The organism is Bifidobacterium choerinum (assembly GCF_000741135.1).
GTDB classification, from domain to species: Bacteria; Actinomycetota; Actinomycetes; order Actinomycetales; family Bifidobacteriaceae; genus Bifidobacterium; species Bifidobacterium choerinum.
Genome location: NZ_JGYU01000002.1, coordinates 57,672 through 115,342 on the forward strand (window position 1 = coordinate 57,672; position 57,671 = coordinate 115,342).

A 57,671-nucleotide genomic window follows, 5' to 3' on the forward strand; every position below is an offset into this window, starting at 1 on the left:
CCGTCGGGCTCAGCGAGAACATCATCACTGCCGCCAAGCTCTCCTTCACGACCATTCGGCCATACCGGCGTGTCGAATCGGCGATGGAGTTCCGCCTGCCGAACAACACCGCCCATGAAGGCGACACGTCCGCAATCCGCCTGCCGGAGGGCTTCGCCTTCTATACGGAGCACGACTTCGACGTCAGGAGCCCGATGCCATTGGCGAACACCGGCACCGCGACACATGTCATCATCGGCACCTCCGGTAACGGGCCATTAATCAGCGCCGCGCGTTTGTTTACCGCACCGTAACCGCAAACGGGCGAGCGCAACGGTCCGCTGCGGCACAATCGAACCATCGGCGGAAAAGAAGAGGTGATGCATATGGGCACATCCACATTGGAACCATTGATCGACGATCCGATCGATGCTGTCTCGCTGAATGCCTTCAGCGCGCTCACGAAAGGATCGCCTGCCCCGTACTGGCTGTTCCGGGGCGTCTGCGGCGCATGGGGCATAGAACAGCCGCGTGCGCGGCTCGACCTCATCACCGTCTCGGAGAATGCGACGTTCCTGCTGCTCATCGACGGCGAACCGGAAGGAGTCGTACGCGTCTCGCAGCCAGGGTATGTGGGAGGCCCCGAAGCGGTCGCCTCGGAAATCGCATGGCTCAACGCGCTGCATGACATCGACGGCATCCATCTGATCGATCCGGTGCCCACCGTGCGCGGCACCTTCGTCACGAAGATTCGCGATCTCAATGGCGTAGGCTGGACGGTCGTCTCCACGAAATTCGTCGAAGGCACCGTGCTCGAGGATCTTGACGACCCCAGCTCCCACTACGAGACCATCGGCTCATGGGCGGCGGAATTCCATCGGCAATCACGCGCATGGCAACGACCATACGGATTCAAGCGCTTCAACTGGGACCTGTCGGACATGGTCGGGATCTCGCCGCGCTGGGGGCGATGGGAGACCGCGCCGCTGACGGACGCGCAACGTGAGCTGTGCACGGCCGCGCTCGACAAGGCACTCGCCGTCATGTCCGATGCGCCACGCACATCACGGACATGGGGACTCATCCACGCCGACCTGCGCCCGAGCAACATCATCCGCGGCGCCGACGGGACGCTCACCGTCATCGACTTCGACGATGCCGGATACGGCTGGTATCTCTACGACTACGCATCGTCGCTGAGCTTCATCGAGCACAAGGAGTACGCGCCGCAGCTCGCACAGGCGTGGATCCGCGGCTACGAACACGTCGCGGGCGACTTCAGCGACGTCGAGCGCGAAATCATGTCCGCACTGTCGATGATCCGGCGTCTGCAGATGCTCGGATGGACGACGAACCACCGCGAAGATGCACTTCCCGACGGCCTCGCGCGCGAGCAGGCGCCGGGAAGCGTCATGTGCGCACGCCGCTATCTTGACGACTCGTTCTGGCTCATGCGTTGACGCCGCGACCGACGCACCGTCAACGACCGCATCAACACAGGAAGCCGCATCGACATACCAACACGACCAGCACACCATCGGAGAAAAGAGGAACGATCATGTCCAGCACAGTGTCGGGAAACGGTCTGGGATCGGTCACATACGTGGCCACCGAGAAGGACTACTTCAAGAAACGGCAGCTCAAACGCACAACCGGAGCGTTCGGCCTATGGGCGATCGGCGTCTCAGCCGTCGTCTCCGGCGACTTCTCGGGATGGAACGGCGGCATCGCACAAGCCGGATGGGGCGGATTCCTCATTGCGGCGGTCGTCGTCTACGCGATGTACGTCCTCATGCTCAACGCAATCAGCGAAATGGCCTCCGCGATGCCGCACACCGGCGGCGCATATTCGTTCGCACGCGCCGCGATGGGACCATGGGGCGGCTTTTTCACCGGTCTGGCCGAAACGGTCGAATACGTGATGACGGCGGCCACGATCGTCTACTTCTCCTCCGCCTATGCCGATTCGATCCTGATGGATCTCACCGGCTTCTCACTGACTGACGCCGGCTACCAATGGGTATGGTGGCTCGGCATCTACGCGATCTTCGTGGCCCTGAACTGGGCCGGCGCCGAGACGTCGTTCCGTTTCGCGCAGGTCGTCTCGATCGCCGCGCTTGCGATCGTCGCTTTCTTCGGCGTCTATGCCCTGTTCAGCGGCAAGGTCGATTTCTCGTCGCTGCTCGACATCAAGGCCACCGCCGGCAACAGCAGTTTCCTGCCGTTCGGCGTCGGGGCGATATTCTTCGCGATGCCGTTCGCGATGTGGCTCTTCCTCGGCATCGAGCAGCTGCCGCTGGCCGCCGAGGAGGTTCGTGAGCCGGAACGTAACATCCCGAAGGCGTCGCGCCTGTGCATCATGACGCTCGGCATCTCGGCGCTCATCGTCGTCTTCCTCAATCCGGCGGTCCTGGGTTCCGCTGCGCTCGGCGGCTCCGACGAACCGCTGCTTGACGGATTCCGTGCGATTCTGCCGGGCAATCTGGCCGCGGTGCTTTCGGCCTTCGCGCTTGTGGGTCTGCCCGCCTCCGTGCAGGGCATCACCTTCGCCTATGGCCGTAATCTCTATTCGCTGAGCCGCGCCGGCTACTATCCGGCGTTCCTCTCGCTCACCGGCAAGAGGAAGACGCCGTACTGGGGTCTTGTGGTCGGCGCAATCATCGGCTTCGCCGCGTTGTTCATCATCGCATACGGCGGCGAAGGCGCCGGCTCGGTCGTGCTCAACATCGCAGTGTGGGGCGCCGTGCTCGCCTATCTGCTGCAAATGGTCTCCTACGTCTTGCTGCGCAAGCGCATGCCGAACATCAAGAGGCCGTTCGTCTCCAGATTCGGTGTTCCCGGAGCGGTGGTCGCCGGCCTGCTGTCGTTCGCGATCTTCGTTGCCGTACTGCTCAATCCCGACTATCGACTCGCCGTCTATGTGATGGTCGGCATCTATCTGGCCGCCACCGTGTTCTTCGCGGTGTATGGGCGCAAGCATCTCGTGCTCTCCCCCGAGGAGGAGTTCGCTGCCTCCGGCGGCACCGCCGCGTACCGGACGCATGAATGACAGGCCGCGGGCACGTATACCTTTCCACCACCTCTTGCGCACTGGGCGGCCGCGAACGGGCACGATGCCCGTTCGCGGCCGCCCAGTACGCAAGACGCTGCGGCGCATCTCCGGCGGATGCCACACGCCCTGCGTGCACAACCATTCACTGCCCGTCCCGCCATAATGGTTCATTTCCGGAGTGTATCCATGGCCGCTACATTGCCGCGATAGGCTCGCCATCATCGACGAACAGCACAGTACGGCACACCCAAGGAGACCCCCATGGCAACTCGCTCGACGATCATGGACACGAACAGCTTCCGCCCGGAGATGGCGGCGGCACTCGACCCGCGGACGCGCAGGCTCACCGAGGAACGCAGCGTGCTCGGCCCGGCCTACCGCCTGTTCTACCGCAATCCGGTGCATCTCGTACGCGGACAGGGCGCACGGCTGTGGGATGCGGACGGCGTGGAATACCTGGATGTCTACAACAATGTGGCGTCGGTGGGCCATGCGAATCCCCGCGTCGTGGACGCGATGACCCGTCAGGCGAGCGCGCTCAACACGCACACCCGCTATCTGCATGAGAACATCCTCAACTACGCCGAGGATATTCTGAGCACGATGCCGCCGGAAATCGACCGCATCATGTTCCAGTGCACCGGATCGGAAGCCAATGATCTCGCCGTGCGCGTCGCGCAGACCTATACAGGCGGCGAGGGCGTCATCGTGACCGCCGAAGCCTATCACGGCAACTCGGCACTCACATCGAAGCTATCCCCGGCACTCGGCACCGCGCAGGAACTGGGATTGACGATGCGTACGATCCCCACGCCGGATACCTATCGGCTCGTCATCGACGGCAAGCCGGCCGACGAGTGCACGGCACAGGAATTCGGCGCATGGATGGCCGGCGAGGTGCGCAAGGCCGTGGCGGACATGGAGCGGCACGGCATCCGCTTCGCCGCGCTGCTCGCCGATTCGATCTTCTCGTCCGACGGCGTCTACCCCGATCCGGTCGGCTATCTCCAACCGGTCATCGACACCGTGCACGAGCTCGGCGGCGTGTGGATCGCCGACGAGGTGCAGCCCGGCTTCACGCGCACCGGCGACGCGTTCTGGGGCTTCGAACGCCAAGGCATCGTCCCGGACGTCGTCACGAGCGGCAAGCCGATGGCGAACGGCCTGCCGACGTCGCTGATGGCGACACGCCACGAAGTGCTCGAACCCTTCGCCGCGTCAATCCCGTACTTCAACACTTTCGGCGGCAATCCCGTCTGCATGGCCGCCGCGCAGGAGACGCTCAACGTCATGCGCGACGAGGATACGATGGGCAACGCGAAACGTGTCGGCGCCATTTTCAAACAGGCCGTGACCGACCTGATGGCCGACCATCCGTGCATCGGCGACGTGCGCGGCGCCGGACTGTACATCGGATGCGAGATCGTGGCGCCCGGTACGAAGGACCCCGATCAGCCGACGGCACTCGACATCCTCGAGACGTTGCGCGACCACCATGTGCTGACCTCGGTGTGCGGACGGTTCGGCAACATCCTCAAACTGCGGCCGCCGCTCGTGTTCACCGAGGACGACGTGGACATGTTCATCAGCGCGTTCGCCACCACTCTTGAGGAACTCGGATGCTGACCCATCCCACCGCCGATGACGTCGTGCACAGAATACGATCCATCATCCGCACGCAGGAGCTCCGTCCGGGCGAAAAGCTCGGATCCGAGCGCGCGCTCGCGGCATTGTTCGGCATTTCGCGCGCACTGCTCAGGCTTGCGCTCGCGCAGCTTGAACAGACCCATGAGATCGTCCGCCGAATCGGACGCAACGGCGGCATCGTCATCGCCGACGGCAGGCTCGAACGCTCGCTGAACACGGTGGAATCGCTCACGCAGATCGCGAGGAGGCAAGGCTGGCGACTCACGTCCACCGTGCTCAATGCGACGCTCACCACCGGGTCGCCTGCGGACCGCCGCCTGCTGCGTCTGCCCGACGGCCGCCCGATGGTCTATGCGATCACCCGTCTGCGCATGCTCAACGGCACGCCGCTTTCCCTTGAGGAGACCCATCTACCGGCATACCGTTTCGAGCGCTTCCTCGACCTCGACCTGACCACATCCTTCTATGGGCATTTCGAGGACGACTACGGCATACACCCGAAGTTCGTCGACGAGACGCTCGACGTGACCGCCGCGGACATCGATCAGGCGTCCCTTCTCGGCGCCACGGCGGGCGCACCACTGCTCCGCATCCACCGCATCACCGCCGACACGCATGGCTTGCCGTGCGAACGGGCAATCGACATGTACCGCTCCGACCGCATACGCTTCACGATGCATCATTCCGGCTTCGTGCGCCTGTCCGCCACACGCACGCCGTGACCACGCCAAGGCGCAAGGGCGGCGCTAGGATAGTGGATGCCGCAAGACGCCCGGATGTGCGGACGGCGCGCCGGACGCACAGATCCACGAATGCGCGGCAGCGCGAGAACCGAGGAGAGAACCATGCCGATCACCGACGTCGTATTCGATTACTGCGGGGTGCTGCTGGACTGGCGCCCCGAGCTGACGATGGAGGGACTGGTGTCGACGCCGATCATCCGCCGCGTGCTCGACCGTGCCGACCCCCACGGCTTCTGGTACTACGACCTGATGAGCGACATCGGCTGGAGCCCCGAGCAGGTGCTCACCGACTTCCGCCGCCACCATCCGCACGACGACGACCTCAACGAGGCGATGCGCCTGTACTTCGCGAACTACCGCCGCGCCTTCGCCGGCATGATGCCCGGCATGCCGGCGCTGCTGCACGACCTGCACGCGCGGGGCTACCGGCTGTGGGGCCTGACGAACTTCAGCACGCCGTTCGTCACGCTCGCGCACGCCGAGTTCCCGGCGATGCGTCTGCTCGGCGGCACGATCGTCTCCTCCGAGGAGCGCTGCGCGAAGCCCGACCCGCAGATCTACGCAATCGCGATCGAACGCTTCGGCCTCAAGCCCGAGCAGGCGATGTTCTTCGACGACAAGTTCGAGAACGCGCGCGCGGCGACCGAGGCCGGCATGCACGGCGTGCGCTTCCTCGACGCCGGCCAGGCGCTGCAGGCCGTGCGCGACGCGCGCTGAGATGGTCGTAAGAGCGGGAAATCAAAGAGATTTGCCCGCCCACGCCCGCCCGACTACGCTGGATATTTGTGGCCACGATGTTGTGGCCGCCTATGTACGAAAGGAAGCGTAGCTGTATGGTCTACCGCATGATTTTCAACCAGACCGCCTATTTCGGACGTGGCGCCATCAACGAGATCCCGAAGGAGGTGAAGTCCCGCGGCTTCCACAAGGCGTTCATCGTCACCGACCCGGTGCTCGTCAAGAACGGCACCGCGAAGAAGGTCACCGATGTGCTTGACGCCGCCGGCATCCCCTATGTGATCTACGACGACGTCCAGCCGAACCCGCCGGTCGAGAACATCCAGCACGGCGTCGAGGAGTTCAATAAGTCCGGTGCCGACTTCCTGATCGGCCTCGGCGGCGGCAGCCCGCAGGACACCTGCAAGGGCATCGGCATCGTCGCCGCGAACCCGGAGTTCTCCGACGTGCTCTCGTTGGAGGGCGTCGCCGACACGAAGCATCCGAGCGTGCCGATCTTCGGCGTGCCGACGACGGCCGGCACCGCGTCCGAGACGACGATCAACTACGTCATCACCGACACGGCGAACAAGCGCAAGTTCGTCGCCGTCGACCCGCATGACATCCCGGTCGCGGCCTTCGTCGACCCGGATCTGACCGACGGCATGCCGCGCGGCCTGAAGGTCGCCACTGGCCTCGACGCGCTGACGCATGCGATCGAAAGCGTCATCACGCCGGGCGCGTGGAGCCTGTCGGACGCGCTGTCGATGCAGACGATCCGCATGATCGCGCACAATCTGGCGAAGAGCGTCGAAGGGGACAAGGAGGCCGGCGAGCAGATGGCCTACGCCTCGTACATCACCGGCATGTCCTATTCGAACGTCGGTCTCGGCCTCGTGCATGGCATGGCGCATCCGCTCGGCGGCCGCCTCGGCGTCGCGCACGGCGTCGCGAACGGTATCCTGCTCGCTCCGGTCATGGCATACAACAAGGACTATTCGGGCGAGAAGTACCGCGACATCGCCGACGCCTTCGGCGTCGAGGACGCCTACACCGGCGACCTCGAGCATGTGCGCGACGAAGCTGTCGAGGCCATCGCGCAGCTGACGCGCGACCTGGGCAACCCGACGACGATCAGCGAGGTCGGCGCCACCGAGGACGACCTCGACGCGCTCGCCGCGGACGCCGCCGCCGATGTCTGCACGCCGGGCAATCCGCGCCCGGCGACGAAGGAGGACATCCTCGAGCTCTACCGCAGCCTGATGTGACCGCCGGCGCCGCGGACGTCATCCAGTGGCGTCCGTGGCGCCATATGCGCGAGGGGTGCGCGAACCATGTGGCTCGTGCGCCCCTCGCGTTCGTTCAGCCGACCGATCAGTCCTCGACGATGTACTCGTCGTCCTCGAGCTCGTCGTCGTCGGCGTCGTTGTACTTGAGGTAGATCGTCACGTAGCGCTTCGGCTCCTCGCCGTGCGAACGCGAACGCAGGCCCTCGTCGCGCACGACGTCGTGGATGATCTTGCGCTCGAAGGAGTTCATCGGCTTGAGGTCGACCGGCTCGCCGGTCTCTCGCACGTCATCGATGGCGTCGAGCGCCATGTCGCGCAGGATCTGGCGCTTGCGCTTGAGGAAGCCGTCGACGTCGACGATCAGGTGCGAGCGTTCGCCGGTCTCCTGCTGCACGGCGAGGCGGCACAGCTGCTGCAGCGCGTCCACGACCTCGCCGTTGCGGCCGATCAGATGTTTGATGTCGGTGTCGTCGTCGGCCACGATCTGCACCATCGGGCGGCCGTTGCGCACGCCCATCTCGATGTCGCCCTCGTAGTCGGCGATGTCGAGCAGACCCTCGAGATAGTCGGCTGCGATGTCGGCCTCGCGGTCCAGCTGCTCCACGCTTCGTTCTTCGTCCTGCACCATACGCACTCCTTGCATGCATTGGAATGTTCTCAATACTGTAAAAATCGTTCGGTCCGGGGAACGTTCCGCCGGACATACACGCCTGTAGGTCACCAGTGTAGGGCAGTCCCCCGCCACCCGACATGGCCGGGCGCGCACGGCGTAGCGTGACGGGCCCCGATATGACGGTTCCCACGGCCGATCGACGACCGTGGGAACCGTGGAAAGCGGCGGAAACGCTACTTCTTCTTGCGCTTCTTGCGCTGGGGCTGCTGGCGCTGGTGGCCCTGCACGCTCCTGCGCTCCTCCTCTTCCTTCGCCTTGATGAGCTCCTCCTCCTCAAGCGAGGGACGGCCTTCGCGTTCGCGTTTCCTGTTCTCGTTGTCGTGGTCGCGCTTCTCCTTGTCGAGCGCGGCCGGCGAACCGGGCGTCGGGAACTCGCGCAGCTGCCAGAACGAACGCAGCAGGTTGCAGATGTTGTTCGCGAGCCAGTAGACGAGCACGGCGAACGGCATCGCGACGCCGGAGAAGACGTACATGATCGGGAAGATCCACAGCATCATCTTCTGCATGCGTTCGGTCTGCTTGTTCATCGACGCCGGCGCCGTGTTGCGGCGCATCGTGTTCCACTGCATGTACCACAGGCACGCGCACATCGCGAACACGAAGATCGCGATGACGACCTTGCCGCTCGTCCCGGCCGTCGTGAAGGTGTCGGAGACCTTCGTGCCGAAGAAGGTCGTCTCCGAGAACTCCTGTGCGGTCGCCACGTCGAAGGCGCCGAGCGGGTCGCGTTTGCCGCGCGCGATGTACGGGATCGCCGAGAGCACGTAGAACATGCACATGAAGACCGGGCCCTGGATGAGCATCGGCAGGCACGACCCCGCCGGATTGGCGTGGTTGTCCTTGTAGAGCTTCATCATCTCGCGCTGCATCGCTTCCTTGCTCGCAGGATCGTTCTTGCCCTTGTACTTGTTCTGGATCTTCATCATCTTCGGCTGGATCGCCTGCATGCCGCGCATCGACTTCATCTGCTTGTAGAACAGCGGGAAGACGCAGGCCTGCACGACGATCACGAGGAAGATGATCGACAGCACCCAGGAAAGGCCCACGGCCGGCATGCCGATGAGCGTGAGCAGTTTGTGGAACCAGTACATGACCTGCGTCATGAGCCACTCGACCGGGGTCAGCAGCTTGTACAGCCACCCCCAGAAACCGCTGTCCAATAAGAAATTATCCGTCATATCTGGCCGTTCACTCCTTCTCGTCGTCGGGCAGAGGGGTCAGCCGCGGCTCTTCGTGCGCGCGCGACCAAGGGAATCTGTAGAACAGGGAGAACCGCTGCGGCACGTCGTCGATGCCTCCCGAACTCCACGGGCGGCAACGCAGCAGGCGCAGCGCGGCGAGCATGCCGCCGCGCACGGCGCCGTAGCGGCGGATCGCCTGGATCGCGTAGTTCGAGCAACTGGGGTAATAACGGCACGAGGGCGGGGTGTTCGCCGAAATCCGCCGCTGATACCAGCGGATGCAGCGAATCATCGCCCGCCCTGCATGACTCGTCATCAACGTGCCGTCTTGCGTCGCACCGCGCGGAACAGCTGCGCCATCTGCGCGTCGAGCGACGCGAAGGACGCGTGCGCCGCGCTCGGCTTGGCGCGCAGCACGACGCTGCAGCGCTCGGGGAGCTCGTCCTCGTAGCGTTGCGCAAGCACGCGGAAACGGCGTTTCACCGTGTTGCGTACGACCGCGTTCCCCACCGCCTTGGAAACGGCCAGCCCCACATGTCTGGATGCACCGCCGGCGCCGCCGTCATCGGTGTCGTCGGGCATCAGATAGTGCACGACGACGTCGTCGCCGGAGACCTTCCGACGGCGCCGCAGCACGGCGACGAAATCGCGGTGGCTTCTGAGCCGTTCCACTTTCGTCCGACTGAAACGAAAACTCAGGCGGAAAGGGTCTTGCGGCCCTTGGCGCGACGGCGGTTGATCAGCGCGCGGCCGGAACGCGTGCGCATGCGGGCACGGAAGCCGTGCTTCATGTGGCGACGACGGTTGTTCGGCTGGAATGTCCTCTTCATAGTTTCATGCTCCCGTTAGGTAGGTCGGTGGGCCATGCGTGCATGCATGACTTCGCTTGAGACAATCTCTACCAATTTACCGATACCCCTATACCTCAGCGCGCGGCGGCGACATGCGGGCATGCGGGGAGCGTCTGCGACACGCCCGGGGAACGTCGTGGAACATCGTCGCCGGCCGTCCACAGGGCAGTGCCGATATACTGGGGAAAGCCGGGGGAAGTTATGCACAACGCGCAGCGGCGCCAACGCAAAAACCCAGCATTTCCGCTATGCGAGCTTGTGGATAACTTCCATCAGTCAGAGTAAGAATGACCTGTTACGCATGTGTATACAACTGATGGAGACGAAATCATGAGCGAAGCAAGCAACGACCCGGCGGCCAAGGCCGCCGTCATATGGTCGAACGCGCTCGAACTGCTTCGGAAGAACTCGTCGCTGACCGCCCGTGAGAAGGGCTGGTTCGAGGGCGTGGTCCCCGAGGCGCTCTTCGGCACCAACATCATCCTCGCCGTCGAGAACAGCGAGACGCAGCATGTGCTGCAGACGGAGCTCAACGACGAGCTGCTGCAGGCGCTGCGCATCGCGAACGGCGGCGTCGACCTCTTCCCCGCCTTCAAGATCGCGGTGCGCGCGAACGAGCCCGAGCAGCCGGTGCTGCCGGTCACCGCGCTGAGCGAGGAGGCGCCGCGCGGCGACACGCGCAAGCGCCAGCCACTGCCCGAACCGGAGCCGGCGCCCGAGCCGGTCGTCGTGCAGCAGCCGCCGAAGACGACGCACTACGACGCCGCCGTCGTGCAGACCTTCGAGGATTCGATGGGCGACGACCTCGACCCGGCGTCGGCGGCGACGATGTCGACGTCGCTCACCGGCGCGGCCGACGTGTTCAAGGGACGCTTCGGCCGCTCCCCGCAGCCGATGATCGACCCGGAGACGCATCTCAACCCGTCGGACACCTTCGACACCTTCGTGCCGGGCGACTCGAACCGCTTCGCACGCACCGTCGCGCTCGCCGTTGCCGAAGGCGGCGGCAGCGACTTCAACCCGCTGTGCGTCTACGGCGGATCGGGCCTGGGCAAAACGCATCTGCTCAACGCGATCGGCAACTACTCATTGATCAAGCAGCCCGGCACCCGCGTGCGCTATGTGACGAGCGAGGAGTTCACGAACGAGTTCATCGACTCGCTGCGCATGGACGCCGGCACGAAGTCCGGCTCGAGCCGCGTGACGGCGTTCAACCGCAAGTACCGCGAGGTCGACGTCCTGCTCATCGACGACATCCAGTTCCTCGGCGGCAAGACCGAGACGCTCGAGCAGTTCTTCCACACCTTCAACAGCCTGTACCAGGCGAACAAGCGCATCGTCATCGCCTCCGACGTGCCTCCGAAGAACCTCAAGGACTTCGAGTCGCGCCTGATCTCGCGCTTCGAGCAGGGCATCACCGTCGACGTCAAGCCGCCGGACCTCGAGACGCGCATCGCGATCCTGCGGATGATCGCGTCGAACTCCGGGATGCGCGTGCCCTACGACGTCCTCGACCTGATCGCCGAACGCTTCACCGAGAACATCCGCGAGCTCGAGGGCGCGCTCAACCGCGTCACTGCGCTCGCCTCGCTCAACGGCCAGCCGGTCACCGTCGCACTCGCCGAGCAGACACTGCAGGACTTCTTCTCGACCGACATCGAGGTCAAGCCGACCGACATCATCGGCCGCGTCGCGAAGTACTTCCATCTGACCTTCGACGACATCGTCGGCCCGCAGCGCAACCGCAACATCACGCTCGCCCGCCAGATCGCGATGTATCTGACGCGCGACCTGACGAGCATGAGCCTCGTCAACATCGGCCAGGTCTTCGGCGGCCGCGACCACACGACGGTCATGCACAACATCAAGATCGTCTCGGACGGCATGAAGCAGAAGCAGGAGATCTACAACTACGTCACCGAACTGACGGTGCTGCTGCGCCAGCGCAACACCAAATGACCGACGGAGACCGGACGGTCCGGGCGCGCGGCGTTCCCGACTGTGGATGCTGCGCGCTCGCGACACACCTCGCCATGCCGATTGCGACATAAAGTTTTCCACATGGTTATCCACAGTTGTTGGCAAAACCGGTGGATATCGCGGGGAAAACGCCGAAATCGGCTGTGGATAACCCGTGGAGAGAAGCAGTCAAAATGTGAATAGCCGCTCGGTCCCCATCGCCATGTGGAAAAACCGGCCTTTTATCCACAGCCGATGCAGAAGTTATCCACATGCCTTGAATGTGGATAAACCGCCGCCCTGTAAGGCTCGCGAAGGTTTTCCACATATCCACCGCGCTGATGATGGTGATGAATCCTTTTGTACTTAAATCTCATCATGACCATCAACCACCCAAGGCTGCGCCCTGCGCTTCGCCTCGACGAACGAAGCAAAGAGCAGTTAGAATGAATGCCAGACTCACCAATCGTCAACAGTCAAGGAAAGCGCATGAAAGTAGAAGTCAATTCCACCTCGTTCGCCGATGCCGTGTCCTGGACGACCAGCATCCTGTCCGCCAAGCAGCTCAACCCGCTGCTCTCCGGCATCAAGCTCGAGGCTCGGGACGGTGCGCTCCAACTGTCCACATTCACCTATGAACTCTCGTCGCGCGACCACATCGAGGCCGGCGTCGACGAGGCGGGCGCCGCCGTCGTGCCGGGCAAGCTGCTCGCCGACATCAGCAAGTCGCTGCCCTTCGAGAAGGCCTATCTGCAGACCGACGGCTCGACGCTGCGCATCTCCTCGGGCAAGTCGACCTTCACGCTGCAGCTGATGCCGGAAAGCGAATACCCGGATCTGCCGCAGCTGCCCCCACTGCTCGGCCAGGTGGATGCGCCGACGCTGACGCAGTCGATCGTCCAGGCCGCCGTCGCGATCGCGCGCACCGACGACCGCCCGGTGCTCACGGCCGTGCAGATGAAGTTCAACGGCGACACGGTGACCTTGTCGTCGACCGACCGCTTCCGTCTGGCGCGCTCGACCTTCCACTGGTCGCCGGCCGACGACGGCCTCGAGGCCGTCGCTCTCGTCAAGGGCACGCATCTGCGCGACATCTCCCGTTCGCTCGACGAGCGGCAGAACGTCAACCTGTACTTCGACGTCGAGAACCCGACGCTGCTCGGTGTGGAAAACGCCGGCCGCGTATCCACAGTCCAGCTCATCGACGGCGACTTCCCCGCCGTCGACCGTCTGTACGCCGATTCCTATCCGATCCACGCCGTGCTCGACAAGCAGAACCTGCTCGACGCGATCAAGCGCGTCGCGCTCGTCGCCGAACGCAATGCGCCGATCCGCATGGTCTTCGCCGGCCAGGAGGTCACGCTGACGGCGGGCGCCGCCGACGAGGCCTCGGCGAGCGAGGTGCTCGACGTCGACCTCGACGGCGAGGACGTCACCGTCGCGTTCAACCCGAATTATCTGCGCGAGGGCCTGAGCGAGATCACCGAACCGTATGTGCGCATGAAGATGACGACGGCCGTCAAGCCGGTCGAGTTCGACGGTCAGCAGGAAGCCGACTCCGAGGAGTCGCTCGCCTACCGCTACCTGCTCGTCCCGATGCGCTTCAACAGCTGAGTCTCGACCGTGGCGTCCTTGCCGCATGGGGACGCCACAGCCGCCTTCCTTGTATCCCTCCCCGCCGAACCGTTGGAAACCGATGTTCATCTCCCGTCTCGCCCTCGACCATTTCCGTTCGTGGGACCACTGCCTGCTCGACTTCACGCCCGGCGTGACGATCCTGCAGGGTGCGAACGGGCTCGGCAAGACGAACATCGTCGAGGCAATCGAGTTCCTGTCGACCGGCGCGAGCCATCGCACCTCGTCGTCGGCGCCGCTCGTCGAACGCGGCTTCGACATGGCGGCGATCCGCGCGAATGTGACCGACGAGGACGCGGCCCGCACGACGACCTATGAGGTGACGATCCGTGTGAAGGGCGCGAACCGCGCTCGCGTCAACGGCGGACCGTCGCTCTATCTGCGCGACATCGTCGGCGACATCCCGCTCGTCGCGTTCACACCCGACGACCAGAGGCTCGTCTCGGCCGACCCCGCCGCGCGCCGGCAGTTCCTCAACCAGACGGCGTCGCTGCTCGTGCGCGGCTACGCCGATACGCTGCAGCGCTTCACACACGTCGCCAAGCAGCGCGCGACGCTGCTCAAGCAGCTCGGCGCGGCCGACGACTTCGACGCATCGCGCGACGCGGCGCTCAGCGGCCTCGAGATCTGGACCGGCCAGTACATCGATCTCGGCCTGCAGCTGACGCGCGACCGCATGGCCGTCGTCGACCGGTTGCGCGCACCGTTCCACGAGCTCGTGCACGAACTCGCCGGAGCCGGCAACGACGCCGAACTCGACTACGAGCCCTCCTTCGACGAGATCCTGCAGGGCGAGGACGCCCCGCGACTCATCAGCGAGCATTTCCAGCGGCTCTACGCCGGCGAAGTCGCACGCGGACGCAATCTCATCGGCCCGCAGCGCGACGACATGCTCATCGGGCTCAACGGCTTCCCGGCGCGCGAATTCGCATCGAACGGCGAGATGTGGACGCTCGGCCTCGCACTCAAGATGGCCGTCTGCCGGCTGCTCGAGGAACGCTTCGGCACGCAGCCGATCGTCATCCTCGACGACGTCTTCGCGCAGCTCGACGAGACGCGCCGCGCGCAGATTCTGCGCTTCGCGGCGGCGCAGCGGCAGGTGTTCATCACCGTCGCCGCCGCGAGCGACATCCCCGATGACGAACGTCTCGCCGACGCGCACGTCGTCGACGTCGCCGCGCTGCGCGCACGAAACGACGACGGGGAGGATCTGTGATGCAGACGCCGATCTGCGTGACGCTCAAGCTCGACGAGCGCAAGCTCGGAGCCCAGGAATTCGAGCGTGTGGCCGCGAAGGCCGGCCTCATCGGGGAACTGCGCGTGCGTCGCGAGGAGGCGCTCGACAATTTCGGCAAGCCGGGACGCGAACCGCATGAGCTCGGCGACGTGCTCACGAAGATCGTCGAACAGTCAGGATGGGGGCCGCGGCTGAGGATGGCGTCGCTCGAATCGGACTGGGCGTCGGTCGTCGGCGAGGTCAACGCGCGCCATTCGCGCGTCGCGAGCTACGTCGACGGCGTGCTGACGATCGCCGCCGATTCGCCATCGTGGACGCAGCAGCTCACGGCGATCGCGCCGACGCTCACCGAGACGCTGCGCGAACGCCTCGGCGGGCTGCGCATCGACGAGGTGCGCGTCACCGGGCCGCAGACGCACGGCCGCGGCGTGCGCATGATGAAATACGTGCAGCAGAATACGAGACGGCCGCATCCGCGCGGCTGACCGGCGCAGGCGATGACGACGTCATCGTTCGCTGCAGGAGAACAAAAACGGATAACGGGCCACAGGAGGCCGCCGTCCCTACGCGCGAGTAGAATCTTTACTATAGCGGTCAAACGCCCACAAGGGCGTTTTATTCGTGTTATAGGGCATATCGCATCGCGAAAACACCCTCGCGACGAACACAGAAAGGAAACTCTGTGGCAGATTTCACGGCTGATGCGGTGGACGCATCCTCGAACGACGACGATCAGGTCGTCGACGGACAGCTGGACGACACCCTCTCCCCCGAACACTACGACGCGAGCGACCTGCGCGTCCTCGAAGGCCTCGAGGCGGTCCGCATCCGCCCGGGCATGTACATCGGCTCGACGGGCCCGCGCGGCCTGCACCACCTCGTCTACGAAATCGTCGACAACTCGGTCGACGAGGCGCTCGCCGGCTATGCGACGCACATCGAAGTGACGATCCTGCCGGACAACGGCATCCGCGTCGTCGACGACGGCCGCGGCATCCCGGTCGACGAGGTCCCCGGTGAAGGCGTCTCCGGCGTCGAGACGGTCATGACGAAGCTGCACGCCGGCGGCAAGTTCGGCGGCGGCGGCTACGCGGTCTCCGGCGGTCTGCACGGCGTCGGCATCTCGGTCGTCAACGCGCTCTCGACGCGCGTCGACATCGAGGTGCGCCGCCAGGGCTACTACTGGACGCAGACCTACATCAACCAGCATCCGACGGCGCCGCTCAAGCGCGGCCGCGCGATGGAGGACGGCGAATCCACCGGCACGTCGGTCACGTTCTGGCCCGATCCGAAGATCTTCGAGACGACGATCTACGACTTCGAGACATTGCGCGCGCGCTTCCAGCAGATGGCCTTCCTCAACAAGGGACTGAGGCTGTCGCTGACCGATATGCGCGAGACCGAATCGACCGGCGACGAGGTCACCGGCGAAAGCGACGCAAGCGACGAGCTGCACCAGAGCGTCACCTACCAGTATGCGAACGGCATCAAGGACTACGTCGCGTACATGGTGAAGATGCGCAAGGCGCAGCCGATCGAGCCGGACGTCATCGACATCGAGGCCGAGGACCTCGCGATCGGCGTCTCCGCCGAGATCGCGATGCAGTGGACGACCGCCTATTCGGAGTCGGTGCACACCTTCGCGAACACGATCGCGACGACCGAGGGCGGCACGCACGAGGAGGGCTTCCGCGCCGCGCTGACAAGCATGGTCAACCGCTACGCGCGCGAGAAGAACATCCTCAAGGACAAGGACGACAACCTCTCCGGCGACGACGTGCGCGAGGGCCTGACGGCCGTCGTCTCGGTCAAGCTGACGAACCCGCAGTTCGAAGGCCAGACGAAGACGAAGCTCGGCAACTCCGAGGCGAAGACCTTCGTGCAGCGCATCATGAACGACCGTCTCGGCGACTGGTTCGACGCCCATCCGAACGAGGCGAAGAACATCATCCAGAAGGCGATCGAGGCGTCCCGCGCGCGCATGGCCGCGAAGAAGGCGCGCGAGAACACGCGCCGCAAGTCGATCTTCGAATCGGCCGGCATGCCGGACAAGCTCAAGGACTGCCAGTCGAACGACCCGAGCGAGTGCGAGCTGTTCATCGTCGAGGGCGACTCGGCAGGCGGCTCGGCAATCCAGGGACGCAACCCGAACACGCAGGCGATCCTGCCGCTGCGCGGCAAGATCCTCAACACCGAGCGCGCGAGCCTCGACCGCATGATGAAGTCGGACACGATCGAATCGCTGATCACGGCGATCGGCGGCGGCTACGGCGACGACTTCGACCTCGACAAGGTCAGGTACCACAAGGTCATCATCATGGCCGACGCCGACGTCGACGGCGCGCACATCGCGACGCTCAACCTGACGCTGTTCTTCCGCTACATGCGTCCGATGATCAACGCCGGCTACGTCTACGTGGCGATGCCGCCGCTGTACCGGATCAAGTGGACGAAGGGACCGCACGACTTCGTGTACACCGACGCCGAACGCGACCGTGTGCTGTCCGAAGGCAAGGCCGCCGGCCGCCAGCTGCCGAAGGGCGAGGGCATCCAGCGCTACAAGGGCCTCGGTGAGATGAGCTACCAGGAGCTGTGGGAGACGACGATGGACCCGTCCAACCGCGTGCTCAAGCAGGTGCACATCGAGGACGCGCTGCAGGCCGACGAGACCTTCTCGATGCTGATGGGCGACGAGGTCGAACCCCGCCGCCAGTTCATCCAGCGCAACGCGCACAACGCCCGCTGGATCGACGCCTGACCGGATCGGCCGGACAGGCGATCCAAGGCACCACCCGCAACAAGACGTGACCGCCCAGACGCGGCGAAGGCAAAGGAAGCAAAGTGGCAGACGAACCCACCAACAACGGCTCGGACGACGAGCTCAGCAATCTCTCCGGCTCGATGGAGCCGCTCAGTCCGCAGGAAGCGGACAACACCGATTACGGCCTGATGGTCGGCACGCGCGTGCAGCCGGTCGACCTGCAGGAGGAGATGCGCCAGTCGTACCTCTCCTACGCGCTCTCCGTCATCGTGGAGCGCGCGCTGCCCGACGTGCGCGACGGCATGAAGCCGGTGCATCGCCGCGTCGTCTACGCGATGTACGACGGCGGCTACCGCCCCGACCGCGGCTACAACAAGTGCTCGCGCGTCGTCGGCGACGTCATGGGCAAGTACCATCCGCACGGCGATTCGGCGATCTACGACACGCTCGTGCGCATGGCGCAGTCGTGGTCGATGCGCTATCTGCTCGTCGACGGTCAGGGCAACTTCGGCTCCCCCGGCGACGACCCGGCCGCCGCGATGCGTTACACCGAATGCCGCATGGCGCCGCTCGCGATGGAGATGGTGCGCGACATCGACAAGGACACCGTCGACTTCGTGCCGAACTACGACGGCAAGACGCAGGAGCCGACCGTGCTGCCGGCACGCTTCCCGAACCTGCTCGTCAACGGCTCCTCCGGCATCGCCGTCGGCATGGCGACGAACATCCCCCCGCATAACATGCGCGAGGTCGCCGACGGCGTCCACTGGGCGCTCGACCATCCCGAGGCGACGCGCGAGGAGCTGCTCGACGCGCTCATCGCCCGCATCAAGGGACCGGACTTCCCGACCGGCGCGACGATCCTCGGCCACAAGGGCATCGAACAGGCCTACCGCACCGGCCGCGGTCTGATCACGATGCGCGCCGTCGTCAACACCGAGGAGATCCACGGCCGCATGTGCCTCGTCGTCACCGAGCTGCCGTACCAGGTCAACCCGGACCGTCTCGTCGTCTCGATCCGCGAGGCCGTGCGCGACGGCAAGATCCAGGGCATCGCCGACATGCGCGACGAGACCTCGGGACGCACCGGCCAGCGTCTCGTGCTCGTGCTCAAGCGCGACGCCGTCCCGAAGGTCGTGCTCAACAACCTGTACAAGCATTCGCAGCTGCAGCAGACCTTCGGCGCGAACATGCTCGCGCTCGTCGACGGCGTGCCGCGCACGCTGAGCCTCGACGCGTTCATCCGCCACTGGGTCGACCACCAGCTCGACGTCATCGCGCGCCGCACCGCCTACCTCAAGCGCGAGGCCGAGGAACGCGACCACATCCTGCAGGGCTATCTCAAGGCCCTCGACATGATCGACGAGGTCATCCATCTGATCCGTTCGTCGGCGACCGTCGAGGTCGCGCGCACCGGCCTGATGAACCTGCTCGACGTCGACGACGTGCAGGCCGATGCGATCCTCGCGATGCAGCTGCGCCGCCTCGCCGCGCTCGAACGCCAGAAGATCCTCGACGAGCACGACGAGCTGATGCGCAAGATCGCCGACTACGCCGACATCCTCGCGAAGCCGGAACGCCAGCGCAAGATCGTCGGCGACGAGCTCGACGAGATCGTCGCGAAGTACGGCGACGACCGCCGCACGAAGATCCTGCCGTTCTCCGGCGAGATGAACGTCGAGGACCTCATCGCCGAGGAGAACGTCGTCGTCACCGTGACGCACGCCGGCTTCATCAAGCGCACGAAGGCCGACGAGTACCGCGCCCAGCACCGCGGCGGCAAGGGCGTCAAGGGCGCCAAGCTGCGCGAGGACGACGTCGTCGACCACTTCTTCCTGACGAGCACGCACAACTGGCTGCTGTTCTTCACGAACAAGGGGCGCGTCTACCGTTGCAAGGCCTATGAGCTGCCGGAGGGGTCGCGCGACTCCAAGGGCCAGCACGTCGCGAACCTGCTGCAGTTCGAACCCGACGAGCAGATCCAGACCGTGCTGTCGATCCCGAACTATGAGGTCGCGAAGTACCTCGTGCTCGCGACGCGCTCCGGCAAGGTCAAGAAGACGCGCCTGTCCGAATACGATTCGCCGCGTCAGGGCGGCCTCATCGCCGTGCGCCTGATGCAGAGCGAGGATGGCGAGACGACCGACGAGCTGATCGGCGCGAACCTGTGCAACGCCGAGGACGACATCATCCTCGTCTCGAAGCACGGCATGAGCCTCAAGTTCCGCGCCGACGACGAGCAGCTGCGCCCGATGGGCCGCCAGACCGCCGGCGTGCAGGGCATGAAGTTCCGCGCCGATGACGAGCTGCTCGCGATGGACGTCGTCTGGGGCGACACCGACAAGGACCTCTTCGTCGTCACGAACGAAGGCTTCGCGAAGCGCACGCAGCTGAGCGAATACCGTCTCCAGGGCCGCAACGGCTACGGCGTCAAGGCCGTGCAGCTCGTCGAGGGCCGCGGTTTCCTCGTCGGCGCGCTCGTCGTGTCCGAGGAGGACCAGATCATGGCGATCATGAAGTCCGGCAAGGTCATCCGTTCGGACGTCAGCGAGGTCAAGCGCACCGGCCGCACGACGCAGGGCGTCACCTTCGCGAAGCCCGACAAGGACGACGAGATCGTCTCGATCGCGCGCAACGCCGAGACCGAGGACGACGCCGACGGCGACACCGTCACGACCGATTCCGCGACCGGCAGCACGAGCGTGCAGCCGGCGGAAGGCGAACCGGTCTTCGAGGCCCGCGCCGACGGCGACCAGCCGACGCCGGTCATCGAGGAGGATTCGGCGGCGATCGAACGCACCGACGAGGACGACGCCGAATGACCGATGTTCGGGGACGTGCGGCCGTTGCATAGGGCCGTCGCACGTCCCCGAACGTTGGTAATCTCGACCTCAAAGCCATGAGCATTTCAAGGAGCAGAGCATGAGCGACCCCCGCGAGGCCAATCCACTGGAGCATACGACCGCTTCGATGACGCAGGACAGGCATGCGCCGCGCGTCGCGCGTTCCGCCTCGAACACTCCGCTGATCGCGGACAAGGACCGTCCTGAGGAGAACAAGCCGGTCCGCCCGATCAAGCGTCGCAAGAAGCCAGGCGCACGCCGCATGAAGCTGTCGCTGACGCATCTGGACGCCTGGTCGGTCGCGAAGGTCACATTCATGCTGTCGATCGCCGGCGCGCTCATCCAGATCATCGCCGTCGCGCTGCTGTGGTCGCTGCTCAAGGTCGTCGGCGTCTTCGACCAGGTCACGCAGATCGTCTCATCCGCCGGCCTCGACGCGGGCGGCATCAATCTGGCGAACGTCTTCTCGCTGCCGACGATCCTCAGCGGCGTCACGATCTTCTCGATCGTCGAGATCGTGCTCGTCACGATCCTCGTCACGATCTTCGCGCTGCTGTACAACGTCGTCTGCTCGCTCGTCGGCGGTGTCCATGTGACGCTCGGCGACGACTGATCCCGATATTCGCTGCGAAGGCGGCCTGCGGACGATGGTTCGTCCGCAGGCCGCCTTTTTGCATCCGTTGCGACCGTTTCGGGTGCGGAACGACCCCGTCATGTTCGCAAACGCGCGCCCTCGCGAACGTGACCGCCGCGTATCGCACCCGGCGTGTTCGCGGAGCGTCGTCGTTGCGATTGCCGGCGGTGCAGATCGCGGGTGCCGCGTTCGCGGCCGGACGGAAAATCATCCATCCGGACCATGCTGCACCGTCGCGGCGGCCGGTAAACTCGTGACCGTGTTCAGATATCTCGGGTATTTCAGCCAGTCGTTCATGCTCGCCGTCATGCTGTGGCCGTTCGTGTCGTTCCTGCTGACGCTGCCGATCGTTGCGGTCATCTACCACCGCAACCATCGGCTGAGCTTCATGAGCGCCTTCACCGCCTACATGGCCGTGCTCTACGCGCTCGGCCTGCTCGCGTTCACGATGTACCCGATGCCCGACGATCCGACCGCCTACTGCCGCACCCACCATCTGGGGCCGCAGCTCGACCTGCTGCGCTTCATCCAGGACGCGCAGAGCGGCCTGTCCGGCGTGCTGCAGCTCGTCATGAACGTCGTGCTGTTCCTGCCGCTCGGCTTCATGCTCGGCCGCTGGGCCGGCTGGAGGTTCTGGCAGACCGCCGGCACCGGCCTCGCCTGTTCGATCTTCATCGAAACGACACAGCTCACCGGCATCTGGGGGCTCTACCCCTGCGCCTACCGCTACTTCGACGTCGACGACATGCTGACGAACACGATCGGCGCGATGCTCGGCTACGGCCTCGCCGTCCTCTACACGAAGCTCGTGCCGAAACGCGCGAAACAGGCCGCCAGCGTCAACACGCATCCCGGATTCGTGCACCGTTTCGTCGCGCTCGCGATCGACGTCATCATCATGGACGTCATCCTGTACGCGCTCGTGCTGCTGCTCGTCTATGTGTTCTACAAATGCGCGGTCGCGTTCGACGACACGCACTACGCCATCGGCGCATTGCTCATCTCGACCGACAGCGTGCATTGGGTGCCCGGCATCCTCGCCGGCATCCTGTTCCTGATCTTCGAAGTGTGGCGTCCATGGAGCATGACGGCCGCACGCTTGGCGGCGCCTACACGCGCATGACGATCGAGACGTCGCCGCGCACCGGCTGGCGCCGCGTCCTGCTCTACACGGTGCGCACGCTTGTGCTCGGCGCCTGGTACGTGCTGCTCAACACCGGCGCCAACCGCTGGTTCTGGTATCTGACGGCCGCACTCGTCGTCTGGTGGATCTTCATGCACCGGATGCCGTGGGATCTGGTGCCCGGCGACCCGACGGCGTCTTCTGCGCCGTCAGCGCATCTGCAGCACGACCATGAACAGTGCGATGACATGGCACACGTAGCCGCCGATCGTGCCCAGATGGAACAGCTCATGGTAGCCGAACCACCGCGGGAACGGATTGGGCTTGCGCAGCGCGAAGAATACGGCGCCGACGATGTAGCAGGCGCCGCCGCAGATGACGAGGATTGTCGGCACGGGCCCGATGAACGGTGACGTCCAGAAGAAGTAGATGATCGACAGCGGCGACAGTCCCAGAATGCAGTAGATGATCGTGAACAGCCAGTCGAGGCCGACCGGATACAGCAGATGGACGACGGTGCCGACGGCCGCCGTCACCCACAGGATGCCCATATAGGTCCAGCAGATCGGCTTGTTGTTGAGCGCGAACAGGAACGGCGTGCAGGTGCCGGCGATCACGAGGAAGATGTTCGAATAGTCGATGCGGCACAGCACCGTGTCGACGAGCTTCGGGAAGTACCCGTGGCCCAGATGCAGCGTGGCGCTGACGCCGAACAGCAGCATCACCGAGGCGCCGTAGATGCTGATGCCGACCTTCATCCAGCCGGCGGGCGCCAGACAGATGAGTATGACCGACGTCGCGATCGAGAACGGGAAGGCGATCAGATGCAGCCATCCGCGCAGCTTCGGCTTCTCGCGCAGGATCTGCCGGCGCTCGCGCCATTCGCGGAACCTCGCGGTGCGCCGCTTCTGCTCGTTGAGCTTCTTCGCCGTGACCGCCTTCTTCGGCCTGCGCGGCTCCTCATCCTCCGAACGCGGGATGTTGTAGATGGGGCGGTGGCTCTGGGACACCGCACGCACCTGATTCTTCCGTTTTCTGCTGTTCTCGCCGACCATGTCTCCTAGCATAGGGGCGTGCGTCAGAAAAAATGCGCGGCCGTTCCTCTGACGGGGAACGGCCGCGCATCCGGGTGGTTCGCGCGTGAGGGCGACGTGCGCCCGGGTGGGCTTAGAAGATGCCCTGGGCGACCATCGCGTCGGCGACCTTGACGAAGCCGGCGATGTTCGCGCCGAACATCAGGTCGCCTTCATGGCCGTATTCCTTCGCCGCGTCGAGCGACTCGGACACGATGTTCTTCATAATGTCCTTGAGGCGGTTGTCGACCTCCTCGAAGGTCCACGACAGACGGTACGAGTTCTGGCTCATCTCAAGGCCGGAGACGGCGACGCCGCCGGCGTTCGAGGCCTTCGCAGGGCCGTAGAGGATGTGGTTCTTCTGGTAGACGGCGATCGCGTCCGGCGTCGACGGCATGTTCGCGCCTTCGCAGACGACGGTGCAGCCGTTGTCGACGAGCGTCTGCGCGGACGTGCCGTCGATCTCGTTCTGCGTCGCGCACGGCAGCGCGATGTCGCACTTGACGGTCCAGACGCCGCTGCAGCCCTCGTGGTACTCGGAGCCGGCGACGCGGTCCGCGTATTCCTTGATGCGGCCGCGGTGGCCGAGCTTGATGTCCTTGACGACGTCGAGGTCGATGCCCTTCGGATCGTAGATGTAGCCGTTCGAATCGGAGCAGGTGACGACCTTCGCGCCGAGCTCGGTGGCCTTCTCGATCGCGAAGATCGCGACGTTGCCGGAGCCGGAGACGGCGACGGTCTTGCCTTCGAAGGAATCGTTGCGCAGCACGCGCAGCGCCTCCTGCGTGTAGTAGCACAGGCCGTAGCCGGTCGCTTCGGTGCGGGCGAGCGAGCCGCCGAACTCGAGGCCCTTGCCGGTGAGCACGCCGGTGAACTCGTTGCGCAGGCGCTTGTACTGGCCGAAGAGGTAGCCGACCTCACGGGCGCCGACGTTGATGTCGCCGGCCGGCACATCGGTGAACTGGCCGATGTGGCGCTGCAGCTCGGTCATGAAGGCCTGGCAGAAACGCATGACCTCGGCGTCGGAACGGCCCTTCGGGTCGAAGTCCGCGCCGCCCTTGCCTCCGCCCATCGGCAGGCCGGTCAGCGAGTTCTTCAGGATCTGCTCGAAACCGAGGAACTTGATGACGCTCTCGGTGACGGTCGGGTGGAAGCGCAGGCCGCCCTTGTACGGGCCGATCGCCGAGTTGAACTGGACGCGGTAGCCGCGGTTGACCTGGACGTCGCCGTTGTCGTCGACCCAGGCCACGCGGAACTTGACGAGGCGCTCCGGCTCGACGAAGCGCTGCAGGACGCCAGCCGCCTCATATTCCGGGTGCTTCGCGAAGACCGGCTCGATGCTCTCGAACACTTCCTGCACGGCCTGCAGGAACTCCTTCTGGTCGGGGTCGCGTTCTTCGACCTTGGCGTAGACGCGCTTCACATACTCATCGGTGAGCATTGTTCCTCTTTCTGATTCGGATACGGACAAAACAGCATCATTCTAAAGACAGCGAAAACACGCGCACAAGCATGTTTCATGTTTTGGAAGGTGATTTTGCCAACGCCGTCATTCATCGTCGCGTCCGCGGTCGTCGCGGTCGGTGGGGAAGTCGGACGCGGAGGTCACGACTGCGCCTGCGCGCCGTTGATCGTGCGGCGGAACGGCAGGTAGATCGCCCAGGCGATCGGCATCGTGACGAGCAGCGCCGGGTAGAACCATGCAATCGGGACGCCGCCGTAGAGGAAGCCGCCGATGAGCGGCCCGAGGAACATGCCCAGGTCGATGCCGGCGTAATAGGTCGTGTTCGCCATGCCGCTGCGCGCCTTGCCGGCGATGAGCACGGCCTTCGCCTGCGTGACCGAACTCATCAGCCCGTAGCCGCCGGCCGTCATGACCGCCGCCAACGCGAGCATCCAGAAGCTGCGCAGCCAGGTGAGCGACAGCAGCATCACGACGTCGCAGACCGTGCACAACGTCAGGAAGAACGGGAAGGACTTCGTGTCGAACCAATTGCGCAGCACGATGCGGATCGTGAGCAGCACGAGCGCGTAGATCGGGAAGAACACGGAGACGCCGAACGGCACATGCATGCGCGCGGCGTAATCGACGATGAACGACTGATTCGCGAAATAGGGGATGCCGAACATCATGAAGATCAATGCGATCGGCACCACCTTCGGCTCGAACAACGCGCTCAGTCGCAGCTTATGGCCATCGGCGGAAGCCGTCGCGCCGCGTGCGGCGGCGTACGGACGGCCGGCGTCGCGGATGCACAGCACGCAGACGACGACGAGCGCCGCCATCGCCGACGCCGTCAGGAACGCCGCGCGGTAGCTCACCGTCTTCGAGATGCGGATGCCCAGATCGGGGCCGAATGCCTGCGCCAACGCGTTCATCGTCCCGTACAGTCCCATGCCCGCGCCCATGCGCGACAGCGGCAGCAGCGTCGCGAGCCATGTGGACAGGCACACGGAGATGCAGGCGAAGCCGACGCCGTTGACGATGCGCGCGGCGAGCAGCGACGCCGGGGTCGACGCGTACGCGTACCAGACGTTCGTGATCAGATACAGCGCGCCGCCGATGACGGCGAGCACGCGTTTGCTCGTGCGGTCGGACAGACGTCCGGCGATCGGCCGGCAGAACAATGCGGCCAGGGACAATGCGCCGGCGATGAATCCCATCAATGCGCCGTTCGCGCCGAGCGTGTGCGCGAAGCCGGCGACGATCGGGCCGCCCATCATGCTCGCCGTCATGAAGAAGAACGTCGCCGCCATGATGAGCGCCACGTCGCGCGTGATCAGGCGCTCCTTGTGATCGTTGGCGGCCATGGTGCTTCCTCTCGATGATGCGATGCGCGCGGTGATATGACGTCTCCGCGTGATGTCGTGACGTCCGTTGTTCGGTCGACGACGTCGCCATTGTAGGCGCGGCGCCGTCGTCTCCGGCCGCGCTGTTCGCGATGCGCCGGAGCCGCCCTCCATCGTTCCGACACGCCGACGATGGGCGATTCGCTCGAGGAAACGCCGTAATCGGACACGCGAACCCGCGGTTGTTCAGTACGACGAACCGTTGATTCCTCGCGATTCCTCGGTGGCGGTTACTGAAAATCCCCGACGTGCACTTAAACGTTTAAGCCGTTAGGATAACTCGCGTGAGCGGTCTCAACGCAGAGTGCGCCGCCCACGAGCGAAGAACCAAGACAGACAGTATGCACACGCCGAAATCGTGTAAGACGTCGATGCGGCGAATCGTGCATCGGAAGGATTCCAGTGAGCACAGCATTGACGAAGAAGTTGATCGCTTGGTGCGCGGCGGCCGCGACGGCGGTCGGCACGCTCGCATGCGCCGGACCGGCGCTCGCGACCGAAACGGCCGGCGCGACCGCAGCCGGCGGCGCCGCCGTGAACATCGCCGACCCGGCCGCGACGACCGAGACGCGCGCGTTGTTCGCGAAACTGCGCGACACGAAGGCCGGCGACGTGCGCTTCGGACAGCAGCACGCCACCGACGAACACATCAGCGAGACCGCCACCGACGGCGACGTCCATGAGATGACCGGCAAATACCCGGCCGTCTTCGGATGGGACGCCGGCCTCGTCCTCGAAGGCCGCGAAAAGCCGGGCAAAGGCTCCGACCAGGCCGCGAACGCGCAGGCGCTCGCCGCCGAGATCACGAAGGCCGACGCGCTCGGCGCGATCGTGACGTTGTCCGCGCATTGGAGCAACCCGAAGACCGGCGGCAACTACGACGACACGACGCGCGTCGTCGCCGACCTGCTGCCCGGCGGCGCCTATTCCGGCCGATTCAACACGGTGCTCGACGGCATCGCCGCTGTCGCCGAACAGTCCACGCGCGCCGACGGCACGGCGATCCCGATCATCTTCCGTCCGCTGCACGAGAACACCGGCAACTGGTTCTGGTGGGGCGCGACGCATGCGACCGCCGACGAATACAAGGAGCTGTTCCGCTACATCGTCAACTATCTGCGCGACGTCAAGGGCGTGCACAACCTCCTGTACGCCTACTCGCCGGGCGGCACGCTCGACGGCGACGCGAACGCCTATCTGAAGACCTATCCGGGCGACGGCTACGTCGATGTGCTCGGCTACGACACCTATGACCGAGACAACACGAAGGACGACGCCTCCGCATGGCTCGCGCCGGTCATCAAGGACATGGCGATGCTCAACGACGAGGCCGCCGCGCGCGGCAAGATCGTCGCGTTCACCGAGTTCGGCCGCAGCGACGAACGCGGCTTCAAGAAGGACACGGCGACGAAGGACAAGCGATTCTTCTCCGAGCTGCGCGATGCGCTGACGAAGGACGCGCCGAACACCGCCTACATGATGACGTGGGCGAACTTCGGCGGCTCCGGCTCGAACTTCCAGGCGTACACGCCGTGGAAGGGTCAGGACGCCGAACCCGAGTTCGTCGAGTTCGCGAACAGCTCCGACAAGCTGATGGCGAGCCCCGCGAACGTCGACTACACGAACGCGCCGGCCGCCGCTTCGCGCGCCGGCAGCGCGCGCATTGTGACGCCGGTAAACGGCGACCGCGTGGCCGCGCGCACGATCGACATCCGCGTGAAGATCGACGACGCGAACATCGGCAACGTCAGGTTCGACAACACCGACAAGCCGCCGTACGCGATCTCCGATGGCGTCGTGACCGACTACCGGGGCGCCGACGGCGCATTCGTGACGGTGCCGCTCACCTACAGCTGCAACGGCTATCTGACCGGCACGCTCGACCCTGACAAGGCCGGCGTTCCGGACACCGTCGGCACGCTGCGCCTGACGCCGCAGATCACGTTCGCCGACGGCACGCGGCTCATGTCACCGGATGGCACCGACGGCGCCGTCGCAATCAAGCTCGGCGAGGCCGCCGTCGTCCCCGAAAACGTCATCGATGATTTCGATACCTACGACAACGACGACGCGCTCAACAGCGTCTATGCGCCGAACAACGGCAAGAGCGCGTTCTTCACGCTCGTCGCGAGCCCGCAGGGCGCCGACGCCGGCAACGCCGTCAATCTGCACTACGATTACAACGCCAACCCGGGCTACACCGGCTATGCGCGCTCCTTCGACCCGAAGCGCGACTGGTCGGCATACACCGGCATCGAGATGTTCTACAAGCCGGACGGCTCCGACCACAAGCTCGTCATTCAGATGAACGCGGGCGGCGTCACCTTCGAGGCCTATCCGTCGCTCAACGGCACCGACGCGCAGACGATCAGCCTGCCCTTCGACAAGCCGGGCGTGTGGAACGTCGCGAGCTGGGACACGGCCAACGCCGGCAGGACGCCCGACCAGAAGCTGCTGTCGAAGGTCGGCTCCTTCGCGATCTACGTCAACGACAACGACAACGAGCTGCATGACGGCGCCGGGCGTCCGCGCACCGGCGACATCGTCTTCGATTCGATCAGGCTCGTCGGCACGCGCGACCCGTATGTGCCCGAACCCGTCGAACCGTCGGACGCCGAGCCGATCATGCTCGACGATTTCGATGTGTATGCCGATGAGGCGGCGATGAAGGACGCGTGGGGCAACCGCGACCACACCGACGTGCTGTCGCTGCAGGCCGAGGACGGCAACCAGTACCTGCAGTACGCCAATCCGAGCGGCGGCTGGCTTGACGTCGCCACGTTCATCCAGAACGATCCGGCGCGCAGCAACTGGACCGGCCAGGGCAAGCTGACCTTCCGCCTGAGGCATGACGGTTCGAACAACGCGATGGCGATCCAGATCGGCACCGCCGACGACAAGTACTTCCACATTGACCACAAGCTCGCCGCCGAGGACGGCACCGATTGGAAGACCGTCGAGATCGACCTCGTCGACAACCCGTCGCTGACGCAGACCTGGCCGGAGGGCGCCAACAAGGGCAAGACGATGACCGCCGACGACCTTGCGGCGATCAAGGAGGTCGTCATCGCCGGCAACACCTGGAACAACGACGATCCGGCCGTCAACTTCGCCGTCGACGACCTCAAGGTCGTCCCCTCCGACGCCACCGCCGACCCGAAGCCGGAGACGAAGCCGGAGACGAAGCCGGAGGAGCCCGCCGAGCCGACCGAACCGGAGGAGACGCCGGACTATTCGGCCGACATCGCCGCCGGCGACCCGGCCAGTTGCCCGATCGACTTCGCCGCCATCGACGAGCCGACCGAGCCGACCGAGCCGACAACCCCGGATAAGCCGTCGACTGGGGACAAGCCGTCGACCGCAGAACCGTCGACCGATACGGACGCCGCGCAGCGGACGGACGACGACGAGTCGACGCAGCAGACGGCGAACACCGGCTCGTCGATCGCCGCCGTCGTCATCGCCGCAACGATTGCCGTCGTCGTAGCCGTGGTCGCGCTCGTCGTGGCACGTCGCCGCGCCGAATAATCGACAGCGCAACGATCGGCACCATAATCGGCATGGCACCGGAAGACGGCGGACGATGATGGTCATCCGCCGTCTTCCGGTCTGCTGTGCCGGCGGCCGCATAGGTCGGGCATTGTTGCGCGCAGCGCGGAACGTCGGCGGCGATTGCCCGCATTCGGACATGTCCCGGTAATCAAGTCGTTTACTATGGCAATATGTGGTCGTCACTGTGCCGATTGCCGTCCTTTCCGGCGACGTGAAGCGGCGGAACGGTGACGGATGGCCGCTTCGCCCGTCGAAACACTGAAAAAGGAGACAGCATCATGTTGGACGGATTCAAGAAATTCATTGCGCGCGGCAATATGATCGACATGGCGGTCGGCGTCGTCATGGGCGCCGCCGTCACCAGTGTCGTCAATGCGATCGTCGACAGCATCATCAATCCGCTCGTCGCGGCGATTTTCGGCAAGCCGGACCTGAGCAAGACCTGGAACTGGACGATCACCAACTGGGCCGGCCAGAATTCGGTCATCTCCTTCGGCTCCGTGCTCAACGCGCTGCTCAACTTCCTGATCATCGCCGTCGCCGTCTACTTCTGCATCATCGTGCCGATCAACAAGCTGCGCGACATGAGCGAGAAGGCGATGGCCAAGGTCAAGGGCGAGAAGGACGAGGACGTCGCCGCCGGGGAACCGGAGCTGAGCCCCGAGGAACAGACCGTCGTCCTGCTGCAGGAGATCCGCGACTCGCTCGCCGCACAGCAGAACGGCACCGCCACGGCGACTCCGGCATCCAAATAAGTAATCAGGCCGCATTCCTCCACAGGTCGCATTCCGTGACCGCATCACATGAGCAGACGCCCGATACACGGGCGCCTGCTCATTGTCATATCGGGCGCAAACAATCAGCGGCCGCCGAACGAGCCGCCGCCGGCGCCGCCTCCGCCATCGCCAAAGCCGCTGCCCGACGATGAGCCGCCGCCGGCGCCGCCTCCGCCATCGCCAAAGCCGCTGCCCGACGATGAGCCGCCGCCGGACGCCGCCGACATCATTGACGAAAAATTGGAACCCATCTGCGAGCCGAAATCGAAGAACGACGCGCCGCCGACGCTCGCGCCGCCATCGTTCGTGAACACTGAACCGGTTCCGCTCGCCGCGCACATCGACCAATACAGCACCGGCGTCGCGTCGGCATACGCGTCGAGCCAGGCGGCGTCCTGCAGTTCGGCGGCGGCGCTCGCGAACTGCGCGACGACGTCCTTCGAGATGCCGAAGGCCGTCGCGTAGACCAGATATTCGCCCCACAGCGTCACGTCGAGCATCGTACGGTCCTGGAAATGGCTGAAGTCGAGCAGATAGCGCGCCAGACCCTCCACCTGGCCGGCGATCTCCTCGCCCTGCGGGTCGAGCGTGTACTTCGGCGCGTGGATCAGCGGGATCAGCGGGAACAGCGTCAACGCCAACGCGGTGCAGGCGACGATGCCGGTGAGCACGAACTCGCCGACGCCGAAGCACAGCAGGATGCAGACGAGCAGCAGCGCTGCGATGGCGCCGAAGTCCCACCAATGCAGCGCACGGTCGGACACCTTCACGACGTGCGCATGCTGCAGCTCGCCGCGGCAGGTCTGCGTGAACTGCCGGAAACGTTTGCTCGCCTGCTTCCATTTACGCACCGTCTTGTTCATCTGCTTCGTGTCGAAGACGTTGGATCCGGTGCGCTCGCCAATCTCCAGCAGGATGTCGAGCAGCGTGCGTTCGGATGCGCACAGTCGCGTCGTGGCGGGGTCGCGTTGGTCGAAGGCGGCGGGCAACAGCACGAAGGTGCACTGCTTCATCGCCTTGCGGCACGGGTCGTCGTCGAGCATGTTGAGCCGCACCATCGCCATCGACGGCGTCGCCGACGTCAGGTCGATCGGCGGCTGCCCGTTCTCGCCGTCGTACAACTTGATCCTGCCGGGGAAGACGGCGACGATGCGCTTATTGACGAGTGCCATCAATGTGGCCGCCATCGCCGGCAACGTCGCCGCTTCGCCGTTGCCGTAGCCGACGACGATGTTGTACAGCCGCGCCGCGGCGCCCGGACTGAGCGCCGGCGCACCGCGCCAGTATTCGATCGGGCCACGGTAGCGGATGCCGCGCAGGATGCGCGCACACTGCAGATACGCCATGACGGTGCAGACGAGCCACAGCGCGGCGCCGACGCCGATGCCGACGAGCGTGAGCCGTGCGTCGCGCGGAATTCGAAGCCGTCGTCGATGCGGTGGATCGACGAGTCGGGACCTTCGAAATGCAGCCACGCCCACGAATCGCCGTCGTCGAGCGGCTGCGGATAGTGCACGCGCGCGGTGAGGGTGCCGATCGGCACCGCATTGTCCTTCGAGACGGGCTCCCACTGGAACTTCATGACGTCGTCGTAGGAGGTCGCGACGTTGTCGAAGGTCATCTCGACGCGGAAGCGCATGCTCGACGCATGTTTCGTCTCCGGGATGTTCCAGCCGATCTCCACCGTCTGCTTGTGCGGGTCGGCCACGTTGTCGGTCGGTGCGATCGACGTGTATTCGGTCAGCGGCGACTGCTTCGACTTCGGTTTCTCGACGTTCGCGATGTACCAGGTGCCGGCGTGCTCGCTGTTCCAGCCGTGCGCGCGACGCACGTCCCTCGGCTGCACGATGTCGCCCTACGCGTAGATGTCGCCGGTGTCGAGCTGCTCCACCGAGATGCCGCTGATGCCGGTCAGCTGGTTGGAATCGAGCGTGTAGCTTGGTAGATCTGGCGCCACGGCTGTCGTTTCTTCTGCTTGTCGAGCTTGACGTCGACCGTCTCGACGATATGCAGGCTGCCGTCATCCTCCACGGTCACGTCATAGTCGAGCGAACGATAGGTCATGCGCGCGTCGCGGCCGCTGTTCGCGATGCCGGCGAGGATGATCGTGCCGGCGAATCCGAAGAGGAGTGCGGTGAGGACCGTCGTGACGATGGCCAGCAGGAGATTGCGTTTGCATGATCGGGATGAACTGACTGTGCTAGTGCTCATGATGGTTGCCGGCGCCTTTCTTGGGGGGGCGCATGGCCGGCCGCTGCTTGTTCGGTGTGCGGTAAATAATGAAGATTGTGGCATAGGAGGGGAGCGGTGAGGGGCGGCGAGTCCATCTCCTGAGAATTTCGCGCCGGCTGGAGCGGGATGCGAGCGGGGTGCGGGTGGGATGCGGATGGATTCGTCGACGGTGCCGATGGGTCGGGACGGAAATGGGGCTGTTTGCGTCCCGGGTTGTCGGTGGCGTCGATGGGTCGGGACGTAGCGGGTGGGTTCGTCGTGCTGGTCGATGGGTCGGGACGGGAATGGGGCTGTTTGCGTCCGGGTTCGTCGGCGGTGCCGATGGATTGGGACGGAGACGGAATCTGCAGATGGGACGGTAGGCGTTTGGCGAAATGGCACGGCGGTATATTTGGCGGAAAGGAACGGTGGCCGTCGCCGCGGTGAGGTGACGGCGAACAGAGGCAGAGGGGGAAGCGGATGGCGGATGGAACATGGCAATCATGTCCGAATTGCGGGATGAACGTCTCAGAGGATGCGGCGGTTTGTCCGAACTGCGGCATGCCGCTTGATGCTGCGCCGGTGCCGGATCGGACACGGGTCGCGACGGGCATGACGTCCGCCATGGACGAGACGGCGACCTTCGTGCCATCGGTGCCTCCTGCACCGTCCGCTCCGTCTGTGCCATCTGCACCGCCTGTCGTGGATGTGTCAGCGCCGCAGCCTGAGCCGCCGCATGACGACCGTCGGGCGCATGGTCCAACACATGGTCACAAGAAGGCCATCATCATCACGGCGATTGTCGTGGCCGTCGTCATCGTCATCGGTGCGGTCGGTGGTTTCATCTGGAGCCGACGGCAGCAATCGGAACTGACACAGGCGCGCGAATCCTGCACCGCCGCCGTACAGGAACTCGACGATCAGTACGCGGAGGCGCAGAAGGAAGTCGACGAGGCGCAGCAACTGGAAATGTTGTCGGCGGACGATGTGGCCGATGAGGATACGGTCAAGGAACTCAAGAATGCAATCGATCGCTATCACAAGCTCTCCGGAGACAAAAGCGGCCTGACCTGCGCGGCGGACGCGCATAAGGATGTGCTCGACTACGTGACGCAGCAGGCGCGCTCGCGCGCTGATGCGCAGCGCAAGGACGCGCAGGCCGTCAGCAAGGCGGCCGAAGCGGTGAAGGCGTCCCGCAAAGCACAGCAGAAAGCCGACGCGAAAGCCGCCGATGAGGCGGCCGCCGAAGAGAAACGGAAGCAGGAGCAGCAGGCTGCCGAGGATGCGCGCAAGGCACAGCGGAAGACCGACGATCAGGCGTCGACGACTTCGTCGGCGCGTGGCGGTGGTGAAGACATCGACGGCGATTGGCTGTCCTATCCGAAGGATGGCAAGCGGGAGTACATCAACGCGCGCTACGGATTCGGCGTGCAGATCCCCAAGGATTTTGCGATCGTGACACCTGGGCCGGATAACGGCGACGGTCAGACGTTCGTGGATAAGGATCTGGACATGCGCATCACCGTCAGCGCGATGCACAATGCTCTGGATACGACGCCGCAGCAGACGCTCGCGACGTACAAAAGGGAATATGACGTCAGCTACAGTCTGATCAAAGGCGACGTCATGGTCGCCACCTGGGCACAGGACGGCGACGTGCATTATGTGCGGGAGATCATCGGGGATAAGGCCATCAGCATGATTGAACTCATATATCCGGAAACCAACCATGCCTCATGCGACCCGATTCTGGAGGAGACGGCGCCGACATTGACGGCCCCGTATGCGCACGGCGGCGCGGACAGGTGATGTTGACGCCGTCGGTGTGCGGTTTGCGTCCGGGATTGTCGGGCTGGGCGATGGTTCAGGACGGGAACAGACGTCTTAGCGTCCGGATTCGCCGGCGGTGTCGACGGTTCGGGACGGAGACGGGCCTGTTTGCGTCCGGGGTTGTCGGTGGTCTCGACGGATCGGGACGGAGCTGAGGCAGTTTGCGTCCGGGGTTGTCGGTGGTCTCGACGGATCGGGACGGAGCGGGTGGGGTCATCGGGCTGGTCGATGAACCGAGACGGGAATGGGCCTGTTGGCGTCCGGATTCGTCGACGGTATCGACAGTTTGGGACGGAAATGAGGCTCTTCGCGTCCGGGGTTGTCGGCGACGTCGATGGTTTGGGACGGAAACGGGTCTGTTGGCGTCCGGATTCGTTGGGGCCGTCGACGGATCGGGACGGTGCTGGCGTGCAACACTCGTGCAATAGTGGCGCTCGCATGCCTGAAGAGGCGTGTATGTGGGTGAAGTCTGCGAAAGCCCGGAATCGCAGGCGTTGTTCAGCGCAATCTCAGCGCGATCGCATCCGCACATCCGCCCGTTTCTGAACAGCGCCAGAAAACAGAAAAACCGTCGAAAACCCAATGTTTTCAACGGTTACACGAGTGGAGCTACCCGGGTTCGAACCGGGGACCCTCTGCTTGCAAAGCAGATGCGCTACCAGCTGCGCTATAGCCCCGAACGGGGGAACACGTGAGAATGCTCCCCACGTGGGCCCGGGAGGACTTGAACCTCCGACCTCATCCTTATCAGGGATGCGCTCTAACCACCTGAGCTACGGGCCCGATTCGATTGCGCTAGACGCAACAGATAAAGAGAATACACTTCGGTGTGTACTTGCGCAAATTGAGCATCGTTCGGCGTGTCGTCGTTGCCGATGAGGCCGTTTTGCGCCGGATCATGGCCGTCTTGGGTCTGCTGTGTTGTCGTGCCGCGGTATCGTGCATTCCATATTCACGCGGGCGGTGGATAGAGATCGCGCAGACGATAGGCGTCGCGTCGACTTCTCGCGGACTGACGGCGTCGTCGTCTTCGTGAGGCGCGGGGTGCGCGGAAGGGCGCGGGATGCGCGGGGTGCGTGGAGGGGGCGCAAAAGACGCAAAAGACGCGAAAGACGTGGCAAAACGGTGCGGAAATCCGCCTCCATGACCTTCTCTGCAACCCACGCGCATTCGAACATATGTCCGAATGCGCGTTGATAATGCTCATATGTCTTTCCGTGGAATGCCCCGTGCCCGTTCGTTCCCCCGGCCGTCGCAGCGTGCGCTGATTTCGCGCGAGACGCTCAATGTCGACGGGCTGCAGGTGATGGTGCTGCGCAAAAACAACCGCAACATGTATCTGCGCATCAAGCCGCCGTACGGCGCCGTCGAAGTGACCGCGCCGGCGCGCATGCCCGAACAGACGATCGTCGATTTCGTGCGCGACCGCCGCGAGTGGATCGATGATGCGCTGCGCAAGATGGCGGCCGCACGCTCGCGCACCTTCGCGTCGGTGAACGTCGATCCGTCGGTGCCGTCGTCGTCGATCGCCGCCACCGAAGCCGAGGTCTCCGTCGCGCGTGAGGCGACCGGGGCAAGCGATGCCGATGCTGGTTTCACGTGGAACGAGCAGTATGTCGAGAAGGCGCGGCGCTCGATCGAACAGCAGATTCCCGCGCTGCTGGAGAAGTGGACGCCGATCATCGGCCGTTCTCCGTCGAAGATCACCGTGCGCGCGATGACGTCGCGTTGGGGCTCGTGCACGCCGAAGACGTCGCGAATCCGTCTGAATCTGCAACTCGGATTGATGGATCCGAAGTTCCTCGAATATGTGCTCGTCCATGAGCTGACGCATCTGTGGGAGCACGGCCACGGCGCCGCCTTCCAGGCGCGCATGAGCGACGCGCTGCCCGAATGGAAGGAGTTGCGCCGCGAACTCAATCGCTGCACGATCTTCGAAGTGCCGCAGATGCAGCGCTGACTCGCCGCCCGCCGCTACTGTCAGCGCGCGTGTTCGACGTCGACGCATTCCGCGGCGGCTTGCGCTTCGATGATCGCGCGCAGCCAGTCGGCGAGCCCGGGCTCGATGGCGTCGTAATGCGCGCGGAATCGCGGATCGGCGGTGTCGTTCACACTATCGGCCACGCTGTCATCACACTGTCATCACACTGTCATCACACTGTCATCACACTGTCATCACACTGTCACATCACTATCACATGATAGTGTGAATGACGGTGTGGATGACAGTGTGGCTGTGATGCGGTGTCGAGTCGCGGTCGTCTACGCACGGTCAGCTGAGGGCGTGAGGGGTTGCTCATGTGCCGCACAACGGCTGATAATACAGCCATTCGGCCATCGGTCGGCCGTGAGCATACGACATGAGCATACGAAAGGAATCCAGCGATGGAATCAGTCAACGAAGTGCGCATCGAGGAACATGACGGCAGCTTGCCCACCGTGCTGATGATCGTCGGCTCGCTGCGCAAGAAGTCGTTCAACAGGCAGCTCGCGCAGTTCGCCGCCGGCGAGCTCGCCGACCGCGCGAACGTGCGCACACTCGACTGGCGTGAGGTGCCGGTGTTCATTCAGGACGAGGAGTTCCCGACGCCGGAACCGGTCGCGTCGGTGCGCGCCGAGGTCGCCGAGGCCGACGCGATCTGGATTGTGACTCCCGAATACAACCATGGCATGCCGGGAGCGCTCAAGAATCTGTTCGATTGGCTGTCTCGGCCCGCGGAGGACGGCTCGCCGTCGCCGATCGTCGGCAAGATGATGACGATGAGCGGCGCCGCCGGCTCGAGCTGCGCGCGCGACTGCTTCTCGACGTGGCTGCCGGTGCTCAACGCGCTGAAGATGCGCATCGCCCCGGCGACGTTCACCGGCGTGGCGTTGAACCGCGAGATGTTCATCAGTGACAGGCTTGACCTTGACGACGCGGCGAAGGCCTCGATCCGCAACCAGGCCGACGCGCTCATGGGCATGGTCGTTGAGCAATAGCGCATCGGGATGGGCCGAGTCTACCGCGGAAAAGCGCGTGCTGGCCGTATCTGCCGTCGGTGACGAGCTGTTTGGTGCCATGCCCGTGCCTCGGGGCAGAACCGCGCTTCATTGAGGATGAAGTATATCGCGGGAGCGGCGGACGGATATTCGTTGGCGACAGGCTCGACCTTGACGACGCGGCAAAGATGTCGGGAGCGAAAACGGAGCGCGCCCAACGCGTCAATCAACCACAGTCAACCAGAGTCAACGTACAGGGAAAAGGCCGGGGCCGCGCTATACGCGACCCCGGCCCAACACTGAGAGAGAAGGAAAAAGGAGATGTTCAGTTATCTCGGTTCGCGTCTTCCGTGAGCCGATGGCTTTACGATACGAAGCGCGCCTTGAAAAAACGATGACGGAAGCTCAAAATTCACTGTTGATTCACATGGATTCCGGTGAAAGCGCGCGCGAATGTGCTCACGGCGGAGCGTGCACGCGCATCTTACGCTCGGCAGCAGCGATATCGTGAAGCGGCTTGGCAGACCGCGCGCGTCATCGATATGACAATATGACGCAATCGTCAGGCGAACAGCAGACGCAGGCAGACACAGTCGAACACAGACAACAGAGGGAAGTGGCGGATGGCGCAGACAATCGATATCACCGGTGCGCGCGTGCACAATCTCAAACGGGTGGACGTGCAGGTGCCGCTCGGCAAGATGGTCGCCGTCGCCGGCGTCTCCGGTTCGGGCAAATCGTCGCTTGCGCTCGGCGTGCTGTACGCGGAGGGGTCGCGGCGGTATCTCGAGGGGCTCTCCACGTACACGCGTCGGCGCATCGCGCAGAGCGGCGAGGCGAAGATCGACGCGATCGAGCATGTGCCGCCGGCGCTCGCGCTGCATCAGCGGCCGAGTGTTCCCGGCATCCGCAGCACCTTCGGCACGATGAGCGAGCTGCTCAACAGTCTGCGGCTGATGACGTCGCGACTGGGCAACTACAGCTGCCCGAACGGCCATGTGCTCAACCCGACGCCGAACGTCGCGCTCGAACGGCCGATCATCTGCCCGGTGTGCGGCGAACGGGTGCAGGCGCTCGGCGCCGAGGACCTCGCGTTCAACTCGGGCGGCGCATGCCCGACTTGCGCCGGGACCGGCATCGTGCGCACCGTCGACGAGTCGACATTGATCGCCGACCCGAATCTGACGATCGAACAGGGTGCGGTGGCGCCGTGGCGCTCGCTGATGTGGTCGATCATGGTCGACGTGTGCCGTGAGATGGGTGTGCGCACCGACGTCCCGTACAAGGACCTCACCGACCATGAGAAGGAGATCGTGCTGCACGGCCCCGCCGAGAAACGGCACATCCTGTACCACTCGAAGAAACTGAACCGCGCCGGCGAACTCGACTTCACGTATTTCAGCGCCGAGCGCACTGTGCTCAACGCGCTCGACAAGGCGAAGGACGCGAAGGCGCTCAAACGCGTCGAGCCGTTCATCAAGGAGGAGCCGTGCCCCGACTGCCACGGCACACGCCTCAACGAGCGCGCGCGTACACTGCCCGTCGACGGCAGGACGTTGCCCGAACAGTGCGCGATGCAGCTCGACGACCTCGCGGCGTGGGTGCGCACGGTGCCCGCGTCGATGCCGGACGACATGCGCGAGATGGCGCAGGCGATCGTCGACGAATTCACGCGCACCGCGCGTCGTCTGCTCGAACTCGGCCTCGGCTACCTGACGCTCGACCGTGCAGGATCCACACTATCGACCGGCGAGCGTCAGCGCATCCAGCTCGCGCGCGCCGTGCGCAGCGAACTGACCGGCGCGATGTACGTGCTCGACGAACCGTCGATCGGCCTGCACCCGGCGAACGTCGACGGTCTGATCGGCGTCATGCGCGACCTCAAGGCGCAGGGCAACACCGTCGTCGTCGTCGACCATGACACGCGCGTGCTGCGCGACGTCGACTGGATCATCGAAATGGGACCCGGCGCCGGCGCGCACGGCGGCACCGTGATCACGCAGGGCACCGTGGACGACGTCGAACACGATGCACATTCGCTGATCGGTCCGTTCCTCGCAAGCGAACGTTCGCGCATCGTGCGTCCGCAGACGGCCGCCGACGCGATGTTCGACGAAGGCGACATCACGATCAGGACCGCGCCGCTGCACACCGTGCACGCATTGGATGCGCATGTGCCGAAGCGTCGGCTGACCGTCGTCACCGGCGTCTCCGGCTCCGGTAAGACGACGCTCGTCCTCGAAAGCCTCGTGCCGGCGCTTACCGCGAAGATCGCCGACGAACAACTGCCCGAACATGTACGCGAACTCGACGCTCCGGGCACCGACCGCGTCACGATGATCGACGCGACGCCGATCGGCGCCAATGTGCGCTCGACCGTCGCCACCTACAGCGGCGTCCTCGACGACCTGCGTCGGCTGTACGCGCGCACCGACGCGGCGAAGTCGCGCGGACTGAAGGCAGGCGCGTTCTCCTACAACACCGGCTCGCTGCGCTGCCCGACCTGCGACGGCACCGGGCAGATCACGCTCGACGTGCAGTTCCTGCCCGACGTGGACATCGACTGTCCCGACTGCCACGGCACCCGCTACAGCGACCAGGCCGGCGAAATCACATGGGCGCCGAAGGGCGGCGGCGCGCCGGTGTCGCTGCCGGATGCGCTCGCGATGACGGTCGACGAGACGATGGACACGTTCGCCGACCAGAAGCACATCCATGCGAAACTGGCGACGTTGCACGAACTCGGCATCGGCTATCTGACGCTCGGCGAGAGCACACCGGCGCTGTCCGGCGGCGAGGCGCAGCGGCTCAAGCTCGCCAGCGAAATGGGACGCGCGCAGGAAGGCACGTTGTTCGTCTTCGACGAGCCGACGATCGGCTTGCATCCGCTCGACGTGCGCACATTGATCAGTGTCTTCCAGAAACTCATCGACCACGGCGCGAGCGTGCTCGTGATCGAACACGACCTCGACATGATCGCGAACGCCGACTGGATCATCGACATGGGTCCCGGCGGCGGCGAAAACGGAGGCGAGATCGTGGCCGTCGGCACGCCGACGCAGGTCGCCGCGAATCCGCTCAGCGCGACCGGCAAGTATCTGGCGCCGTGCGTCGGCATGACGCGGAGGTGAAGGCTGTGTGTGTGGGCGCGGTGTGTGTGGGCGGTGTGTGGGTCGGTTGTGATCGGAGTGGGTGCGGGTCGCCCCAACACGTTCGCTAAGGTGACTAGTTGCGACTGGATTGGGTGCGGTCTGCACCAGTCTCGTTCGCTTAGCGTGCCGATAGTGATCGGACCGGGTGCGGTTTGCACCTGCCTCGTTTGCTTAGCCGTGGCGCCGGCCGGCGCCGGCCGACCCGCAATCACTGCCGTCCTTTTCGCTACGCTTCGTGGCAGCGTCGACGGCCGCTGAGATGAACGCATCGCCTCGCCCCCGCCGCTTCTATGCTGAAGGGACACCGTGCGACGAAGGAGTGAGAAAGGCGGCGACATGGGTTTTTCGCAGCGGCATCCGTATCTGTTCTGGCAGCTCGTCGGCTGGGTCTGTTGCTCGTCGACTTCCTGTTCGTCGTCATCGCGGTGTTCAACGATTTTGGCGAATGGTGCTATCCGATCATCGTGTTCACATTCATCGCCGTGTTGTTCGCGATCATCGGCTCCCCGTTCTTCATCTATTTCTCGCGCAGAACGAAGGACTCGCGCACCCGCTCATCCGCTGAGGAACGCGTGATTCGCAACGACATCACGTCGATCGTCATGCTGCGGAGGAAGCCGCTCGCCACGCTTGTGTGCATGGCTGCGATCGCATTGGTGATAGGCCTGGCGTATGTGACCTATGTGCTCGGCGAATACGGGCATATCCTATTGGGCTTCGTGTCGATGGTGTTCATGATCGTCATCCCGTTCGTTGTGGGAGAGCAGTATCTCGCGTTCATCAGAAAACGATTCATCGTCGTCAAGAACGCCGCGTTGTATGTGGACGTGAACGATGTCTACTACCCGTCCGACTTGCGGTCGAAGCGCATGCCGATTCTGCCATTGCCGACCGAACCTTCCGACGCAATGCTCGATTTCCTCTACAACTGGCTGCGCCGATATCTGACAGGCGACCGGCTCACGCTCATCAGTTGCACGTATGCCGATCTGTACGGCGTCGGCATCGTGATCGTCGATGACGGCACGGCGGATGGTTTGGAGTTGAACGGCCCGTTGATCGCGATTCCTGAATATCAGCTCGATTTGAGCGGTGCCAACCGTGCGCAGTTCGACAAGGAATGCAAGGCGCTTGGCGCGTTCGGTTTGCCGGCGCAATCCCAAACCGCGGGCATCTGCATCGAGGGCCTTGCATGACGCGGCATGGCGGGATCAGGCTTCGCTGCTACTGACGGTGCAGGCGAATTCCTGCATCATACAATGATGCAACGGTTGAAAAATCGGGTGTTCCGGCGCGGGCTGGACGCCTCTGACGGAAGGACATCATACTGTGAAGACAGCTATCTTCGAGTCGGCGCGCCATATGGCGGTCGAGGAGGCGCCGATGCCTGCGATCGAACAGCCGGACGATGCGATCATCCACGTCGTGCGCGCCTGTGTATGCGGTTCCGACCTGTGGCCGTTCCGCGGCATCAACCAGACCGAGGAGCATTCGGAGAACTCGGGGCATGAGGCCATCGGCATCGTCGAGGAGGTCGGCGACGCCATCACGTCGGTCAAGCCCGGCGATTTCGTCATCGCGCCGTTCACGCACGGCTGCGGCCGGTGCCGCGCCTGCCGCGCCGGCTTCGACGGCTCCTGCATGGCGCATCCGGACAATTTCTCGATGGGTGCGCAGGGTCAGTACATCCGTTTCCAGCATGCGCAGTGGGCGCTCGTCAAGGTTCCGGGACAGCCGGAGAACTACAGCGAAGGCATGCTCAAGAGCCTGCTCACGTTGTCCGACGTGATGGCGACCGGCTATCATGCCGCCCGCACCGCACAGGTCAAGCCGGGTGACGCCGTCATCGTGCTCGGCGATGGCGCCGTCGGTCTGTGCGGCATCATCGCCGCGAAGATGATGGGCGCCAAGCGCATCATCTCGACGAGCCGTCACGACGACCGCCGCGCGCTCGCGCAGGAGTTCGGCGCGACCGACAACGTCGCCGAACGTGGCGACGAAGGCGTCGCGAAGCTGCTGGAGATCAGCGACGGCGGCGCCGACGCCGTCCTCGAATGCGTCGGCACCGACACCTCGTTCCAGGAGGCCGTGTCGGTCGCGCGTCCGGGCGCGTTGATCGGTCGCGTCGGCCTGCCGCACGGTCAGCAGATCAGCGGCGAGGGCACGTTCTACCAGAACGTCGGCGTCTACGGCGGCCCCGCGTCGGTCACCACCTACGACAAGTCGGTGCTGCTCGACGCCGTGCTCAACGCGGACATCAACCCGGGCAGGGTGTTCACTTCCGAGTTCCATCTCGACGACATCCAAGCCGCCTACGAGGCGATGGACGAGCGCAAGACGATCAAGTCGTACCTGGTCCTCGACTGAGCGCAACGGCTGCGCGGTTGTTTCAGGCGCCGCCCGGCATCGACGACATTCGCACTGCGACGTCGATGCCGGGCGGCGGCGCCGTATATGGACGAAATCGTTCTGTATGTGGCTCGAGCGCCCGAATGGATTGTCGCGGTGAAGGGCGCGGTCGTCACCTTGTCGGGTGACGACTCCGCCTTCTCCGTCTCGGGGGACGCTGATGACACCAACGGCATCACCGCCGAAGGCGAATCGCTCGTGGTGGATGCCAAATAAGGCGCGGACGCTGATTCATTGCTGAACGATGGGGGGCGTGGTACGAGCACCACGACCCCCCATGCTTGTCTTTCATCGCGTTCGTTCAGTCATCTGAACTCGGCGATGTCGTTTTCCTGAGCGGGAACGCATCAGGCCTTGTCGCCGTATTCGGCCTTCCAGTCCGCCTTCATGTCCCTGATGGTGGAGAAGGTGCTGAGGGCTTCCGTCTCGAGCCAGCCGCCCATATGGCCGTTTCCGTTGGAATTATGCTGCATGAAGGTATCGGCGAACGCGACTTCGACCGACTTGCCGTCGAGGAACGGGAGCTCGGCGGGGAGCGGGAACGTCTCGCTGCCTTCTGCCTTCGCCGTGGACGTTTCCAGACCGGACTGAGGAATCCGGCCCCACGGAACCATGATTGGATGCTCGATGTGGAGCATCTTGGCTTCTTCGCACAGCTGGACGAACATCGCCATGTACAGCAGCGTCAGGAGATTCAGCTGCGGGTCGATGTTCCCGGTGAAGTCGTCGCCGGACTCGAGCGTGGCGAAACGACGCAGAACCGCGTAGTCCGAATTGTCGAGATTCGTGTTCCACTTGGCCTTGGCGGCATCGTCGTCATGCAGGTATGCGCCCAGGGTTGCGCCCTTGAACGCCTCTTCGAACGTGCCCGACTTCGGGGTGGAGAACGGCTTGTAGAAATCGGTCACATAAGCGCCGCGGAACGTGTCCTCGTAGCCGTTGTCGACGATGGTGTGCCAGATCTTCGGCAGTCTGCCGGCCATGCATTTGACTCCGTCTTTCTCCCCGTCGACTCCCCCGTGGTTGAGGATGTTGTACCAGAACGGGGCGTTGTTGTTCCAACCGATGCCGGACCAATTGATCTGAATCAGCATGACTGGGGTGCTCAGCGCGCCTTCGTTGCACAGCGTCTCGTATTCGCGATGAAGCTGGGCGCGGTCTTCCTCAGAAGGATGCTCGATGTCATCCCACGGACGATTCCAGTTGAAGTCGTCCTTGGGATCCGGAACGAGGAAGTTGCCGGCATGTCCGTAGCGGAACGTCGGGAAGCCCTTATCGAGCCAGCCGGCGATCGTTTCGTCGTCCTCCCTCTTCTTGCCCTTCTCGGCATCCTTGATGCGAGTGGCGAAGAGAGACAGCTGGATGTTCCGGTACAGTTTCTTCGCGCCCTCATCGGTGAGGGTCACCTGGGGCTGGAACACATGAAGTGCTTCCTTGAGCGCCTTCGCCGTGCTGATTTCGGTGCGTCCCAACTCGAGGAACTCCGCTTCGGTGATGAATGGCTTTTCCATAATCATCCTTTCCTTGTTGTTACTATTTTGGATATATAATAAATTTTTTCGCTGTATATAAATCTTTACTCCATGCTGAGCTATGGCGCATTTTCTTGCAGTGTTTGGGGACGGGGGTATGTGGTCCAGAAGGCGTGGGCGGCGTTGCGCGATGGTTCGGATGTGTGCCTTCTGTGGCCTGACCCCTTCCCTCACATCAGTCGATCCGGAACCCAGCTCATATGTTTGCCGATTCCCGGCACGAGCGTACGACCCATGAGTCCGGTCATCCGACCGACGTCGTCGAGTTCGTATCTGTTCTTGAGATTGCGGACCATGAACTGTGGTTCGCTTCCCGCGGCGCAGAAGAAGTCGTTCGGATTGGCGCGGCCATCCTCTGCGTTCGCCGCGGAGACCAGTTCGCACAATGTGCGGATCACACGGGAGGGGGTATTGCAATCGTATTCCGGAGCGAGGGAGAGCAGGTTGTTGTTCAACTGCCAATCCTTGGCGAAGATGTAAGGCAGCAGGCTTCCGAAATGCCGTCCGAAGTACTCTTCGGTGCTGAACTCGATCATGCCCTGCTTCTGAGGATCCTGCAGTGTATCCATGCACCACTTCGCGTCATATCGCAGGCTTCGCAGCGATGGGGGCATCACGATGTTGTCGCAGTAGGTCAGATCCAATTGCGTTTCCATCGCCTTGAGTATGACGAGCACATTGCAGGCGGCAAGCACACGGACCGCATTCGCGTCGAGGCGAATTGGATCGGTATTGACCACTGCTCGCAGAGCGCGTTCCAGATAGGATTCGGTCGGACTGAGGAAATAGAATTCCGGATTCGCGTCCTGTCGTGCCCATCCCTGCTCGAGCAGTGTGTCGATTTCGATATACGCTTCGAGGACATCGTCGCGCAGTCTCTGCTGGTAGGGCTTTGCGGTCGAAGGAAGATTCGACCAGTATGCGATCTGACTGGTCAGCCACTCGTTCCGTACGATTTCATATCGTTCTTCCATGAAGTGCACGCAGTGGTCGTTCTCGAAACGTACGATTCTTTTGCCTAGGTCTTTTCGAACTGCATGATCGGGCGGCAGTTGTTGCATCAGCGCGGCGATCGGCACAAGGCCGAAGATGCGCATGGCAATCCAGACCGCCGGATTTGCGTCGATTGCGGGTATCCCGGTTGGCCGTTCGGGAGCCGACCAATCGTGATGGCCGAGTAGGTCGAATGCTCCGATAAGATTCGGGTAATCGTTGATGAAGTCGAGAATGAACTTTCTTTCGGGCTTTCTGGAGTACGAGTAGGAGTCGATGCGGATGGTGAGGAGACCGTAGGCGAGGTCAATGCAATGACGCCATCCTGGCGCAAGCTCGCGTGCGGATGGCTTCACTCCTCTCGCCATACGCGAGAAATACGAGCAGTTCTGCTTCAGCAGCTTGTTCGGACGCTTGGAGCGGATGTCGTCGAGCAGATAGACCGCCGCAGGTCCGAACGGTTCCACCTGGTACTGAGGGAGCGTCGACTCTTGCTGTTCGGGCTGTGCTGATGGTTTGGCTCCATGCGGGGATGGCTGTGTGGTCCGCTCGGGCTGAGTCTGCTCGGTCTGATCCAGGACGCGAGGGTTGTCGTGGACGAATTGATAGAAATGGCAGGAGGACTCGTCGTTCATCCCCTCCTGCGCTTCAACTGAGAGCAAGGTGTTGAGTATTGCCTCGTCCATGCAGAGGTCGACCATTTGCTGGCCTTGCGGATGGGCGACGAATGCCGCGCGTTTTTTGATGGATGCCTCTAGCTTCGGGAGTTGGTGGAGAAAACGTCTGTCAACCACGGTGACATGGTCCACGCCGCCGTCGCTGAAGTCGACGAGCATGATTTTGCTCATGGCGTTGAAGGGAATCGTGAGGTTGTGGTCGGGGAGTACAAGGGCGAATACGTCGGGAACAATGTCCTGATCGTCGGGGTCGATGACGAGGCCGTAAGCGTCGACGACATCCGATGTGCGTAATGCGCCCCTCACAAGCGTGAGTCGTCCGGGTTCTAGTCGTGTGCCGTCTGCGGCGATGAGCGCATAGTCGATGAACAGTTCGGAGTGGGGGATCCAATCCGGGATCAGAAGATCCCATTTCGTGTCGTCGTCCTCGGTCAGATCGATGTGGTCGTGTCGCAGATGGACACGGGGGATGAAGGAGCGCTCAGTGCCGTAGAAATAGTTGTCGGAGAATGCGCAGACGCGGAACCTCGTGTGGAATCCCTCCAGCAGTGCCGCCGTCTCGAACGCCTGCTGCACTTCGGACAGCGTCATGTCCATATGCATGTCGATCGTTCGGGGCATGTCCTCGCTCCTTTCCCGTCTTCCTCGCTGCCGTTGCGGCGTCTCGCGGTCTGCTATCTTTTGCTGTCATGGCCTATCTCCATTGTTCCTGCTGATTATGGCTGTGCGAAATATTGCCGATTCGTTGCAATGCCTAGGTTTACGGAGTGAATCACATGAGGGTGCGGAGGATGTGTGCCGGCGGAGGCCGCATTCTTGAGCACTGCCGCAGGCGTCGTGGCGCGCAGTCGGTGGCTTGTCGGGATGGTGTCGATGATGTATCTGCGCTGAGGAGGAGCATTTTCCGGCTGGATGGCGAGTAGCGGCACCGCCGATGCTTGCAAAGATGCGGGCAGGCGGAGGGTAGTACTCAGAGGATCCGGAGAAAATGCTCCTCCTCAGCGCAGATACAGTCGCGAGGCGGCTTGAAAAGGTGATTTGGGATGGCCCGAAGGAGATTTGAGCGGCCGGGGAGGAAAAGGAGCGGAACCTGACGGTCGGAAAAGAAGCCCGGCGGTCAGGAAGGGCGCCTCAGGAACCCATACCGGACATGGCTTCCACCAGTCGCCGCAACGCGGCGTCGTCGGTGGTGAGGGACTCGCTCAGCGGCTTGACGATCTTGTCGAACATGCGGATGAGCGGCGCATAGTCGCCGACGAGCATCGCGCGCGCGGATGCGACGTCGTTCTCCCGCTTGCCGATCAGTCGCCAGTCGAACCGCCATCCGGCATCGCGCGCCACCAGGTCCCAGAAGAAGCGCTGCGTGCGTCCGTTGCCTTCGCGGAACGGATGCAACACATTGAAATCGTCGTAGTGGACGCTCATCCGTTCCACGAATCGCTGGTGACCCAGCCCACGCAGATAATGATCGTCGGCAAGCGCGCGCTCGCAGTACGGGATGCCCGTGACGAACATGTGCGTCGGCAGGAACGTCGTGTATGCCTTGCTGATGGTGACGGTGCGCAGCTTGCCTGCCCAGTCGTACGCGTCCTGAAACAGATAGCGGTGGATCTGCTGCAGCTGCCGCACGGTGCCGCGCGCCGGTATTCGCATCGTCTGTAGTTTGATTAATCGGACCGCGAACAACGTGAACTCGATCGTGGAGAGCGTTTCCGCATCCCGCGCGCCGACGAGATTGCGCAGCACCTGTGTGCCGGGGGTGAGATACGGGTCGACGGCTGCCTCGTTCGTGCCGATCGTCTGATGTTCCGGTTCGGCGTCGCGATGGACATAACGGGCGACGGCGCGCTCGGTCAGCCGATCCTCGTCGATCTCGCCGTTGGCGTATGCGATGAATGCGTCTGCGAAACCGCCGTCGATATGTCCGCCTTCCAAAGCGACCGATTGCAGCGCGAGATCGACGTTCCGCCGACGGACGTCGTTCGACACGCCGTTCGTCGTTCCGCCGTTCGTCGATGCACTCATGCGGCCATGTTCTCATGTGTGGACATGGTGGTCAATGATTGGGGCGGCGGATTGTGATTTTTGCGTGAAAAGAGCGTGCGCGACGCGTGCGGTATGCGATTATCGTCATAATGAGAAACCACTATGGAAGGGATCGGTATGGTTGACCACAAGGATGACATGGAGCTGGAGTTCGAGGATATCGGAGCGGATACCGGCGAAGATCCTCAGCGGAATCCAAGGAGAGGGTGTGCCCGAAGTGCGTATCGCATCATGTGGCGAGCATTCTCTACGGCATGCCCGCCTTCAGCGAGGACCTGCAGCGAGAGCTCGACGAGGGCACAATGACGCTGGGAGGTTGCGACATCGACATTTACCATCCGATGCCGAACTACCGTTGCAACGATTGCGGATACAAATTCCGATATGTCGCTTGATTGCGACGTAAATCGCATTCCGTTGTTCCGCTGACGTCAGTCGCCGTGTGTGCGGAACTGGTCGATGGGATTGCCTTCCTTCGTCTTCCACTGCGCCCAGCCGTTGCTTGCATGGCCGGTGGCGAATGCGCCGGCCTGCGACGGCGAACTGAAGCGCACATCGTTGAGCACGACGCCGTGCGGGTCGATGTCCGTCTTGTTGTGGCATGTTGGCATCCATTTGTCTGAGGCTTCCCGCTCGTTGGTCACTTGCGTTGCGTTGTACGTGTTGCTTGCGTAAATGCCTCATTGCAAATGGATTCAATGATAATTACGTTATTTCGGCAATTCTGGGGTAGGTTCATTATAATAATGAGAGAACTCGCGGGGTAGTTCGTTGGGGCGGATGAAGTTCTTGACGTGTTCGATTTTTTCGATGTCCCGGTATAGCTGCAATACGTTGTCTTTCCATTCGAGATTACAAGATGGGCATTGCAGAACCTCTTCGGGCTTTCCGCTCGGATTGAAGAATCCTAAAACAGATGGGCTATTGTTGGGCGCACCTTGCCAGTAGGTAAACAACGCTTCTGTCCGATGAACCAGGAACGCATAATGGTTGCACTTCGGGCAGATGACTATATCTGCGGTAATGGATAGATGGGGGTACTGATGTTTCTGCATAAGTGTTGTGTAATTGCGGTCGATTTTGTGTATATATTTGTTGTACTTACTTTTGCTGGCGCTCAAAAAACTGCTGGAAGATGCGTTGAGGTAACGTTGCAGCAGTTGTGTTAAAGCCGGGATGCTGTTCGAGTACGCGCCTGTGAGGTATTGATGCTCTTTGCTGTCTTCTCCATATATGAAGTCGACTGATTGTAGGAAGTATGTAAAAGATTGGGTGGGGCTAATTGATTTTGTTTGCATGTGGCGTCTATGTAAAATATCATTTCGTCCGTCAATCAGTATTTTTGCATATTTCATAATTGAGTTAATTGAAGTATTGAAATCTTTGTTTCGTTTTGTATCTTCTCCACCACTTTTGAGTCTATTTGATTCGATGCATATGTACTTAGCGAGCATATCTGCGGCTCCGCATGTCTGTAGGGATGCAAGTGCATTGATGTCGATCGCGTTTGCGTCATCATTTTGTAGAGCGGTCAATGCGATATATGCTGTATTGTTTTTGATTTTTGTAATGGAAGTGTGTCTGTTGGGTTGTTTTCTAATACTTTTCCGGTGATGTACATTTCTATACACATGGCGGCGTGCGTACATAATTCAAAATCATCTTCGTTGTATTCGTGAAACATGGGATTTTGTAATAGTCTCACGCGTCTAGCGTGATAACTAGCTGCTTCGTAAAAATGTGCAGTGTATAGTTCCTTTAAATTCATCATGATTGCCTTTTTAAGATGTTTTCGATATTGATTACTGTACCTTTTCGCTTGAGCCCTTGGGGTACTTCTTTGCGTTCTTCGCCATCTTGTCACGGATGATCACGTCGGGATCCACTCCTAGAACATCAGCCATCTGAATGCAGTAAATCATTACGTCGGCGAGTTCTTCGTAGACGTGTTCCCAGTCGTTGTCGCGCGGCGAGTCGCTCCATTGGAAGCATTCGAGTAGCTCTCCGGCTTCGATGCTGATGGATTTTGCCATATTGGCTGGTGCGTGAAATTGTTCCCAGTCGCGATCTGCGCTGAACTGGTGAATCATGTGGATGGTATCGTCGGCGATCATGCTGGGAATCGTATCAAAAAATGCTATTATCCGCTATATGAGCATGCCTACAACGCCGTCAAGCCATACTTACATCGTGCATCTCCCGGCCCGCCCGGACAAATTGGATAGTGATGAGATGTATTCCATCATCGAGAATCAGCTAGGCAGGATGATCGCAGACGATGCAGTGCTTGAACTGCAAGCTCGAGAATATCTTGAGCAATATCCGGTCGTGTACATCGTGCATGCCGGCGGGGCCGGATGGACGCGAGATGCTCTTGGAGGCAGGTATGTTGTGTACGTTGGCGAAACAAACGACATTGTCTCGCGAACGCGGCAGCACCTTACCGAAGACGTGAAGAAACGCGACGATTGGCATGACCTGGCAATGCGTGAAGATGCGCAGCAGTATGTCATCGGCAGTGAGTTCTTCAATAAATCACTGACGCTTGATGTCGAGAACAGGCTCATGCACTACATGTCGAGTGTCGGTTCGGTCAGCAAGATTAACAATCGACGTACCAATGCGCAGGGCAAGTACTTCACTCATGAGAAATTCAACTCTATTTTCCATGACATATGGCTTGGGTTGCATCAGCAAGATCCGATGTTGTTCCCGGCAGAGCAAATCATTAGAGATTCTGCGCTGTTCAAGGCATCTCCGTTCCATGAGCTGAGTCGCGAGCAGAAAGAAGCGGAGTGCACGATTCTGGAGACGCTATTCAGCGCGCATGCGGCGACGGATGATAGTGAGGCGGCGGATAAGCCGATACTTATTCTGGTCGGTGGCGCGGCTGGTACAGGAAAGACCGTGTTGCTGAGTCACTTGTTCTATCGAATTATGACGGAGGGCATACAGGTCGAAAGCATCGAAGATGATGCCGAGGCGGCTATTCCTGAAACGGAAAGACCTTCGGCCTATATCCTCGTCAACCATAATGAGCAGCGGCACGTGTATAACCAGATTGCGACAAAACTGGGTTTACAAAAGCGGGATGATCAGGTTGTGCTCAGACCATCCAACTTCATTAAGCGGTTCTCAAAGCATGAGGACGGCAAAGTAAAGTGCGTTATCGGTACGGATGGAAAGAAACGATACATTCCTGAGGGCGCCGCTGACATTGTGCTTGTTGATGAGGCGCATCTGCTCAATACTCAAGGCAATCAGGGATACAGCGGTACTAACATGCTCGCGGATATCCTCCGGCGTGCCAAAGTGGTGGTAGCCATTTTTGATCCTCATCAGATTCTGGAAAGCAGACAGCGATGGGACGATACGATCGGGGCGCAGCTGCTCTCGGAAATCAATGAAGAGGATAGATTCGAAGACGGCGATATAGAAGATCTTCCAATACGTTACAGGCATATTCGGTTGCATCATCAGTTCAGGATTGCAGCTAATGATACGACGGTTCAATGGTTGGAAGACTTTACCCTGCGAGGGAAGGTCGGTCCGCTGGCGAAAGATAAGGGGAAGAAAGCTCCCCACGCCACAGGACGAGGCGATGCAGAATGGATCTATAGACCTTATGAACTGAAGATATTTGACTCTCCCGTGGAACTTATGGATGCGATTCGACAGAAGGAGGCTGCATCTCAAGATTCCGTCAATGATTCCTTGGAGAACTACCAAGGGCCAAGCGGAGAAGGACTGTCTCGTGTTTTAGCGACCTATGACTGGGCTTATAAGGATGCCGCACGCAATCCGGATATGGAAGAGTCTGGAGGTCAGTGGGGCGTCGAGATGCATCAGGAGGATGGACAGTGGCGTATGGGGCCTGCAGCCGATCACGGCCGCGGTATCGAAGCCAATGATGATGTCTATTTCTTTAGGCCCTGGAATTACCAGCTTCCTGATACGAAAGAGGAAAAGGCCGTCAGGAAATTCAGCGATCTCGCATGGGCTGAAAAGCCTCATACGATTGAAGAGATTGGATCGACGTTTACGATTCAAGGTTTCGATTTGAATTATGCAGGTGTGATTCTTGGACCTTCGGTAAGATATAACCCTCAGAAGGAATGCATTGAATTTCATCCGGAATCCAGTAAAAGCCGCCGCGCTGTGCAGAAGCGCGATGGCGCCGACTATGCCGAAGAGAATCTACGTGATGAACTCAACGTGCTGATGACTCGTGGTGTGCATGGCCTGTATGTTTTCGCATACGATCCTGCACTGCGCGCTGAGCTGATGAAACGACAGAATGAGCGAGATCGGCAGTAGGTTGATGGTCCTATAGCAAGAGCGGCTTTACCTTCTTTGGTCAGATGCTTCAGCATAAATCAAAAGCGATGAGGAATTCTCGGAGAAACTGTAAGAACGGATGAGCTAGCATGCTGCTCCCCTAAGTGGGACGCGTACCATTGCTGTAGATGAGAATTGTCCTGGAGGAGGTAGGGCGATTGAGCGAGCATAACGGCGTCGGTTCCGGCCAGAGCATGCCGGAATCGTGGGTGCAGGCGATTCGGTATGCGCTGGATCGCCTGTCGCTGGATGAGATCGGGCAGCGGTATGGGGATGCCGTGCGCGAGTACTGCGCGGCGTACGTCAATCATGATGTCCGCGCGGCGAAGGGCGACGATGTGCGCACGGTGGATCTGAAAGGCGTTGGCGCGAATGGTTCCGATCCTGCCAAGAAGCAAGGCTTCGCCGCTGAGGCGATGGCCGAAGCGCACTACAACGCGGATGCGATCATCGACGGCGGCAAACGTCGCATGCGCAGGACGAACAACAACGATCCGCTCGTGGACGCGCAGGTGTTCGGGGCACATGACCGGCCGCTGAAGACACAGCAGATCCAGATGAAATTCGTCGGCAAGGACGCGAAAGAATGCCTGAATGTGCTGCATTCCAAAGGATATGAGAAGTACTACGACGGCAACGTGTTGTTCGGGATTCCCGACGAGTATTGTGACCAACTGCTGGGGGAGGGGCCGAACTCCATTCATCAGGATATCCAGGACACCAAAGCCAAGTTGACGGCTGCGATTGCCCGAGGGGATGAGGACGCCTGTGCGAAGCATCGCAAGCGCATCGAGCAGGACAAGCAGCTGCAGAAGAAGATCCGCAAAACCGGTCTCACCAAGGACGAGGCATTGGCAGCGGCCATACATCCCAAGCGCGAAGCGGTGAAGCATGCGGCGAAGATCGCCCATCAGGGAGCCATGGGACAAGCGGCGGGGGTAATGGCCGCTGCAGCTCCGATGGCGATGATGAGCGTGGTTCTGGACTGTGTGCAGCAGAAGCGGTCGCTGCCTGAATCGTTGAAGAAGCATGGTCTGGATGTGGCATGGGCCGGCGGCATCCAGTATGTGGTCGGCTTCATTCAGATCGCAGCTGACGGTGCAATGAAGAACGCTGCCGGCGACTATGCGCGAGCCGTCGCGAAAAGCAACGCGCTGACGATGATGGCGTCGCTGGCGTTCGAGAACGCGATGCTGGTCCAGCAACTGGTCAGAAGCGACATGAGCGGCGAGGAGTTCCTGGACGCTCTGGCCGAAACCAATATCGGTGCGTTGGCATCCAGCTTCGCCGGTGCCGCGGTGGGTACGGCAGCGGCCGGTATGGCGCTCGCTCCGATTATCGCGAACATGATCGCCGTGCAGGTGGCTGCAGGCTCCTATCGGAACCTGAAGCAGGCAATCCAGGAATATCAGCTCGCCAAGCAGGAACGCATCGCGGTGGAAGCGGAATGCGCACAAATCGTGGAGCAGGTGCGCGCATGGCGTCAGCAGCTCAATGAGCAATCCGAACGCTACTTCAGCGAGCATCTGGACACCTTCGATACCGCGTTCCGCACGATGGACCGGGCGATTCTGGAACAGAACGGCGACGGATTCATCGAAGCCAACGCCCAATTGCAGCAGGCGCTGGGATACGAACCGCAATTTAGGTCACAGGTGGAATTCGATGATTTAATGAGTCGTGACGGCAGCCTGCGGCTATGAGGCGGAACGCGACGAATTCGTTTCGACGAAAGGTGGGAGAGTGATGAAGAACTGCGATGTGCGTATGGCACTGAGTGTGCTGTACTACCTCATTCTGGTGGATGGGCAGTCCCAGGAGCGTGAGCTGCAGCTGTTCGAGCAGTTGGGCGAACAATTCGACGCGGCCGAATTCAAAGCGTGCCGGGAGACGGTGATCGCTGACTGCGAGAAGCAGGTCGCCGGCGCTGCCGACGACTTTGAACATTACGAACTCGTCGCGGAGGGAGTCGACAAGGCTCTCGCATGCAAACCTGCTGCCAAAGGGCCGCAGATTCCGCTGAGCATGGTGTTGTGGGACATGCTCGCCGTCGCGCACGCCGATCGTGCGTGCAGCGCCGAAGAGGAACGGCTGATCAAGCACGTCGTGCGCGTGAACAATGTGGATCAGCGGCTCTATAGGCAGTTCGTCTACACGATGAACGCCTGCGTGGCGGTGGGCGCCCAACTGGAGGCAGTGGAGAACTCGTCGATGAACTACAGCGAAGCCAAGCCGATCGTCGATGAACTGGAACATCGGCGCGACGTGATGGTTGCCGGCGCACTCGACGTCATCAACGATTCGCGGATGCCCGCGGTTCCCGCAGCACAGCAGGTTCAGGAGGACATCGTCGATCAGGGCATGCGCGGCGTCGGCAACTTCATGAACGAAGCCGGACAAGCCATCGGTGATGCGGCAGGCAAAGCAGGAAACGCCATCGGTGATGCGGCGGGCAAAGCGGGGCATGCCATCGCCGATGCCGCAGGACAGGTCGGCAACGCCATGGGCGCCGTGGGCAACGAAGTGCAGAAGGGCGCGACGCAGGCGTGGAACAACGTGGCCAATACCGTCGGCGGCTGGTTCAAGAGGAACTAGTGCACGGTTCGTACAGGATGCGTAGAGGATAAGGGAGCAGTCATCATGGTGGTTTTCGTTCCGTTGGTAATCGGTGCGGCGGCGCTCGCCGGCGTCGGAGGTGTGGGCGCCGGAGTCAAAGGCGTCGCGGACGGGTACAAGGCGCAGGGATTGAATGAGAACACGGCGGAGCGGCAACGCGTCGCCGCGCAGAATCTGGAAACGCTGCGTGAGGAGTGCGGACGCGCTCTCAACGAACTCGGACGCGAGAAGATCAGCGTTCTGGATACGTCGATGAAGCATTTTCTGGATTCGTTCGGCAGGCTCAAGAACGTGGAACTGCGGGACTCCGCCGGATTGGACGAGCTCAAGCGTCTGCACATCGACGAGGCGTCGTTCGAGGAACTGCGCAAGCTCAGCGATATGGCCGTCGAAATCGTCAAAGGCGGTGTCGCGGGACTGGCCGCCGGATCATTGACGGCATTCGGCGCATATGGTCTGGCGATGCATTTCGCCACGGCTTCCACGGGCGCGGCCATCGCCGGTCTGCATGGTGCGGCCGCTGCCAATGCGACGCTGGCGTTCTTCGGTGGCGGCGCCCTGGCTGCAGGTGGCATGGGCATGGCCGGCGGTATGGCGGTGCTCGGCGGCCTTGTGGCAGGACCTGCGCTGTTGGTGTTCGGCGCCATGGTTGGGCTGAACGGCATGAAGGGACTGGAGCAGGCGAAAGCCAATGCGGTGCAGGTGAACGCCTACTGCGAGCAGTGGGCGGCAGCCACCGATCTATCACGCGCCATCAGGGATCGGGCGATGATGTTCTACGCGACGCTTGCGCAACTTGACGTTCGCTTCGTCGTGGCACTGCAGAACCTTGACAGGATCATCGCCACGCAGGGTGAGGATTACGCGCAGTTCGACCAGGAGGCCAAGCAGTCCGTCGCCGCCTGCGTTTCGCTGGCCATGTCCATCAAGTCCGTGCTCGATACTCCCATCCTCGACGATTCCGGCGTCCTCACCGACGAATCGGGCGCGTTGATGGATAAGTTCGGGCATGGCAGTGACGAGTGAGAAGAGCGCGGTTGTTGTTGTGACGGCTGAGTTCGTAGTTGATCGCGATACTGTCAGCTGTGAGGTTGCATGTCTGGCGCGAAAACAGCTTGGCACACCTGTGATTATTTCAACAGACGTGCCAAGCTATTCTATGAGTTAACGAAAATGGATGTATGGTTAATCCTCAACATCGTAGAATGTTACGTGCTGTTTGATTTCCTTTGCATTGATGTCGCTGGATGTCTTAAGCTCGACCTTCTCGCCGGGCGCCCAGTTGCCGATGCTTGTATACTCCTCGTGCTTTACGCCGGCGCCGTCAAGCAAATCAAGCGTGACTGAGACATTTGTGAAGGTCAGATTGGAAGTGTTTTCGACAACGGCCTTGTATGTATAGAAACCATATCCGTCGTCGGTCTTTTCAAATTTTGCCTCATTGATTAATTTGTTGATGGTTTCTTTTTCGTCGCTGGTCTTTGCGGCTTCGGCTCCTTCGGCGACAAGCTTGTCCAGAACTTCTTGATCCTTGCCGCTTAACTTCAATCCATATTCATCAACGAAGGTTTTTAGAATCTGCGTGCGCTTATCGTAGGCCTTGCCCCACTGCTTGGTGTATTCCGCGGACTGATACTCATAGTCCTTGGTAACATCCTTCTGCTCGTTGAGCACGTTGATGTAGCTGATTACTTGCTCCTGCAGTTTCGAGTTTTTGAATTGGCGATTCTTCAATGGGGTATCGGTGTCAAGTTCTGCTTGAATGGCATCCTTGGCGCGGGCGAGTTGTTCAGAGCTGGTGGTTGCTTCTCTGTCCGCAATCTCGAAGCGCTTCTCGAGGCCGCTGGCGATGACCTGCATTGCCTCGTCGTCGGCGTAGTCAGGGCCTTTGTCCTCGTTTCCGCATGCGCAGATTGTCAACGCCATCGCTAGACAGACGATACTGGCTACCGTCCGCTTAATTGCTGTCTTTACCATGGTGTTTGACCTTTCTCTTCTGAATGAATGATGTTCTTCATCTTAGTATGCCTAATCAGGGAAATGCATATTGTAGAGTGCGCTCGTGCCGGCATGTTTGTGAGCGAACTTTCTCTTTTGTGAGGGGCTCTCGATGCGAGGAACACTAGGTCTTTCCGATTTGAGAATTAAGGCCCGTGTTCTTGTGGCGGTTTTGACGGGGCGAGAAAGAGGAATGATGATTGGCCCCACTACCATGTCACGCCTACGGCCTTCTGAATGGCTTCTTGTGGTCTCCTCACGAACGGAAAGTATAAAGAATATAAAAGTATAAAAAAGTATAACGACGTGTGGCAA

General features: G+C 62.2%; 48 protein-coding genes and 2 tRNA genes (1 of these 50 only partly in view). 28 read left to right on the top strand and 22 right to left on the bottom strand.

The features are described 5' to 3' along the window. From BCHO_RS01290 to fucO, 7 genes are all read left to right on the top strand, one after another. Positions 1 to 293: the 3' portion of a hypothetical protein gene (locus BCHO_RS01290; protein ID WP_024540172.1), read on the top strand. Its footprint begins 94 nt before the window's first position; only the last 293 of its 387 coding nucleotides appear in the window; the start codon falls outside the window, past its left edge; it ends in the stop codon at positions 291 to 293. A gap of 72 nt (positions 294 to 365) precedes the next feature. After that, the gene (locus tag BCHO_RS01295; protein ID WP_029675188.1) at positions 366 to 1,439 is read left to right on the top strand and encodes a phosphotransferase enzyme family protein; all 1,074 of its coding nucleotides are present in this window, start codon (positions 366 to 368) and stop codon (positions 1,437 to 1,439) included. Positions 1,440 to 1,537: 98 nt separating this feature from the next. After that, on the top strand, positions 1,538 to 3,028 hold the full coding sequence (locus BCHO_RS01300) for an amino acid permease (RefSeq protein ID WP_033491467.1): 1,491 nt from the start codon (positions 1,538 to 1,540) through the stop codon (positions 3,026 to 3,028). Between the two features lie 264 nt (positions 3,029 to 3,292). Continuing rightward, positions 3,293 to 4,657: an aspartate aminotransferase family protein gene (locus BCHO_RS01305; RefSeq protein WP_024540169.1), complete on the top strand. Its 1,365-nt coding sequence runs from the start codon at positions 3,293 to 3,295 to the stop codon at positions 4,655 to 4,657. Beyond that, on the top strand, positions 4,651 to 5,400 hold the full coding sequence (locus BCHO_RS01310; protein WP_024540168.1) for a GntR family transcriptional regulator: 750 nt from the start codon (positions 4,651 to 4,653) through the stop codon (positions 5,398 to 5,400). Before BCHO_RS01305 ends, BCHO_RS01310 begins: the two co-directional genes overlap by 7 nt. 123 nt (positions 5,401 to 5,523) lie before the next feature. Next, on the top strand, positions 5,524 to 6,138 hold the full coding sequence (locus tag BCHO_RS01315; protein ID WP_024540167.1) for an HAD family hydrolase: 615 nt from the start codon (positions 5,524 to 5,526) through the stop codon (positions 6,136 to 6,138). Positions 6,139 to 6,254: 116 nt separating this feature from the next. Then, positions 6,255 to 7,406, top strand: a complete 1,152-nt coding sequence (fucO, locus tag BCHO_RS01320) for a lactaldehyde reductase (RefSeq protein WP_024540166.1) — start codon at positions 6,255 to 6,257, stop codon at positions 7,404 to 7,406. 106 nt (positions 7,407 to 7,512) lie between these two features. Here the strand turns inward: fucO and BCHO_RS01325 are convergent, their stop codons facing one another. The 5 genes from BCHO_RS01325 to rpmH form a co-directional block, all read right to left on the bottom strand. Further along, entirely contained in the window at positions 7,513 to 8,055 is a 543-nt protein-coding gene (locus tag BCHO_RS01325) for a Jag family protein (RefSeq protein WP_024540165.1), read from the bottom strand. A 218-nt stretch (positions 8,056 to 8,273) separates the two neighbouring features. Continuing rightward, entirely contained in the window at positions 8,274 to 9,278 is a 1,005-nt protein-coding gene (yidC, locus tag BCHO_RS01330; RefSeq protein ID WP_024540164.1) for a membrane protein insertase YidC, read from the bottom strand. 10 nt (positions 9,279 to 9,288) lie between these two features. Next, the gene (gene yidD, locus BCHO_RS01335; protein WP_033491038.1) at positions 9,289 to 9,573 is read right to left on the bottom strand and encodes a membrane protein insertion efficiency factor YidD; all 285 of its coding nucleotides are present in this window, start codon (positions 9,571 to 9,573) and stop codon (positions 9,289 to 9,291) included. Between the two features lie 23 nt (positions 9,574 to 9,596). After that, entirely contained in the window at positions 9,597 to 9,953 is a 357-nt protein-coding gene (gene rnpA / locus BCHO_RS01340; protein ID WP_024540162.1) for a ribonuclease P protein component, read from the bottom strand. 23 nt (positions 9,954 to 9,976) lie between these two features. Continuing rightward, entirely contained in the window at positions 9,977 to 10,111 is a 135-nt protein-coding gene (gene rpmH, locus BCHO_RS01345; RefSeq protein ID WP_024540161.1) for a 50S ribosomal protein L34, read from the bottom strand. 351 nt (positions 10,112 to 10,462) lie between these two features. Between rpmH and dnaA the strand changes: the two genes are divergently transcribed. The 8 genes from dnaA (at position 10,463) to BCHO_RS01385 (ending at position 22,324) form a co-directional block, all read left to right on the top strand. Then, entirely contained in the window at positions 10,463 to 12,091 is a 1,629-nt protein-coding gene (gene dnaA / locus BCHO_RS01350) for a chromosomal replication initiator protein DnaA (protein WP_024540160.1), read from the top strand. A gap of 489 nt (positions 12,092 to 12,580) precedes the next feature. Next, positions 12,581 to 13,705, top strand: a complete 1,125-nt coding sequence (dnaN, locus tag BCHO_RS01355; RefSeq protein ID WP_024540159.1) for a DNA polymerase III subunit beta — start codon at positions 12,581 to 12,583, stop codon at positions 13,703 to 13,705. An 82-nt stretch (positions 13,706 to 13,787) separates the two neighbouring features. After that, positions 13,788 to 14,942: a DNA replication/repair protein RecF gene (gene recF / locus BCHO_RS01360; RefSeq protein WP_024540158.1), complete on the top strand. Its 1,155-nt coding sequence runs from the start codon at positions 13,788 to 13,790 to the stop codon at positions 14,940 to 14,942. Then, entirely contained in the window at positions 14,942 to 15,448 is a 507-nt protein-coding gene (locus tag BCHO_RS01365) for a DciA family protein (protein WP_024540157.1), read from the top strand. The genes recF and BCHO_RS01365 overlap by 1 nt, the downstream gene beginning before the upstream one ends. Before the next feature lie 221 nt (positions 15,449 to 15,669). Beyond that, entirely contained in the window at positions 15,670 to 17,721 is a 2,052-nt protein-coding gene (gene gyrB / locus BCHO_RS01370) for a DNA topoisomerase (ATP-hydrolyzing) subunit B (protein ID WP_420306378.1), read from the top strand. Between the two features lie 83 nt (positions 17,722 to 17,804). Beyond that, the gene (gene gyrA / locus BCHO_RS01375; protein WP_024540155.1) at positions 17,805 to 20,546 is read left to right on the top strand and encodes a DNA gyrase subunit A; all 2,742 of its coding nucleotides are present in this window, start codon (positions 17,805 to 17,807) and stop codon (positions 20,544 to 20,546) included. Between the two features lie 148 nt (positions 20,547 to 20,694). Beyond that, complete coding sequence (locus BCHO_RS01380; protein WP_232513903.1) at positions 20,695 to 21,180, top strand: DUF3566 domain-containing protein; 486 nt, start codon at positions 20,695 to 20,697, stop codon at positions 21,178 to 21,180. Between the two features lie 280 nt (positions 21,181 to 21,460). After that, a complete protein-coding gene (locus BCHO_RS01385; RefSeq protein ID WP_237743005.1) occupies positions 21,461 to 22,324 on the top strand; it encodes a VanZ family protein in 864 nt (287 codons plus the stop codon). A gap of 209 nt (positions 22,325 to 22,533) precedes the next feature. Here BCHO_RS01385 and trhA read toward each other — a convergent pair whose 3' ends face one another. From trhA to BCHO_RS01400, 3 genes are all read right to left on the bottom strand, one after another. Further along, positions 22,534 to 23,379 carry a PAQR family membrane homeostasis protein TrhA gene (trhA, locus tag BCHO_RS01390; RefSeq protein WP_024540152.1) on the bottom strand — a complete coding sequence of 282 codons (846 nt, stop codon included), beginning with the start codon at positions 23,377 to 23,379 and terminating at the stop codon, positions 22,534 to 22,536. 112 nt (positions 23,380 to 23,491) lie between these two features. After that, complete coding sequence (gdhA, locus tag BCHO_RS01395) at positions 23,492 to 24,838, bottom strand: NADP-specific glutamate dehydrogenase (RefSeq protein ID WP_024540151.1); 1,347 nt, start codon at positions 24,836 to 24,838, stop codon at positions 23,492 to 23,494. 164 nt (positions 24,839 to 25,002) lie between these two features. After that, positions 25,003 to 26,208, bottom strand: a complete 1,206-nt coding sequence (locus BCHO_RS01400; RefSeq protein WP_029675178.1) for an MFS transporter — start codon at positions 26,206 to 26,208, stop codon at positions 25,003 to 25,005. A 441-nt stretch (positions 26,209 to 26,649) separates the two neighbouring features. Here BCHO_RS01400 and BCHO_RS08935 point away from each other — a divergent pair, with 441 nt between their 5' ends. Both BCHO_RS08935 and mscL read left to right on the top strand, forming a co-directional pair. Beyond that, complete coding sequence (locus BCHO_RS08935) at positions 26,650 to 29,775, top strand: glycosyl hydrolase (protein WP_081707884.1); 3,126 nt, start codon at positions 26,650 to 26,652, stop codon at positions 29,773 to 29,775. Positions 29,776 to 30,077: 302 nt separating this feature from the next. Beyond that, entirely contained in the window at positions 30,078 to 30,554 is a 477-nt protein-coding gene (gene mscL, locus BCHO_RS01410) for a large conductance mechanosensitive channel protein MscL (protein WP_024540148.1), read from the top strand. A gap of 104 nt (positions 30,555 to 30,658) precedes the next feature. Here mscL and BCHO_RS01415 read toward each other — a convergent pair whose 3' ends face one another. From BCHO_RS01415 to BCHO_RS01425, 3 genes are all read right to left on the bottom strand, one after another. Then, entirely contained in the window at positions 30,659 to 31,816 is a 1,158-nt protein-coding gene (locus BCHO_RS01415; RefSeq protein ID WP_337588557.1) for a DUF2207 family protein, read from the bottom strand. Next, positions 31,747 to 32,421, bottom strand: a complete 675-nt coding sequence (locus BCHO_RS09695; RefSeq protein WP_081707882.1) for a DUF2207 domain-containing protein — start codon at positions 32,419 to 32,421, stop codon at positions 31,747 to 31,749. The genes BCHO_RS01415 and BCHO_RS09695 overlap by 70 nt, the downstream gene beginning before the upstream one ends. 65 nt (positions 32,422 to 32,486) lie before the next feature. Continuing rightward, a complete protein-coding gene (locus BCHO_RS01425; protein ID WP_034256143.1) occupies positions 32,487 to 32,786 on the bottom strand; it encodes a DUF2207 domain-containing protein in 300 nt (99 codons plus the stop codon). Between the two features lie 480 nt (positions 32,787 to 33,266). Between BCHO_RS01425 and BCHO_RS01430 the strand changes: the two genes are divergently transcribed. Further along, positions 33,267 to 34,595 (top strand): zinc ribbon domain-containing protein, encoded by a 1,329-nt coding sequence (locus BCHO_RS01430; protein WP_081707881.1) that lies wholly within the window; start codon positions 33,267 to 33,269, stop codon positions 34,593 to 34,595. Between the two features lie 625 nt (positions 34,596 to 35,220). On the opposite strand, the gene BCHO_RS01435 is transcribed toward BCHO_RS01430, so the two are convergent. Then, positions 35,221 to 35,293 (bottom strand) — tRNA-Ala (locus BCHO_RS01435). Positions 35,294 to 35,325: 32 nt separating this feature from the next. Next, a tRNA-Ile gene (locus BCHO_RS01440) sits at positions 35,326 to 35,399 on the bottom strand. Positions 35,400 to 35,823: 424 nt separating this feature from the next. On the opposite strand from BCHO_RS01440, the gene BCHO_RS01445 reads away from it, so the two are divergent. Beyond that, positions 35,824 to 36,576, top strand: coding sequence for a M48 family metallopeptidase (locus BCHO_RS01445; protein WP_024540143.1), 753 nt, complete (start codon positions 35,824 to 35,826; stop codon positions 36,574 to 36,576). A 20-nt stretch (positions 36,577 to 36,596) separates the two neighbouring features. On the opposite strand, the gene BCHO_RS09475 is transcribed toward BCHO_RS01445, so the two are convergent. Continuing rightward, on the bottom strand, positions 36,597 to 36,728 hold the full coding sequence (locus BCHO_RS09475) for a TipAS antibiotic-recognition domain-containing protein (RefSeq protein WP_237743006.1): 132 nt from the start codon (positions 36,726 to 36,728) through the stop codon (positions 36,597 to 36,599). Between the two features lie 273 nt (positions 36,729 to 37,001). Here BCHO_RS09475 and BCHO_RS01450 point away from each other — a divergent pair, with 273 nt between their 5' ends. From BCHO_RS01450 to BCHO_RS09140, 5 genes are all read left to right on the top strand, one after another. After that, positions 37,002 to 37,595 (top strand): NADPH-dependent FMN reductase, encoded by a 594-nt coding sequence (locus tag BCHO_RS01450; RefSeq protein WP_029675279.1) that lies wholly within the window; start codon positions 37,002 to 37,004, stop codon positions 37,593 to 37,595. Positions 37,596 to 38,218: 623 nt separating this feature from the next. Then, the gene (locus tag BCHO_RS01455; RefSeq protein ID WP_024540376.1) at positions 38,219 to 40,726 is read left to right on the top strand and encodes an excinuclease ABC subunit UvrA; all 2,508 of its coding nucleotides are present in this window, start codon (positions 38,219 to 38,221) and stop codon (positions 40,724 to 40,726) included. A gap of 659 nt (positions 40,727 to 41,385) precedes the next feature. Continuing rightward, positions 41,386 to 41,943: a hypothetical protein gene (locus BCHO_RS01460; RefSeq protein WP_156097564.1), complete on the top strand. Its 558-nt coding sequence runs from the start codon at positions 41,386 to 41,388 to the stop codon at positions 41,941 to 41,943. A gap of 166 nt (positions 41,944 to 42,109) precedes the next feature. After that, a complete protein-coding gene (locus BCHO_RS01465; protein ID WP_152595849.1) occupies positions 42,110 to 43,114 on the top strand; it encodes a zinc-binding dehydrogenase in 1,005 nt (334 codons plus the stop codon). Positions 43,115 to 43,201: 87 nt separating this feature from the next. After that, a complete protein-coding gene (locus BCHO_RS09140; RefSeq protein ID WP_155803912.1) occupies positions 43,202 to 43,372 on the top strand; it encodes a hypothetical protein in 171 nt (56 codons plus the stop codon). 131 nt (positions 43,373 to 43,503) lie between these two features. On the opposite strand, the gene BCHO_RS01470 is transcribed toward BCHO_RS09140, so the two are convergent. The 7 genes from BCHO_RS01470 to BCHO_RS01495 all read right to left on the bottom strand — a co-directional run bounded on the left by BCHO_RS01470 (position 43,504) and on the right by BCHO_RS01495 (position 50,518). Beyond that, positions 43,504 to 44,667, bottom strand: coding sequence for a hypothetical protein (locus BCHO_RS01470; protein WP_024540374.1), 1,164 nt, complete (start codon positions 44,665 to 44,667; stop codon positions 43,504 to 43,506). Positions 44,668 to 44,858: 191 nt separating this feature from the next. Next, entirely contained in the window at positions 44,859 to 46,979 is a 2,121-nt protein-coding gene (locus tag BCHO_RS01475) for a hypothetical protein (RefSeq protein ID WP_024540373.1), read from the bottom strand. Positions 46,980 to 47,489: 510 nt separating this feature from the next. Then, the gene (locus BCHO_RS01480; RefSeq protein ID WP_024540372.1) at positions 47,490 to 48,383 is read right to left on the bottom strand and encodes a Fic family protein; all 894 of its coding nucleotides are present in this window, start codon (positions 48,381 to 48,383) and stop codon (positions 47,490 to 47,492) included. Between the two features lie 452 nt (positions 48,384 to 48,835). Next, on the bottom strand, positions 48,836 to 49,015 hold the full coding sequence (locus BCHO_RS01490; protein WP_024540371.1) for a DUF4357 domain-containing protein: 180 nt from the start codon (positions 49,013 to 49,015) through the stop codon (positions 48,836 to 48,838). A gap of 99 nt (positions 49,016 to 49,114) precedes the next feature. After that, positions 49,115 to 49,939, bottom strand: a complete 825-nt coding sequence (locus tag BCHO_RS09145; RefSeq protein WP_152595844.1) for a hypothetical protein — start codon at positions 49,937 to 49,939, stop codon at positions 49,115 to 49,117. After that, positions 49,936 to 50,175 (bottom strand): hypothetical protein, encoded by a 240-nt coding sequence (locus BCHO_RS09150; protein WP_152595843.1) that lies wholly within the window; start codon positions 50,173 to 50,175, stop codon positions 49,936 to 49,938. The genes BCHO_RS09145 and BCHO_RS09150 overlap by 4 nt, the downstream gene beginning before the upstream one ends. Before the next feature lie 31 nt (positions 50,176 to 50,206). Then, positions 50,207 to 50,518: a nucleotide pyrophosphohydrolase gene (locus BCHO_RS01495; protein ID WP_024540370.1), complete on the bottom strand. Its 312-nt coding sequence runs from the start codon at positions 50,516 to 50,518 to the stop codon at positions 50,207 to 50,209. Between BCHO_RS01495 and BCHO_RS01500 the strand changes: the two genes are divergently transcribed. The 4 genes from BCHO_RS01500 to BCHO_RS09480 all read left to right on the top strand — a co-directional run bounded on the left by BCHO_RS01500 (position 50,517) and on the right by BCHO_RS09480 (position 56,384). Then, positions 50,517 to 52,721: a DUF2075 domain-containing protein gene (locus BCHO_RS01500; RefSeq protein WP_237743007.1), complete on the top strand. Its 2,205-nt coding sequence runs from the start codon at positions 50,517 to 50,519 to the stop codon at positions 52,719 to 52,721. The genes BCHO_RS01495 and BCHO_RS01500 overlap by 2 nt on opposite strands. Positions 52,722 to 52,900: 179 nt before the next feature. After that, the gene (locus BCHO_RS01505) at positions 52,901 to 54,445 is read left to right on the top strand and encodes a hypothetical protein (protein WP_024540368.1); all 1,545 of its coding nucleotides are present in this window, start codon (positions 52,901 to 52,903) and stop codon (positions 54,443 to 54,445) included. A gap of 43 nt (positions 54,446 to 54,488) precedes the next feature. After that, a complete protein-coding gene (locus tag BCHO_RS01510) occupies positions 54,489 to 55,337 on the top strand; it encodes a hypothetical protein (protein WP_024540367.1) in 849 nt (282 codons plus the stop codon). Between the two features lie 45 nt (positions 55,338 to 55,382). Next, positions 55,383 to 56,384 carry a hypothetical protein gene (locus tag BCHO_RS09480; RefSeq protein ID WP_024540366.1) on the top strand — a complete coding sequence of 334 codons (1,002 nt, stop codon included), beginning with the start codon at positions 55,383 to 55,385 and terminating at the stop codon, positions 56,382 to 56,384. 159 nt (positions 56,385 to 56,543) lie between these two features. On the opposite strand, the gene BCHO_RS01520 is transcribed toward BCHO_RS09480, so the two are convergent. After that, entirely contained in the window at positions 56,544 to 57,335 is a 792-nt protein-coding gene (locus BCHO_RS01520; protein WP_024540365.1) for an FxLYD domain-containing protein, read from the bottom strand. Between the last annotated feature and the right edge of the window lie 336 nt (positions 57,336 to 57,671).

Bases quoted from the DNA above. Each gene is read 5' to 3' on its own strand.
- BCHO_RS01295 (WP_029675188.1), top strand. From the start codon at position 366: ATGGGCACATCCACATTGGAACCATTGATCGACGATCCGATCGATGCT.
- BCHO_RS01300 (WP_033491467.1), top strand. From the start codon at position 1,538: ATGTCCAGCACAGTGTCGGGAAACGGTCTGGGATCGGTCACATACGTG.
- BCHO_RS01305 (WP_024540169.1), top strand. From the start codon at position 3,293: ATGGCAACTCGCTCGACGATCATGGACACGAACAGCTTCCGCCCGGAG.
- BCHO_RS01310 (WP_024540168.1), top strand. From the start codon at position 4,651: ATGCTGACCCATCCCACCGCCGATGACGTCGTGCACAGAATACGATCC.
- BCHO_RS01315 (WP_024540167.1), top strand. From the start codon at position 5,524: ATGCCGATCACCGACGTCGTATTCGATTACTGCGGGGTGCTGCTGGAC.
- fucO (WP_024540166.1), top strand. From the start codon at position 6,255: ATGGTCTACCGCATGATTTTCAACCAGACCGCCTATTTCGGACGTGGC.
- BCHO_RS01325 (WP_024540165.1), bottom strand. From the start codon at position 8,055: ATGGTGCAGGACGAAGAACGAAGCGTGGAGCAGCTGGACCGCGAGGCC.
- yidC (WP_024540164.1), bottom strand. From the start codon at position 9,278: ATGACGGATAATTTCTTATTGGACAGCGGTTTCTGGGGGTGGCTGTAC.
- yidD (WP_033491038.1), bottom strand. From the start codon at position 9,573: ATGATTCGCTGCATCCGCTGGTATCAGCGGCGGATTTCGGCGAACACC.
- rpmH (WP_024540161.1), bottom strand. From the start codon at position 10,111: ATGAAGAGGACATTCCAGCCGAACAACCGTCGTCGCCACATGAAGCAC.
- dnaA (WP_024540160.1), top strand. From the start codon at position 10,463: ATGAGCGAAGCAAGCAACGACCCGGCGGCCAAGGCCGCCGTCATATGG.
- dnaN (WP_024540159.1), top strand. From the start codon at position 12,581: ATGAAAGTAGAAGTCAATTCCACCTCGTTCGCCGATGCCGTGTCCTGG.
- recF (WP_024540158.1), top strand. From the start codon at position 13,788: ATGTTCATCTCCCGTCTCGCCCTCGACCATTTCCGTTCGTGGGACCAC.
- BCHO_RS01365 (WP_024540157.1), top strand. From the start codon at position 14,942: ATGCAGACGCCGATCTGCGTGACGCTCAAGCTCGACGAGCGCAAGCTC.
- BCHO_RS01380 (WP_232513903.1), top strand. From the start codon at position 20,695: ATGACGCAGGACAGGCATGCGCCGCGCGTCGCGCGTTCCGCCTCGAAC.
- trhA (WP_024540152.1), bottom strand. From the start codon at position 23,379: ATGGTCGGCGAGAACAGCAGAAAACGGAAGAATCAGGTGCGTGCGGTG.
- gdhA (WP_024540151.1), bottom strand. From the start codon at position 24,838: ATGCTCACCGATGAGTATGTGAAGCGCGTCTACGCCAAGGTCGAAGAA.
- BCHO_RS01400 (WP_029675178.1), bottom strand. From the start codon at position 26,208: ATGGCCGCCAACGATCACAAGGAGCGCCTGATCACGCGCGACGTGGCG.
- mscL (WP_024540148.1), top strand. From the start codon at position 30,078: ATGTTGGACGGATTCAAGAAATTCATTGCGCGCGGCAATATGATCGAC.
- BCHO_RS01425 (WP_034256143.1), bottom strand. From the start codon at position 32,786: ATGAGCACTAGCACAGTCAGTTCATCCCGATCATGCAAACGCAATCTC.
- BCHO_RS01430 (WP_081707881.1), top strand. From the start codon at position 33,267: ATGGCGGATGGAACATGGCAATCATGTCCGAATTGCGGGATGAACGTC.
- BCHO_RS01445 (WP_024540143.1), top strand. From the start codon at position 35,824: ATGTCTTTCCGTGGAATGCCCCGTGCCCGTTCGTTCCCCCGGCCGTCG.
- BCHO_RS01450 (WP_029675279.1), top strand. From the start codon at position 37,002: ATGGAATCAGTCAACGAAGTGCGCATCGAGGAACATGACGGCAGCTTG.
- BCHO_RS01455 (WP_024540376.1), top strand. From the start codon at position 38,219: ATGGCGCAGACAATCGATATCACCGGTGCGCGCGTGCACAATCTCAAA.
- BCHO_RS01460 (WP_156097564.1), top strand. From the start codon at position 41,386: ATGGCTGCGATCGCATTGGTGATAGGCCTGGCGTATGTGACCTATGTG.
- BCHO_RS01465 (WP_152595849.1), top strand. From the start codon at position 42,110: ATGGCGGTCGAGGAGGCGCCGATGCCTGCGATCGAACAGCCGGACGAT.
- BCHO_RS09140 (WP_155803912.1), top strand. From the start codon at position 43,202: ATGGACGAAATCGTTCTGTATGTGGCTCGAGCGCCCGAATGGATTGTC.
- BCHO_RS01470 (WP_024540374.1), bottom strand. From the start codon at position 44,667: ATGGAAAAGCCATTCATCACCGAAGCGGAGTTCCTCGAGTTGGGACGC.
- BCHO_RS01475 (WP_024540373.1), bottom strand. From the start codon at position 46,979: ATGCCCCGAACGATCGACATGCATATGGACATGACGCTGTCCGAAGTG.
- BCHO_RS01480 (WP_024540372.1), bottom strand. From the start codon at position 48,383: ATGAGTGCATCGACGAACGGCGGAACGACGAACGGCGTGTCGAACGAC.
- BCHO_RS01490 (WP_024540371.1), bottom strand. From the start codon at position 49,015: ATGCCAACATGCCACAACAAGACGGACATCGACCCGCACGGCGTCGTG.
- BCHO_RS09150 (WP_152595843.1), bottom strand. From the start codon at position 50,175: ATGATGAATTTAAAGGAACTATACACTGCACATTTTTACGAAGCAGCT.
- BCHO_RS01500 (WP_237743007.1), top strand. From the start codon at position 50,517: ATGCTGGGAATCGTATCAAAAAATGCTATTATCCGCTATATGAGCATG.
- BCHO_RS01495 (WP_024540370.1), bottom strand. From the start codon at position 50,518: ATGATCGCCGACGATACCATCCACATGATTCACCAGTTCAGCGCAGAT.
- BCHO_RS01510 (WP_024540367.1), top strand. From the start codon at position 54,489: ATGAAGAACTGCGATGTGCGTATGGCACTGAGTGTGCTGTACTACCTC.
- BCHO_RS09480 (WP_024540366.1), top strand. From the start codon at position 55,383: ATGGTGGTTTTCGTTCCGTTGGTAATCGGTGCGGCGGCGCTCGCCGGC.
- BCHO_RS01520 (WP_024540365.1), bottom strand. From the start codon at position 57,335: ATGGTAAAGACAGCAATTAAGCGGACGGTAGCCAGTATCGTCTGTCTA.